The sequence below is a fragment of the Pseudomonas sp. GW822-FHT02G04 genome, assembly GCF_058802085.1.
Window position 1 is genome coordinate 1 of the sequence record NZ_JBXANU010000025.1, and the last position, 57671, is coordinate 57671.

Here is a 57671-nt window from a genome sequence, read left to right on the forward strand (position 1 = left end):
CCCCCCCCCCCCCCCCCCCCCCCCCCCCCCCCCTCCCCCCCCCCCCCCCCCCCCCCCCCCCCCCCCCCCCCCCCCCCTGGCTCCTACAAAAAAAAAGCGTGGTTATTTCAAAGCCCAGCCAATTCCCGCAGATTGGCCAGCGTCTGAGCATCGAGTGCAATGCCTTCAACATTGGCTTTGGCGCGCTGTTGGTGACGCCGATCACCCGGTAAACGCTTGAGCCCGACACCGTGCATCTGCCGGACCAGTTCCTGACTGCGTTCGGCAAAGTTTTGCCCCGCCGCTTTGCTCGGGTCGATCACGATCAGCAGTTGCCCGGTCCAGGGGGTTTTGGCCCCCGGATGGTTCGACCAGTCGAACTCGAAAGAAAAATTGCCACCAGTCAATGCCGCCGCCAACAACTCCACCATCATCGACAGCGCCGAGCCCTTGTGCCCGCCAAACGGCAGCAACGCGCCACCTTCGAGAATTGCTTTCGGGTCCTGAGTCGGCTGGCCGAGGCTGTCCACGCCCATGCCCGCTGGCAAGCGTTCGCCTTTACGCGCGGCGATCTGCACGTCGCCATGGGCGATGGCGCTGGTCGCCAAGTCGAAGACAATCGGCGCACCGTCGGCCCTGGGCGCGGCGAAGGCAATCGGGTTGGTCCCGAACAGTGGACGATCGGCACCGTGCGGCACCACGCAGGTCATGCTGTTGACCACGCTCAGTGCCACCAATCCTTCATCGGCAAACGGCTCGACGTCTGGCCACAAGGCGGCGAAGTGATGGGAATTGCGGATCGCCAACACCGCAATGCCGGCACTGCGGGCTTTTTCCACCAGCAAGGGCCGCGCCGCCGCGAGAGCCGGTTGGGCAAATCCATTACCGGCGTCAACCCGGACAAAACCCGAGGCCACGTCCTCGACCACCGGCACAGCCTGGCCATTGACCCAGCCGCTCTGCAACGTCGACACATAACCGGGAATACGGAAAACACCGTGACTGTGAGCCCCGTCACGTTCGGCCCCGGCACAGTTGAGGGCCAGGGTTCTGGCGACATCGGCTGAGGTGCCATGGCGCAGGAAAATCTGTTCGAGCAATTGAACGAGCGCGTCGAAATCGAGGTTTGGGGTGTTCGAGTTGACGGCCATTTCAGGCGATGCAGTCATCTGAAGCTCCGGTTTTATTATTGGGTATGGGCAACAGGTCAAGCGAGGTTACTGGGCAACCGAAAAAGTCGTCGATTAAGCGCTGTTTTACCAGCGTCCTGTCAAGACTGCGACAAAGAATCAGCTCAAGCAATATGTACCGCACCCGGGCTTTCCGTTGGTCCTACTGTTTTCCCTCGAGCCAACAACTTGCGATCGCCAGCGATCGCAGCCGATCGAGGAAAAACCATGACTGCTCCAGCACTGCCGTATTTTTTCGACGAGGCAGAACGTGCATCCAATGCCAAACAACCCGGTGATCGCGAGAAAGCGCTGAACTTCACCCTTGATGACCTGAAATGGTTAAAGGGCGTTTACCTCCCGACCCAGGTAGCGCGCAAGACACACAGCAAACCTATGCACGTCGACCGATTGCTTCTAAGCCAGACCAGTGCGGCCGACATTCCACTGGCCGGTGCCTTTGCAATAAGCCGACCCAATGACGGCGAGGTAACGCTCTACACACCCTGGAAAGGTCTGATCAAATTCGCCGACATGGACGACGTGAAAAGCAAACTCAAGGAGTGGCTGGTGCAGGACACCGGAAAGCGAGAATTACTGCGCTACCTCTCAATCGAACAACGCACCGCTGTGCTGGCAGCCGCCACGCCAGACATCACCATACAAGCCATCGAAGGAGCGGTATTTCAGGATCAGGAGGCCGCACTCGAGCGCAATGGAGCGCACAACATCCAGGCGATGATGGCCGAGCTGATAAAGACTCCGACCCTGCAATCGATGCTCGATGAAACCCTCAAGATTGCCTTGGCCAGGTCCTTCCCCGGATTGGACCAGCGCCACACGCGACTGGAGAGCTTTATCAACACCGTTTCCGCCTTCGACAATACCGAAAATAGCCACAAGATGTCCGCGCTACCGCTGGGCAACGCCCTCCTGCAGTATTACCTGACCAATCAATGGCCCGTCGGCGACTACCGGATTTTTTCCAACCCCCGGCACGGCGTGAGCAGCAACGCCGATAACCAGGCATGGGAAAGTGCGATCACGGAAATCGCGCAAAGTTTTACACCACACCTGCAAAGCCTGCTCGAGACGTTCTGGAACATGCCCATGAATGGCGGACGATCACGCGCGGAGTTTTTAACTGAATGCATGCGCGACACCTATCACGTGAATCTGTTGCTCAAATGCCAGCAAGGTGTTTTGTCCGTGCAGCAATACCTGCGCCTTATGAACATCAGCCTCATGCCCACCCCGGGCGCTTCTCTGCGTATCGAAAAAGTGCGTGTCACCGCCCCCTACAAGCACTATGCGGAACTGGCCTCGACCTTGATGATCGGCGGTGACGATACTCTCGGTTTTTTGTACACCCAATCCCGAGGCATCGAGGCCACGAGCGACCTGCCCGCCATCAAGAGCATCGTGTTGCGCATGCTGAAAAGCGAAGGGCATGAAGACACGCTGCTCAATTTCATGTCGCTGGATGAGCGCGGCACGTTTCTTGATCTGAAACCTCACGATCCAGTGATTATCGGTGAACCGATTGTCGGTCCGGTGTTTGAACAACTGATGGCAGACGTGCTTGCCAAACAATTGCAAAACCTGAGCTACGCCTTGAGCCGGTACCGTGAAAGCGAAGGCACGCTCAACCTCCACGCCCTGCTCGACAAGGCGCTGGATGTTCGAGGCCTGATCGACGATCGGCTGCTGGTCCCCGACGCCGCCGGGCGCTGGAGCACCCAAGCAGACCAGCGCTGGAGCGCGCAACCGGCCACCGTGCGCGCCGAGTCGGCCAAAGAACAGCTGAGCCTGCTCTCCACGGTCGAACAGGCGCTCGAACAACGCCTTGAAAACCACCCCGCCATTCCCGCCGCAACCCGCACGGTCGCTGAAGCGCAACGTCTCGTCGGTTCATCGCTGGAAGGCTTGCAATCAAGCTTCACCCATATCCTGTCAACGGCGCTGCGCAGCGAACTCAAACTGCGAACCGTCGCCCATACGTTAGGTGCAACGGAACAGGCGATCATCAAAACGGTGCTCGATACCCCGGTGCGCCTGCAACGCACTGCACTTAACGGCTTTCTGCCCGACGTATTCTCTCTGGCGCTTAAGGTGGGCAACTCCGCCGACTTGTTGAAACTGGCCAGTTGTTTTGTGCTGACTGAACGAGGCGGACTGGACCCGATACATTCGGGCAAGGCCATTGTATGGACCCCGGCGCTTGGCTTTGAAGCATTCCCGTCACTCAAACCCTTGCTGACCGCACTTGAAAGACGCCTGCAAGACGAAGATGAACGTAGCACGCTGCTGGAGAACCTCGGACGCGGCCAGCGATTGCCCAGGCAGATAGTGAACCTGGCACCGCTGCAACGGGTACACGGCAATTTCTTCGATCATGTACAAAGGCCCAATGTTCACCTCGACCTGACGTCCATTGAGGATGCACTGAAGACACCGCTTTCCGTTACGAACCTATCCAGACTGCTGAACCTGGTGGCACTGCGCGAACCGAAGACGGGGTTACAACGTGCAACGGACATCGCCCGGTCCCTGACAACCCAGCAATTGCTTCCGGCATGGCTGGCAAAGGCCTCTATCGCAGACCAGATGCTGCACGGCGAACTGCTTCAGCAATATCTGAATAACGCCACCGATGACAAGGACTACCTGAGCGGCATTCGCACGTTGGCGCGCACCGCACACCATGAATTGCAGAAGCAACTCAAGGCAGACGCCTTCGACATTGACCCGGACAATGTCGAGATACACATCAGCCCACGCCCGACATCCGGGACAGTGATACAAACCCTGACCGAGTTTGCGTTGACCCACATTAAGGATCTGGAACAAACCGTCTTCAAACTGGTGTCGCTTAATGCCACCGCCATTCCTGACGACATGGACCAGAGTTACATCAAAAACCTGATACGTAACCTGAAGCTGGGCGAGCATCAGCAAGCGATATTGAACACAGCTTTTGCCGATACGCACGTCAGCGCGGCGGATCGCAGAAAGCGGTTCGCCACGCAATTGCCCTGGCAATTGATGCACTACGCCCATTCGGAAAAACTGCAGGAGCGTCTGAGCGAGACCGGGTTTGATCTGATCCGGCAAGTCATGGACATGCCCGACGCCATCGCCCGTGCCGCAGTCGACGGCGCAAAGGCGATCATCCGCCCACTTGAGTTCATAGGTATCAAGAGCGGGCAGACAATCAAAGTGCCAGGCCTCTATTTGATCGGCTCAACGTCGGACAACGCAGGGCCACAGGTCCTTATAGCGCCCTATAGTCCTCGGCATGGCGTGAAAGAATATGAAAATGAACGACAACTGGTGACCGAAATGAAGACCCGGGGCGCGCTGCACGACTGGGTACTCAAGACTCTGCCGCAGCCTGATCGGATCCTGGTGGAAAACCGGATGACGCACACCAGTCATCACCTCAGCGAAGTTACTCTGGCGTCCAGTCCGATCAAGGGAAACCTGTTCAGGCACTTGTTCAACGACAATGCTGCGTTACTCACCCGTTTACTGGGGTGTCAGTCGGACAACCATGCTCAGGGCGAATGGGCAACCATCAAGCATGTATTGGGTGAGGACTTGCATCAGGCTTTTACGTTTTTCATGGGCAAACTCGCTTATCCGATCACGATATGGCGCAGTTACCGGGACATCAAGCAGTCCGCCGAAGACCTGCAAACGCACAAGTGGGGCCCCGCTATAAAGGCGTTCATCAGCGGCATCGGGCAACTCGCCACCTTGCGGCAATCGATGGAAAACCAGACGCCCTCATCCTTGTCCGTGATTGAGCCGACACCCGCAACACCCGACACCCGGTTCAAATGGAAAGACGTCGACATCACCGCTCCAGAACGCACTCACTTGCAGCGCTATGAGAGTCCCGATGTCGACCTGGGCTCGTTGACGCCGAACCCGACGCTTGGGCTTTACACCCATCCGACGACAAAAAAACACTATGCCCCGGTTGAAGGCAAAGTGTATCCACTCGAAAAACGGGGCGCGCGTTGGTGCATCGGCGGCGACGATGCCCATGGTCCCAATCTACGCCAGAACACCTCCAGACAATGGGTGCTGGATTTGAAAGCGCTGGCTCCGCGCTACAGCAGGCGTAACAGGTTGGAGACAGCTCTTTCAGTAAGGGAAAGCATGAATGTCGAAGCCGATGGAATGGCAGAAATCCGCATGCTGTTTCCCGTCAGGGCTCGAGTGATCGACGAAAGTCTTGACCAGGCGACCACGTATGCCTGGAACGCTTTCCGCAACCTGCAACTACTCAAAACCCCGGGTAACAAGGTCACGCCTGTACATCAGGTCATTATGGAGTTTCTCGATGTACCGACAGTGCTGCCCGAACATATGACGATGCTGGAAAAAGTCGTCGGCGATATTTTTGGTGCTTTGCTGGATCCCACACTCAGGGATGCCAAGTCCAGGCGGTTTGTGGTCGGGAGAACCCATGAAGAAAGGGAAAGTACTTTCGCCTTCACGATTCCTACGGACCTCCAGCGGAAAGTCTACCTGGCAGAGAAATTCTTTCTCCCGCATTTAGACCATTACCGCAATTATCTGTCTGATGCATCTTTCCCCATCCGGCCTCATGCCCGCGCTTCCACCTTGATCCACGAACTGTCGCACATTGTGTGCGACACAGAAGACCTTGGTTATCTCGACGCCTCCAGACCTTTTGCCGACTTGATAGAAACGTCGAGCGCCCGGGCCAGGCAGCTCAAAAAAGCATTGACTGATGTTCAGCGGACCGCCTTATCGAGCAAGTCCCCCTTGAATCAACTGTTCAAGCTCGAGAACGCTGATTCCGGGCTATGGGAAGATTTTGGCAGTACCACTTATGACAATACTGATCGGATGCTGGAGCATGTTTTGAAATTAACGGGTGAACAGACTCTGGACGATGCCCGCAAGCGCTTCATGAGGGACTCAACGACCAGACTGGCTGTGCAACTCGGCAATGCTGATAGCGTGTCCTGGTTAATCGGTCAGTTAGGGCGCCAATTGCACACCAGCACTCCTTGAACCATAAAAATAAGCGCCACTTTGATGGGGAAATGCCATGACGGTTGTTCTCGCAGGCTTCCCCTCAAGGTTAGAATGCAGGAAATCAGGATGAGTCAATGACCGACCACTCTCTCTCCCAAGCCCAATACGACGCCATCACCGATGCCGCTGCGCACTGGTGCATGCGTCTGCATGCCACCGACTGCACGGCCGAGGAACGCCTGGCGTTCGAGCAATGGCGTGATGCTCATCCGCTGCACGCCTTCGAGTACGAAGCCATGCTGGAGATCTGGGATGTTGCGGGGGATTTGCCTCGTCCCGAATCCGCCACACCGGCTGTTCGGCTCAAACCGGCAACGCCCTGGCGCACCTTCGGCATCGCCGCCACCGTCTGCGCCCTGGCGCTGCCACTGGCGGCGTATACCGGATGGAACCTGGGGTGGCTGCCCAATGCTTACCAGCATTTCGAGGCGACCGATAATGTTCGTCAGGTCACGCTGGGCGACGGCAGCCAGGTGGAGCTGAACCTGGGCAGTGAACTGACGTTCAGCAATTACAAGGATCAACGACGTGTCACGCTGAAAAAAGGCGAAGCCTTCTTCAGCGTCAGCCACGATGTGCAGCACCCGTTCATTGTCAGGGCGGGCGACGGCAGGATTCGCGTCACCGGCACCCAATTCAACGTCTGGATGTATGAAGACCAGGTCCGCGTGAACCTGATCGAGGGTTCCGTGCTGGTGACCAGCAACGATGCCCTGCCCGGCGACGGTCTACGTCTGGAACCTGCGATGCAGGCGCGTTACAGACACGGTGACTTCACCCCGCAAATCAGCCAGACCTATGCCAACGACCAGTCGCTGGCCTGGCGCAGCGGCAAACTGGTGCTTGATAACCTGGCGCTGACCGATGCCCTGCCCCTGATCAATCGTTATCTGAACAAACCGGTGATGCTCGCGGACCACAGCGCTGGTTCGATTCGCCTCGGCGGTATCTACAACATCAAAGAGCTCAACAGCCTGGTGGCTTCGTTGCCCAAGGTGCTGCCGGTCTACCTGACCCGCAACCAGGACGGCAATCCGGTCCTCAACTCGATGCCACAACAAGCCCCAAAAAGCTGAAGGCTGCCACCCTTGCGGGGTGCGGCCTTCACTTTTTCATTTAAACGCTGTTGCTGTTATTGCGCGGCGATCTTCCCCACCTTTTCATCCTGCTCGCGGATCGTCTGAGCCTGGTACTGCGGATCAGCCGTGATCTGCTGCTCAGTGAACGGCAACACACTCAACTGTTTCTTCGAAAAGGCCAGTGTCTGGTCCCGGGAATACTTCGACGTTGGGTCACTGGACAACGAAAATGCCAGCAAACCCTGAGCCTGCGGCCCTTTGTCATCGAACGTCACCACCTGCAAATAGCTGGTGCCACTGACAACTTCGCGCTTGCCGTCGGTTCTCGGCACACTTTGAATGGCGTTATACACACCCAGCGTGCCCGGCCCGCCGTGGATCGGCGTTTGCTGCCCGCCACTGCTGGCCACCTGGATATCTCCCCAGCGGCTGTCGGCCTTCAGGCCAAGGGTCTTGACCTTTTCTACCGAGGCCAGCATCGCCGCCCGAAGCGCTTTGGCGACTTCCGGTCGCTCGATTGCCAGGCCACTCGGGGTGTGTTGCGGATCCTTCGGATCGAACACCACACGCCACAGGTCAGAGACTTGCTGCAACTCCAGCATGACATTCTGAAAATGCACAAAGCCCAGCCCGCTGTCCAGATTCACTCGGTGATCCCAAGCCTTGAGACTGGCACACAACGACGTCAGCGTCGGCGCATCGGGGCCGAGGTCCGCGGCACAGAATTGCAGCAGGTCCGGCATCACCAGGGCCGCCTGATACACCTGATCGTCCATCACCATGTGTTGCAGATCCGCCGCCGCTATAGGGCCGGCCTTCTTCAAGCTGCCCAGACGCTCCAGTGCGAAGCGCGAACGCAGCCCCAATGGTTGGCTGTCCTGACTGATCAACGGTGAGAAACCGGTGAGCGGTTGCGCCGGGTTGGCCATCCACGCCGAATCGTTGGAATGCTGCACAAAATCCTTGCGCAGCAGTTGCGGCAATTTGTCTGCCGCATAAATACCTTTTTGCGCGGCGTGCGGGTCGATGTCCCAGGCGCAAGCACTGTTGGAGCCATCGAGCAGAATCATCTGGAGTCCGGCCCGCGGATCGCTGCACTTGGCCAACTTGTCGGTACTGACGTTCGGCACCACCGACAGGTTCATGTAAAGCGTCTGCCCCTGATCATCCACCGCCAGGGTGTTGACCCACGGGATCCCCTGAATCTTGTGCACCGAAGCCTGTAAATCCTTGAGGCTGGTGGCACGGTTCATCGCGTACCACTGCTGCAAGACCCGGTCGTTATCCAGATTGGCATCGCGCAGGCTGTAGGCAAACTGATTGTTCCAGTCCAGTTTTCCTGGCCATTGCACAATCGGCCCGAACTCCGAGCTATAGACCACATGGGAAATCTGCCGGGTCTGGCCATCGGGTTGCTTCACGCTGACCGCCAGCGTCTGCTTTTTCATTGGCAAGGACTTGCCATCGAGCAAGTAGCGGGTCGGGTCCTTCGGATCGAGTTGCAGGCGATACAGGGTGAAATGCTTGGACGAATCCACGGTGTGGGTCCATGCCAGATGCTGGTTGAACCCGATATTGATCATCGGCAGACCGGGCAACGCGGCGCCCATCACGTCCAGTTTGCCGGGAATGGTCAGGTGCATCTGATAGAAACGCATCCCGCCCGCCCAAGGAAAATGCGGGTTGGCCAGCAGCATCCCGCGACCGTTGAACGAACGCTCGCTGCCGACCGCAACGGCGTTGCTGCCACGATCCAGAGCGAACCGTTGCATGCGCGAAGCCGCCAACTGGAAGGACGCCGGGTCGCCTGCCGCATGAGCGACGGCTTTAGGTGGAGTCGCGCCGGCCAGCGCTTCGGCAAACTGGCCCACACCGCCTTCGACCAACAGACGACGGGTCAACTTGACCAAGTCCTGGGCGGTAATCGCGCGCACCCATTCGCCCTGGCATTGCTTCGGCAGACCCTGCGCCTGACGCTCTGTCAGCGAACGGTTGTAACCCGCCACATAACCTTCAATGAGCTCACGGACCTCAGGGGGTTGCGCCTGCCAGAAACCGGCGACAGCCTCGGGGGTGTTCAGCCAGTTGAAAAACAGATCGCTGGCCAGGTTGCCGCGCTCTTCGACCGTCACCTGCTCCGGGCCAAAATACCGCGAACGCTCGCCATTGACGGTGACGATCTCGTTGGCCAGCAAGCACAAGTTGTCTTGAGCGTAGGCATAGCCAATGCCATAGCCGAGCCCGCGCTCGTTTTCGGCACGGATATGCGGTACGCCGAAACTGGTACGACGGATGTCGGCCGTCACCTGCTCTGACTGGCTGCGCGCGTTTGCCGCAAGGCTCAGCCCCAGAAACACACCCGCAAGGCTCAACCTGGTTAACTGCCTGGAAATAATCACGCTCGCTCCTGATCGAAAAGACGTATGACACGCAATGCGCCTTTCAGAAAAACGAAGCAAATGACAAAAAAATTAGGCCTTTGAGGGCATCCCCCACGCCCATCTCACAGAGCGCTGACGTCGCGGCGACAAATTTTCTACATGCGGGTCTTCATTATTTCCCGGCTCGTTCGTCTTATTGATTGAGAGCACCCATCACATTTCATGATCAGGCTCTGAAAAGGAGTTTTTGCATGTACAACCCGCAACTGCCAACGGATGGTAGCCATGCATCAAAGGACAGCGCCATGAACTCCGGCGTTTTCAACCAACAGACCGAACGCCAGGGCAACGAACGGATCAGGTTTCTGCTCAAGTGCTTTGGCCTGCGAACCAGCCTGGTTCGCCTGAAAGTCATCGACGCCTTGTTGAGCGCCGCCGAAAGCGACCGCAGCCTGGGCGTGCGCGGCGTGCACAGTCACTTGCTGGAACTGGACATTCCCCTGTCCTTTCTCAGTGTCCGCGAAGTGTTGAAACGCTTGTGCAGTGAAGGCGTGATTACGCTCAATCCGGACAAAAGCTACAGCCTGCATCCACAGGCTGTCGCCGTCCTTCATGGTGAGCAATCAGGCCAGAAGGCGTCGCTCAAGGCTTGACCTTGCGACGCATCACGCCATTGATGACCACCACGATCACCGCTACGCCAATGGCGATGTACTGGAACAGCTTCTCGCTGATGAACCCTGCGTTTTGCAGCCAGGAAAGGCCGAACATGATCCCCAGTACCACCAGGGAAATCAGAATCGAGTATTTCAAACGTTGTGACTGGGTCATTACGGGTTCCTGAACCAAAAAAATGTATCCGGTTTGTATCCGATTGCATACCAAACCCCTACAGTTCTGCGCGAATGAGAGGCTGCAAACGGGGTCTCATGTTACAGCCGATGAAGAGTTTTGACTTCATTGCGACGATAACCATGAGGATTTTTGAAATGCTCCGTCGAATCACACGGCTGATTCCACTGCTCGCCCTCCTGACCCTGAGTGGCTGCATCATTTTTCCTAATAACGGCTGGCATGGCGGCCACCATTACGACCGTGGCGGACCGGCCTACTATCAGCATCGATAACGTTAAATTACTTTCTTGACCAGTGAAAAACTTACTATTCACTCTCAAGACGAAGAACTTATCCTACAAGTTACGTACAAATGCCCGCTCTATAGCGGGCATTTACTGTGTAGGATTATTCTTATCTCACTGTAATTTTATTTACAAAACCCCACTCATCTTTCCCCTGAACTCCCAGCCAGACACATAACGAAAAGTCTTGTAACTCTTAGCCTCCCACAAACACATATAATTATTCATGAGCCATGGTTATTCTTGCCCTGCTGCCTTATCTAACTTCCAGCACCAACAGGAACACCATGCGCAAGCCTTTGATAGATATAAGTCCGCCTCGATTATTGGGGTTTTGTCTTGCAATCACTCTTTTCGAACTGCTGACTTATATGGCCAGCGATATGATCATGCCGGCCATGTTGACCGTAACCCGTCAACTGGATGCCAGTCCGAGTCACGTTCCATATGCCTTCAATCTCTACTTGATTGGCGGCATTCTTCTGCAGTGGCTTATCGGTCCATTGTCCGATCACTTCGGTCGTCGCAGGCTGTTGCTCATCGGTTGTGCGGCGTTCGCTCTGGCCTGTGCCGCGGCGTTCTACGTGCAGAGCATTCTTGCCTTCAACGGCTTGCGCCTGATTCAGGGCATCGGATTGGGATTTGTCATTTCAGTCAGCTATCCCGCCCTGCAAGAAGTCTTCTGCGAAGCCGACGCGGTAAAAATCATGGCGTTGCTGGGGAACGTTGCGCTGCTCTCCCCGCTGCTCGGCCCACTGCTTGGCAGCCTGGCGCTGGAATGGCTTTCCTGGCGGGAGCTGTTTTTAGTGTTGGGTGTCGGCGGCGCGATGGTCTGGGTCGGGCTTTACCTGTTCATGCCGGAAACCGTGGGCACTGTGCGCCAGGACGGTCAACAATTGGCTGCAGTGCCCTTTGAATGGAGCGGCACTGTACGCCGATACGCCGCTTTACTCACCAACACGCAATTCCTGAGCGCTACCGTCGCCCTGGGTCTAATGAGCCTGCCGTTGATTGCCTGGATCGGCCTGGCGCCAATCTTGCTGATCCAGAGCCAGGGACTTTCTCCTCTGCAGTATGGCCTGTGGCAAATCCCGGTATTTGCGGCTGTCATTCTCGGCAATCTGATACTCAACCGATTGATTGCCAACACTGAACTGCCCCAACTAATTCGATATGCGCTCTGGCCATTTTGCGGCGGGCTCATTGCATTGATCACCATAACGTTCACCGGTGCTTCAACGGTGCTGTTGGTCAGTTGCCTATCGCTTTACGCCATCGGTCTTGGCATGAGCAATGCCGCGCTGTACCGGCTCGCCCTGTTCTCCAGCGACGACAGCAAAGGCCTGGTCTCGGCCATGATCGGCATGATCTCCATCGCCGTCATGGGTGGCGGCGGCTCGATTATCGCCGCACTGGGTGCCGGTGACAGCCTTGAAGCCTTCGCCCTGATGGCCGGTCTCACGGGACTCTTGTGCCTGGCGCCCTTGCGACTGTTTCTGCGCAGCTCTCATATCACGCTTGCCGTCTGACACCACCCCACAGGTCTTTTGATGATCCATCTACCCCACACCGATGCGCTTTGCGCGTTAACGCAACCCTATTGCCTGGAATCCATGCCAGAAGGTCTTTTCGATCAGGCGATGGGTGAAATCAGCCTGTTTCATTGTCATCACACGCCCGGATACGAACGCTGGCTGAATGCCAATGGGCTCGATGCCAACACCCTGGAGACACTGGATGACTGGTCCAGGCTGCCGCCGATTTTCGCCAATTACTTCAAACGTCATTTGTTGTTCGGCCCTTCAGGCGAAGATGCATTGGAGCTGACATCATCCGGCACCAGCGGCCAGAAGAGTCGCATGCGCTACGACCATCGCAGCATGACCGCGGCACAAGGCATGGTGAACCACATCTTCCGGCATTACGGCTGGGATACTCCGGACACCCCCTGCAATTACCTGCTCCTGAGCTATGAACCCGAGGCTGCCACCACGTTGGGCACGGCCTACACCGATCAGTTTCTTTGCAGCTATGCCCCCGTCAACCGAGTCGTTTACGGCTTGCGCCTGACCGGAAAAGGCCACGAATTCGACCTTTTCGGTGTGATTCGTGCCTTGCGGGAGTTTGCCGAGGAAGGATTGCCCGTTCGCATTATCGGTTTTCCGGCATTCCTTTCGCATGCGCTTCAATGCATGGAGGACACCTGCGTGGCCGATTTGCAGTTGCCTGCCCAGTCACTGGTGTTTCTGGGGGGGGGCTGGAAAACCCAGGCCGCGCAGGAGATTCCCCTGCATAAGTTGTATGCCCGAATCAACCGGCAATTGGGTATCGACCTGTCCCGCTGTCGGGACGGTTACGGCGCCGTAGAGCATGCCGTGCCCTATATCCAGTGTGCCCACCATCATTTTCATGTACCGATTTACTCGAAGGTTTTCGTGCGCAACCCATCCGATTTCACCGTCCAGCCCTACGGCCAGCGCGGCTTGCTGGGATTCGTCTCCCCGTACATTTCGTCCAGCCCTGCTCATGCTGTGGTCATGGGCGATCTGGCGACATTGCACCCCGGCACAAGTTGCGGATGCGGCCTGAAGACCGATTGGTTCGAGCTGCATGGACGTGCCGGCACCACCGCCAGTCGCAGCTGTGCCATGGCCGCTTCAGAACTGATCGGGAGGGCTTGATATGTACCTGATCAATGGCCAGTTGCGTGATGACATCACCCCGCAAAACGCTCTGCAACTCCTTCAAGAATCATTGCCTGGACTGCTTTCTGCACCGATCGATAGCGAGACCGTCATCGAGTCCGCCGCTCGCTTTGCGGCGCAGTTGCAAACTCGTCGCCTGGATCTGTCCCTCGACGACGACCAATATCAAGGGCTTATCGATTTCTGCCAACACAGCAACTTGAGCACCAAGCTTGAGCGGGAACTGGGCCGGCGACCGCGTTCGCTGCGACGTATCGACTACCGCCAGCCAAGCTTCGAAAGCTGGCATCCATTGGGGCTGGTGGTGCATGTCACCCCGGGTAACGCACCGATGCCGGCGTTCTTCGCGGTACTAGAAAGCCTGCTGGCCGGCAACATCAACTGGCTGCGCCCCAGCTCCAGCGATCAGGGTTTGACCGCACAATTGCTCGCCGCCCTTGTGCGTTGCGACACCAGTGGCAGACTGGCCGAATTCGTAGCGGTTCTGCCGGTGGACACCTCTGATATCGCTCAACTCTGCGCCAAGGCCGATGGGGTATCCGCCTGGGGCGGAGAAGCGGCGCTTAAATCGATCCGCCAGCAGATCCCGTCCGGCTGTCGCTGGATCGATTGGGGACACAAGATCAGCTTCGCCTACCTGTCACCTGATGCGGCGTCGCCTTCGGCGCTCGATGCCCTGGCGGATGAAGTCTGTCGACTGGATCAACAAGCGTGTTCCAGTCCTCAATGGGTGCTGGTGGACAGCAACGATCCGGCCGTCTTGCAGAACCTCGGAGATCGACTGGCCGAAGCCTTCATCCGTCGCGCCCCACACTGGCCGGCATTAACGCCGACAGATCAGGAAGCATCGGAAATCACCACCCGCACCGCCATGGCACGGCTCGATCAGTGCTTTGCCAATCAGACCGGCCAAGTGTGGACTGGCCTCGGATGGCGTGTCATCTGGGAGCACCATCAAACGCTCGCGCCGTCACCGCTGTTTCGTACGATTGTGCTCAAACCGGTTCCTCAGCATCAGCTCGCCGAGACGCTACAGCCCTGGCGCAACTTCCTGCAAAGCTGCGCGTTGATGTGTCCCTCGGCAGAAACGCCCAAACTCGTTCGAACGTTAGTCAATGCCGGCGTCAGCCGCATAGCGCCTTGCGAATCGATCCATGACGGATACACCGGTGAGCCCCACGATGGCGTCTACGCGCTGTCGCGTCTGAGTCGCCGCCTCTCGGTGAGCTTGCTCCCACATGTCTCGGCAGGTCGTGCAACGCTCGACCCGGTTCCACCCGCCCCCGATGTATCCCATGACCCGATCATGGACAAAGACACTTTTATGGCCCAGCCGATCGGCTCCGCAGCACAGTTGTACTTCCGCTCTGGTGGAAGCAGCGGGATCCCGGCCTTGGCCGGTTTTAGCTATCGAGACTTTCAACGGCAAATGCGCGCTGCGGCCGACGGCATGCTCTGCATCGGGCTCGATCCGACAAAGGACCGGGTAATGAATCTGTTCTACGGCGGCAACCTGTACGGAGGTTTTTTCAGCTTTTCGAACATTCTCGAACAGATGGGTGTTGCACATTTGCCCATGGGCGCTCCCCAGGACGATGACTTCAGTGAAACCGCCCGACTGATCGTGGAGCAGCGTGTCACCGTGCTGATCGGCATGCCCAGTACGCTACATCGCCTGTTTCTCAAAGAACAGGCCCAACTTCGCGCCTACGCCGGTGTCAGCAAAGTGTTCCTTGGCGGCGAGCATCCGGGAGAGGCCAGTCGGCGCCTGATTGAAAGCTGTGGGGTGTCGACGATTCGCTCCGCCATCTATGGCTCCGTCGATGCAGGCCCCCTGGGGCATGCCTGCCCGGCGACGGCGGACGGCGTGTTTCACTTGATGTGTGAAACCCAGCACCTGGAAATCGTTCATCTCGAACAGGATGTTCCAGTGCAGGCTGACGAGATCGGCCGTCTGTTGTTTACGTCTCGCGCCCGACAAGGTCAGCGCGTGCACCGATATGACATCGGCGACACCGGCCGCTGGATACCCGGGATTTGCCCTTGCGGACTGGAGTCGCCGCGATTCGAACTGCTGAGTCGACACGGCAAGCTGGTGCGGATTGGCACGGAATTCATTTCGCCTGCGGTGCTGGAACTCAGTGTGGGATCCCCCATTCAAGTGGTCCTGGACCACGCCGCCGACGGGATCGAGCGAATGCACATTCTCGCTGATGCAGACGCCACCTGGGTCCACGAAAAACTGCTGACCCACGAAGCCTTGGCGAATGCGGTGCGCGCTGAACTTTTAATTGTGGAGGTGACGACATGCGCTGAACAAACATTCACCCGAAACAAACACAGTGGCAAAACCCCCTTGATTATCGATCAACGAAAATAAAAAAGTCGACGCAAGACGCTCACTATAAAAGAGAATCCCGTGAAGCCAACTTACTCGCTTGAACAACTTGTACCTTATATAAGACAACACTCCAACTTCTACCGTAAACATCTGGAACACTTGCCCGCGAACGGGCTTAGTTTAAAAGATATGCCATTAACCAATGTGGCCGACTATTGGTCCGGTAGCAACGACTTGAGTCATTGGTCAGTCCTGACCGGAGATGTCGATGACGCACTGGTATTTAAAACCGGAGGCTCGACCAGCCAGGGCAAACTTGCGGTTTACTCCTCCGAGGAATGGCAAGCATTGGTCAGCACGTTCGGCGCCAGCCTCTCAGCTCAACTGAACAACGGCGACCGGGTTGCCAACCTGTTTTTTTCAGGGGATCTCTACGCCAGCTTTCTGTTTATCCACGACTCCCTGGCTCATGTCGGGCGACCCATCTGTGAGTTTCCGTTTACCGGCAGCGTCGAGCTCGACGTACTGGCAGATGCCATCGCACGACATCGGATCAATGTTCTGGCCGGAGTGCCGGCACAGTTACTGCGATTCGCGGCCTACCTGGCACAGCATCAGCTTGTGTTATGCGGGGTCGAGACGCTGCTGTACGGCGGCGAAAGCCTGTTTACCGCGCAGTTGGCAATGCTCGCAGAAGTATTCCCCAACGCCCGCATCGCCTCGATTGGCTATGCCAGCGTAGACGCCGGACTCATTGGCGCCAGCGATCGCGACTGTGCATTGGGCGAGCATCGGGTATTCGAACCACAAACCCTGCTGGAAATCATCGATGAGTACACCGGTGAAGTGATTGAAGAATGCGATCGCATCGGGTTGTTGGTACTGACCAACCTTACACGCCAGCTCATGCCGCTGCTGCGTTACCCGGTAGGAGACCGTGCCTGTTGGCGTGAACCGACCGCAACCCCGATGCGTAAATTCGCCCTCAAGGGGCGCAGCGCCCATAGTCAACGTATACGAGTAGGTGTGCTGTCGCTGTTTACCGAAGAGATACACGAGATCGTTCAGCGCGCAGCACGCACTGAGCAATGGCAATTGCTGATCGAGCAGGCCGGCCACAAGGATCTGTTGAGCGTGAAGTGGGTGCCCGAACCTCACTTGCAAACCGTCGAACCGGATCGCCGCGCATTGCTTGAAGCGCTGCTTGCCCACTACCCCGCCATCGACGACCTGAGCCGCGAAGGTCTGCTGGAGTTACGGGTGCTGACCTGCGCAACCACCGATCTGAAGCTTCACCCTCGTTCGGGCAAACAACTCAGGGTGGTGGATTTGCGAGTGTATGACGCTCCCTCGCTGGAGCCTGTGTGATGACCCAGTTGATATTTCGCGCCTACCGCCCCTCCGATGCAGGTGCCGTGAGCCAATTGTTTCGAGAGGTCTACGGCGATCATTACGTTCAGCCGGATGTCTACCTGCCAAACATGATCAGTCAGCACCACGCCACGGGGCGCTGGCAATCGATGCTGGCCGTGGACAACGCACGCGTTCTGGGGCATGCCGCATTGTGTCGCGACACGCTTTCGAATACCGCGGAACTGGCCTTGAGCGTGGTGCATCCCGCCGCACAGGGACAAAGTATCGCAACTCACCTGGGCCGCGAGTTATTGAGGCAGTCAGGTTCTCTGGGGCTCACGAGCGTCTCGATCAAGCAAGTGACCCACCATCCCTACACTCAACGCATGGCAGAAAAGATCGGTTTTCACAGCACTGGATTGCTTCCCGACTATGTCCCTTCGCCATTCGCTGAACCACTCCCGGAAACCATCGTGATGGGGTGTCGCATGGTCGAAGGACACGAGCGCCCGCTCCCCGACATCCCCTGGCCCGAACGCTACCGGGCGCTCATGAAGCACCTGTGCTCGGTGTTCGGAACCCGGCAGGATATAGCGTCGCGGTCGGAGATGCCTTTGCAAATAAAGCAACACCAGCATCGGTTCGATATTGTCATTCAGCGCTTGAACAGACACTTGCTCCAACAGCTCTGGCAACTGCCCAGGCAGTGGGCGATCTGCGCCAGACTCGAACTGTCCCGGCACTTCACGCGAGACTTGCGAAGCTTTTCGGCGCTGGGCTTCGCCTTCACCGGCCTGATGCCCACGCCGGGCGGCAATGGCTGGTTCGCCCTGTTTCATCGAGGTGTCCAGTCTCGCCCCCTCAACCTGAACTGCCCACACATGCAACAGTTGCATGACGATTTACAGCAGAACGCCAACGCCACGATAGGCCACCACTGCGCCGACGCCCCCATCGGTGCCCGCTCAGCCGCGTGAGTCTTCTCTGTAAAAACCATTATCCGACTGCGCACAGAGCTCCACCATCCAGTCGACGAACACTCGCACCCGCCGGGACAATTGGCGGTGAGGGGGATAGAGCGCCGTCAGCGGCATACCCGGTGGCGGCACGTCCCTCAGGACCTCGATCAAACGCCCCTCTTTCAACTGGCGGGCCACGTGATAATACGGGGTCTGGACCAAGCCATACCCCGCCTCACACGCCGCCAGATAACCATCGGAGCTGTTGACCGCAACGTGCTTGGGCAGGTCGATCAACCGCAACTGGTCATCGACGACAAACTCCAGTCCATAGCGTTTACCTGTGCTACTGGAAAAGTACTCCACCATCTGATGCCCCTTCAGATCCTCCAGACATAGCGGAGTCCCGCAACGCTGCAAGTATTCGGGACTCGCACACGTGACCTGATCCAGTGTGGCCAGCGGCCGCGCCACCAGTGAGTCGTCCAGGGCCGAGCCGCCCCGCAACACGCAATCGACACCTTCACGGATCAGATCCACGGGCCGGTCATTCAAACCGATTTCCAGCTCGATCAAGGGATAGCGTGCAGTGAATTGTGGCAATGCCGGGATCACGATCAAACGCCCCACTCCCGCCGGCATATCCACTCGCAACAGGCCTTTGGGGTTGTGGCGAGCAGCGGAAAACACGGCTTCGGTTTCCTCCAGATCCGCCAGCAACCGCACGCAACGCGGGTAATAGGCTGCGCCATCGAGCGTCAGGCTGATTTGCCGAGTGGTGCGTTGCAGCAGTTGCACGCCCAGATGCGCCTCAAGTTGCTTGATCAGAATGGTGACGGAGGCACGCGGCAATTGCAGGCTGTCCGCCGCCTTGGCGAAGCCGCCCAGCTCGACGATTCGCGTGAATACACGCATGGCGTTTAAACGATCCATGGTCAGGGCTCGATGATTATTTAGAAATTACGAACAGTGATAGCACTTTTAGCCGGTTTATCTTCGTTCTGTCGAGATCGACACTAAGCGCCTACATCCACAGGGAGTTCATTTCATGCAAACACGTCAACTGGGCAAGAACGGACCACAGGTGTCAGCCATCGGTCTGGGCTGCATGGGCATGACCGATTTCTACACCACCGGCGTGGACACCCGCGAAGCCACGGCAACGTTGCATCGCGCGCTGGAGCTGGGGATCAACCTGCTCGATACGGCAGACATGTACGGCCCACACACCAACGAAGAGCTGATCGGCAAGGCGATTGTCGGCAAACGTGACCAGGTGTTCCTGGCCAGCAAGTTCGGCATTGTTCGCGACCCGTCCAACCCCGGCGCGCGGGGCGTCAACGGTCGTCCAGAATACATTCGCGCGGCGATCGACGGCACCCTAAAGCGCCTGGGCGTGGAAACCGTGGATTTGTATTACCAGCACCGCATCGATCCACAGGTGGCCATCGAGGAAACCGTCGGCGCCATGGCCGAACTGGTGAAGGCCGGCAAAGTGCGTTACCTGGGGTTGAGTGAAGCCTCGGTGGCCACACTGGAGCGGGCGAACAAGGTTCATCCGATCAGCGCCCTGCAAAGTGAGTATTCGTTGTGGAGCCGCGATCAGGAAGATAACGGTTGCCTGGCCGCATGTCAGAGTCTGGGCGTGGCCTTCGTACCTTACAGCCCGTTGGGCCGGGGCTTTTTGACCGGGGCACTGAGTAGCCCGGATGACTTCGCCGCCGACGACTACCGTCGCTTCAGCCCGCGTTTCCAAGGGGAAAACTTCGCCAAAAACCTGTTGTTGGTGCAGCAGGTACAAACGCTGGCCGCCGACAAGGGCGTGACGGCCGGCCAACTGGCCCTGGCCTGGGTCTTGGCTCAAGGGGATTACCTGATCCCGATTCCGGGCACCAAACAGCGTAAATACCTGGAAGAAAATGTGGCCGCGCTGGAGGTGAAACTGAGCCGCGAAGAGTTGCAGGCCCTGGAAGCGATATTCCCGGCCAATGCCACCGCTGGCTTGCGCTATCCAGAAGAGGTCATGAAGTTGCTCGACCGGTAGCCGCTGCCTGGCCCGCTCGACAGTTCGAGCGGGCCAATGCAGCCAAACGTCAGGCCCTGGACTTGACGCCCTTGTCATTGGGGGCCACCGTAGTTCCGTTGCCCTTACCGTAAGTTTGCAGGTTCTGCAGTACGTAGATCGCCGTCTTGTATTCCGGAATCAAGCCAGCGGCGTACTTGTCACCCTTGATGCTGTTGCTCTGGATGGCGTCCAGTTGTGTGGCGAAATACTCCAGTGCATTGAACTTCGCATCCGGGTCTTTCTGTACGCCAAACCGGTCGAACTTGTCACCGGCATTCAGCAAGGTCATCGAAGTAATATCGGAAATCAGGCCTTTGCTTCTCAAGAACGCACTGAGATTACCCAGTTGTTTGGCGGAGACATTTTCCGGGTCGAAGCCCTTGATGTTCCGGTGCAGTTTCTGTTCATCCATTTTCGCCGTGTTCAGCGCATTTGGATTGCTTCCCACCATTGCCAGCATCTGCTTGACCCTGGCGCTATGGGTGACAGGCTTGCTGCTACCCGCGTCCCTGACCAGTAATCCTGCCTTGCTTGTCCAGCTGCCTGTGTAACCGATTGTCATGACCGGGCTCCCGACTGCGTGGCCGGATGCCCATCATCCAAAACACGCAGACGTCCTTGTGAGGCGACCATAAAAAGTTCCTTGTTTAACCGAGTTAAGTGCGGGCGAGTATCGACGCGCGCACTAACGCCACCAACAAATATTTCTGTTTTTTACAATTCTTGTACATTTACGATACATTTCAAAAAGCGCCTTGTTTCATTGGCCCGCATGATCTTCTCGATAGGGGTGCAGGCAACTAAAAACAACTTTATGTACGCGTTGGTTAGTTCGTTTGTATCGGATACGACACTTACCGCGTTACACCACCCGTCACCCCCGAACTGGTGCAAAGCGGTCACGCCAGCGAACTCAACACCCGGCAATTGCTGGAGGCCCAACAACCGGGTGAGCGCGATCATGGGGGGCAAGGTTCGTTGTTGGGCGTTATCCATCTGTATTACTTCGAAACAATCCCCTGTCTCTTTGTTGGATAAATTGGTCAAAATGCACCTTTTTGGCCGCAACCCGAGACGAGACTCCCATGCGAACCAACCTGCGTCTGGCCGCCCTGAGCGCCCTCTTCATCTCCTCCCTGGCCCAGGCCGCCGACCTGATCCCGATCGAAGTTCACCGCGACGCCAATTGCGGCTGCTGCAAAAAATGGGTCAGCCATCTGGAAGCCAACGGCTTCAAGGTCGAAGACCACGTTGAAGCCGACATGAGCCAGTTCAAGCAACAACACGGCGTGCCGCCTCGCCTGGCGTCGTGCCACACCGCTTTGATCAACGGCAAATTTGTCGAAGGCCATGTGCCGGCCGACCAAGTGCTGGCCTTGAGCAAGCGTGACGATCTGTTGGGAGTTGCCGCCCCCGGTATGCCGATGGGTTCGCCCGGGATGGAAATGGACGGCATGAGCGACGCCTACCAGGTGATCGGCCTGAAAAAGGACGGCACTGACGTGGTGGTGGCGGACTACCCCGCCCATTGATGTTCGGTGCCTACATCGGGTTGTTTCTCGCGGCGTTCGGCGCCGCGAGCCTGCTGCCCTTGCAGTCCGAAGCGGTGCTGGTGGGGTTGTTGCTCAGCGACCGGTATTGGCTCTGGTCGCTGTTGGCAGTGGCAACGCTGGGTAACGTGCTGGGGTCGCTGCTGAACTGGTGGCTGGGACGCGGCATCGAGCGGTTTCGCGAGCGGCGCTGGTTTCCGGTCAGTGCTCGTCATCTTCAACAAGCCCAAAAACACTATCAGCGCTACGGTCATTGGTCCTTGCTGCTGAGCTGGGTACCGATCATCGGCGACCCGCTGACGCTGGTGGCCGGCGTCATGCGTGAACCGCTGGGGCGCTTCCTGTTGATCGTGACCCTGGCCAAGGGCACCCGCTATGGCGTGCTGGCAATGGCCACACTAGGCTGGATGGGTTTCCCGACTGGCTGAACAAAACCAATCCCGTTCGTTGATGAGGTAAGGCTGATGGCGGTGCAGATTGCGGTGATCGATGACTGGCAGGACGTGGCGCGCGACGTGGTGGACTGGTCGGTGCTGGACAGCATCGGCCAGGTGAGTTTTATCCATGACTACCCGGCCGACAACGAAACCCTGGCCGAGCGCCTGGGCGCATTTGAGGTGATCTGTGTGATGCGCGAGCGCACCCGGTTTGACGAAGACCTGCTGCGCCGCTTGCCCGCCCTCAAACTGCTGGTCACCGGCGGCATGCGCAACGCCGCCCTGGACTTGAAAGCCGCTGCCGCGCTGGGCATCCAGGTCTGCGGCACCGACAGCTACAAACATGCAGCGCCAGAACTGACCTGGGCACTGATCATGGCCGCGACCCGCAACCTGGTGGCCGAAGCCAACGCCTTGCGCGGGGGCTTTTGGCAGCAAGGCCTGGGCGGCGACTTGCAGGGCAAGACGCTGGCAATCCTCGGCCTGGGCAGCATCGGTCAACGGGTCGCCCAATTCGGCCAGGTGTTCGGCATGCGCGTCATTGCGTGGAGCGAAAACCTCACCAGTGAACGAGCGGCCGAAGTCGGCGTGACCTATGTCAGCAAGCAGGAACTGTTCGAACAGGCCGATGTGCTGTCGGTCCATCTGGTACTCAGCGAGCGCAGCCGAGGACTGGTGGACGCTCAGGCACTGGACTGGATGAAACCCACCGCATGGCTGGTCAATACCGCGCGCGGGCCGATTGTCGATGAGGCGGCGCTGATCAAGGCACTGCAGAAACAACACCTGGCGGGTGCTGCGCTGGATGTGTTCGAGCACGAGCCATTGCCCCGCCATCATCCGTTCAGAACGCTGGACAATGTGTTGGCCACGCCCCATGTCGGGTACGTCAGCCGACAGAACTATCAGCTGTTCTTTTCGCAGATGATTGAGGATATTCAGGCGTGGGCGGCCGGGGCGCCGATTCGGTTGCTGGGCTGAGACTGCGTTATCGTTCTTCGCGGGCAAACGAGGCTTGCCCGCGAAGAGGCCCTCAAACCCGACACATTTCCCTAAACCATACGCACCGCAATGGTGCAATCCACATTCCGTCGTGCCCAACTTTCGTGACCTCCCGGTCTCAATTTGACCCACCCAAAAAAACAAACCTGCCCTTCGTCGGTGCGTTTCCCCATAAAGCCCGTGTGTTTTGTACCCTCCTCCAACCGATTGTCGAACAATTTGTACGGTTGACCGCCCCCCTCCAGGTTCTGACCTAGACTGTTTTCGGGGAATAAAACCGACTGGTCATTCGGTGAAATAAATAGAAACTTTTGCTGCTGGCTTCAGGTCAGCTGAAAGGTAGGGCACAGCGACTGGTGCATTCCTTGCAACAGCCACTTCACCCATTGAGCTTCAGCGCATGGGCAGCACTTGCTCACCGATGCGTAGCGCGTTTGCGCCCGGCCACAGGAATTGGCCAACACCGTTTGTGCCAGGCCTGGAATCAGATCAACAACACGGGGAGATGCATATGATCAGTACGGCGTTAGATGTTCAGGGAGAACGTGCTCTTCAGCAGGTCGGCGAAGCCAGCACCGTGGGGGCTCTTACAGCCAAATCGGTCAGTGTCCCGATCACGAAGGCGCTGGCACCGGTAGTCAGTCAGAATCCCAACAAGAAGAAAGTGTTGTTCGTTACCTCGGAGATTGCCGATCTGGTGAAGACCGGTGGCCTGGGCGACGTTTCCGCCGCGCTGCCGCGAGCCATGGCTCACCTGCACGATGTCCGGGTGTTGATCCCCGGTTACCCGCAAGTGCTGAACAGCGAAAACCCGATTCATATCATTGGTGAACTGGGCGGGCACGCCGCGTTGCCGCCCTGCAAGATCGGACGCATGGACATGCCCGACGGCCTGGTCATTTACGTGTTGATCTGCCCTGAACTGTACGAGCGCGAAGGTTCGCCTTACGGCGCCAACAACGGCCGCGACTGGCCAGACAACCATATTCGTTTCGCCCGCCTGGGCCTCGCGGCCGCCGATATCGCCGCCAACCTCGCACAAATTCACTGGTGCCCGGATCTGGTGCACGCCCACGACTGGCCCGCCGGCCTGGCCCCTGCCTATATGCACTGGCGTGGCCAACGCACCCCGACCCTGTTCACCATCCACAACCTGGCGTACCAGGGCGTCACCAGCCTCGGCTCATGCCCGGAACTCGGTATCCCCGCGCATGCCTTGCAACAGGAAGGCATGGAGTTTTACGGCAAGATGTCGTTCCTCAAGGCCGGCATGGCCTACTCGAGCCACATCACCACCGTCAGCGCCACCTATGCCCAGGAAATCACCACGCCGGCCTTCGGCTGCGGTCTCGACGGTTTTCTCGCCGCCAAGACCCAGCAAGGTCTGCTCAGCGGGATTCCCAATGGCATCGATGAAAGCTGGGACGCGGCGACCGACCCGCACCTGTTCTGCCCGTTCGGCATCGGCGATTGGGACGGCAAAGCAGTCAACGCGGCCCACGTTCGCCGACTGTTTGGCCTGGATGACTCCAAAGGCCCGCTGTTCGCCGTGGTCTCGCGACTGGTGTACCAGAAAGGCCTGGACCTGACCGAAGCGGTGGCCGAATACATTGTCGCCAATGGCGGGCAGATCGCGATCATCGGCCGTGGCGAACCGGAAGAAGAACAAGCCATGCGTGAGCTGGCGTTGCGCTTCCCCGGGCAAATCGGCGTGCACATCGGCTTCAATGAAACCGACGCCCGCCGGATGTTTGCCGGCAGTGATTTCCTGCTGATGCCTTCGCGTTACGAACCTTGCGGCCTGAGCCAAATGTACGCCCAGCGCTTCGGCTCATTGCCGGTGGCACGCAATACCGGCGGCCTGGCCGACACCATTGAAAACGGCGTGACCGGTTTTCTTTTCGACGAATCCACCGTGGAGAGCTATCGCGAAGCCCTGAGCCGCGCGTTCAAGGTGTTCGCCTTCCCCGGCCTGCTCAACGCCATGCGTTGCCGGGCCATGGCGGCGCCCTTCAACTGGTGCAAGGCGGTCGAACCCTACGCCGAACTCTACGAACAACTGGTGGCTAAAGCGCTGGGTAAATCGGGCAAACAGTAAGAGGTTTTCAACGATGCCGTTACGGACTCTTGAAACCTGGCCCCACGGCGCAATCATGCTGGACGCCGAACACACGCGTTTTGCCTTGTGGGCGCCAGATGCGTTTTACGTCAGTCTTGAACTGGAAAACGGACAATCCCTGCCACTGCTGCCTCAGGCCGATGGCTGGTTTGTGATCAAGACCCGCTGCCCCGCGGGTACCCGCTACCGCTACAACATCGATGGCGAGCTGGAGGTGCCGGACCCGGCCTCCCGCGCGCAGGCAGGGGATATCGGCAGCCACAGCGTGGTGGTCGATCCCCTCGCCTATCGCTGGCAACACAGTGCCTGGCAAGGTCGGCCATGGAACGAGGCGGTGATCTACGAACTGCATGTCGGTGCGCTCGGCGGTTTCAGCGAGGTCGAGCAGCATCTGGCGCGCTTGGTCGAGTTGGGAATTACCGCCATCGAACTGATGCCGCTGGCGCAGTTTCCCGGCGAGCGCAATTGGGGCTATGACGGGGTTCTGCCTTACGCACCGCAGGCCTCCTACGGTTCGCCCGAACAACTCAAGCACCTGATCGATACGGCCCACGGCCACGGCTTGGCGGTGATTCTCGACGTGGTCTACAACCACTTCGGCCCGGACGGCAATTACCTGCATTGCTACGCCAAAGGCTTTTTCCGCGAAGACCAACACACACCGTGGGGCGCAGCCATCGATTTTCGCCGGCGCGAGGTGCGCGACTTCTTTATCGACAACGCGTTGATGTGGTTGTTGGAGTACCGTTTCGACGGCCTGCGCCTGGATGCAGTGCACGCCATCGAAGACCCGGACTTCCTTCAAGAGCTGGCGCAACGGGTCCGCCAGCAAATCGATCCGGCGCGGCACGTGTGGCTGATGGCGGAAAACGAGCACAACCAGGCCAGCCTGCTGGAGCAAGGTTTCGACGCGCAGTGGAACGACGATGGCCATAACGCCCTGCACGTATTGCTCACCGGTGAAACCGACGCCTATTACGCCGACTATGCGCAAAACCCCACCGAACAGCTCGCCCGCTGCCTGAGTCAAGGCTTCGTGTTTCAGGGCCACATCACCCGTCACGGTACGCCGCGCGGTGAGCCGAGCGGTCACTTGCCGCCGACGGCCTTCGTGCTGTTCCTGCAGAACCACGACCAGATCGGCAACCGCGCCTTTGGCGAGCGCCTGCATCAACTGGCCCGTTCCGAGGCCCTCAACGCCGCCACCGTGTTGCTACTGTTGTCGCCGATGATCCCGCTGATGTTCATGGGCGACGAGTTCGCCGCCGAACAACCGTTCCTGTTCTTCACCAGCCACCACGGTGAACTGGCGGAGTTGGTGCGCGAAGGTCGACGCAACGAATTCGCGGCCTTCAGCGCCTTTGCCGACCCGCACAAACGCGAGCAGATTCCCGACCCGAACGCGATGCAGACTTTCGAGGCGTCGCGGCCGAAGTTGACCGCCACCCGGCAACCGCCGGTTTACGACCTGTATCGCCGACTGTTGCAAATCCGCCATCGACATATCATCCCGCACCTGCCCGGCGCCCAGGCGTTGGGCGCGCAGGTACTGGCCGAGGGCGCGGTGACGGCGCGCTGGCGGTTGGGCGATGGCAGTCAGCTGCGCATTGACCTGAACCTCAGCGGCGCGCCCGTGGTCCCCCCCCCTCAGGCCGACGCGACGCTGCTGTTCGAATACCCGCCACACTCGGCCGGTCTGTTGGATCAGGGCACCCTTGCCCCGTATTGCGCGCTCGTCAGCCTCACAGCCGCAGCCCCTTTGCTACCCCCGGATGGAGAGCGACCATGAGCGATGCGCAACTGGAAATACTGGCCAGCCGAGCAGGCCTGGCCGTCGACTGGATCGACGCCAACGGCCGCCCACAAAAAGTCGCGCCGGCGGTGCTGCGCTCGGTGCTCATCGGGCTTGGCCATCCCGCCAGCACCGCCCAGGAAATCGACGCCAGCCTGCTGCAACTGCAGGAGGTACAGCAAACCCGGCACCTGCCACCGCTGCTGACCTGCGACGTTGGCGTCGGTCTTGATCTGGCCCACTACTTCGCACCGCAAACCCCGTGTGAGATCCATCTCGAAGACGGCTCGCGGCTCAACCTCAAGCTCGATGACAACGCTGTTTTGCCCGGTTTGGTGCCGGTGGGTTATCAGCACGTCAGCATCGACGATCAATCGTTCACCCTGGCGGTGGCGCCCGAGCGCTGCTACAGCGTCGGCGACGCCGTTGACAGTCAAACCCCGCGTGCCTGGGGCCTGAGCGTGCAGTTGTATTCGCTGCGCCGCCCCGGTGATGGCGGTTTCGGCGACACCCAGGCCCTCGAAGATCTGGCCCGGGTGGCCGGCGAACGAGGCGCCGAAGCGTTGGCGATCAGCCCGCTGCATGCGATGTTCAGCGGCGACACCCAGCGCTACAGCCCTTACTCGCCGTCCAGCCGTTTGTTCCTCAATAGCCTGTACGCGGCGCCCGGGGCGATTCTCGGTGAGCGAGCCCTGCGCACCGCGATCGACGCCACCGACCTTGCCGCCGAACTCAAGCACCTCGAGGCATTGCCGCTGATCGACTGGCCCACCGCCGCCGAGGCCAAACATCGCTTGCTGGAAGCCTTGTACGAAGGATTCACCCACGGCGCACACCCCTTGCATGCCGACTTCAGCAGCTTCCGCCACGCCGGTGGCGAAGCGCTGGAAAATCATTGCCGCTTCGAAGCGATCCAGGAAGCCCGTGCAAGGCGCGGTGAAAGCCTCGATTGGCGCGAGTGGCCCGAGCAATGGCGTAACCCGCGCAGCGCCGCCCTGGCGCAATTTGCCGAAGAGAACTCGGCCCGCATCGGCTATTACGCGTTCTGCCAATGGCTGATTGCGCGCAGCCTTGAGCGCGCACAAACCGCCGCCCGTGGTGCCGGCATGGGCATCGGCCTGATCGCCGACCTGGCTGTGGGCGCTGACGGCGGCGGCAGCCAGGCCTGGAGTCGCCAGGACGAATTGCTCGCCTCGCTGACCGTGGGTGCGCCACCGGACATCCTCAACCGCACCGGCCAGGGCTGGGGGATTTCCGCGTTTTCCCCCGAAGGCCTGGTGCGCAACGGCTTTCGTGCGTTCATCGAAATGCTGCGGGCCAATTTCGCCCATGCTGGCGGCCTGCGCATCGATCACGTCATGGGCCTGCAACGGCTATGGGTGATCCCTAAAGACGCGCCGCCCAGCGACGGCGCCTACCTTTATTATCCGCTGGACGACCTGCTGCGCCTGCTGACCCTCGAATCCCATCGGCATCAGGCCATCGTCCTCGGCGAAGACCTCGGCACCGTGCCCGATGGCCTGCGCGAAAAACTCATCGCGCGCTCGATCCTCGGCATGCGCGTGCTGTTGTTCGAACAGGACAACACCCATTTCAAACCGATTCTCGACTGGCCGGACAACGCCTTGGCCACCACCAGCACCCATGACCTGCCGACGCTCAATGGCTGGTGGCATGGCCGCGATATCGATTGGAGCGCGCGCCTGGGCCTGACCGACGCCACGGGCGAAATCGAATGGCGCCGCCATCGCGAACACGAGCGCGAAGGCTTGCGTCGGGTGCTGAGCCAGGACCCGCAGAACTTTCGCGAAGAGCACCATGAAACCGATCAGGTACTCGACGCCGCCATCCGGTTCCTCGGGCATACCCGCGCGCCGTTGGTGTTGCTGCCGCTGGAAGATGCCCTGGGTATCGAACAGCAGGCCAATCTGCCTGGCACCACCGACACCCACCCCAACTGGTCCCGCCGGTTGCCCGGCGACAGCGAGGCCCTGCTCGATGATCCGGATGCCGCCCGCCGCTTGGAACTGCTCGCCTGTGCGCGACTTCAGGCGGCCGAGCGTGACCAATGAATCAACCGCTCAGCCAGCCGCTGCGGGCGACCCTGCGGCTGCAATTTCATAACGGCTTCACCCTGGATCAGGCGATCCCGCTGGTGCCGTACTTCGCCGGCCTGGGCATCAGCCATATCTACGCCTCACCGCTGCTCGCCGCCCGCGCCGGTTCCCTGCATGGCTACGACGTGGTGGACCCGACCACGGTCAACCCTGAACTGGGTGGCGAAGCGGCGTTGCGTCGTTTGGTCGCTGCGTTGCGCGAACAGAATATGGGGCTGATCCTCGACATCGTTTCCAACCACATGGCGGTCGGCGGTGGCGACAACCCCTGGTGGCTCGACTTGCTGGAATGGGGACGGCTGAGCCCTTACGGCGAGTTCTTCGACATTCAATGGCACTCGCCCGACCCGTTGATGGAAGGCCAGTTGCTGCTGCCCTTCCTGGGTAGCGACTACGGCATAGCCTTGCAGGACGGCACTCTGCCCTTGCGCTTCGATACCCGGCGTGGCGCCTTTCATGTCGAGCACTATGAGCACCACTTCCCGATTTGCCCCACGGACTACGGCGAACTGCTCAAGACCGATGACCGTTTGAATGCCGAGCAGGCTGAACTGCTCAAATCCCTGGCAGACCGCTTCAGCACCTTGAGTTACCAGAGCGATGCCCACAGCCTGGCGGTTCCACTGAAGAGGGAACTGAGTGAACTGGCCAGCGATCCGGCCATCCTTGATGCCATCCAGTACACCCTCGGCACTTACGACTCGCTTACCCCCGAAGGTTTCCAGCGTCTGCACACGCTGCTGGAGCGCCAGAGTTATCGCCTGGCCAGTTGGCGCACCGCGGCGGACGACATCAACTGGCGGCGCTTTTTCGATATCAATGAACTGGGCGGCCTGCGCGTCGAACGGCCGGCGGTGTTCGAGGCGACCCATGCAAAAATCTTCGAGCTGGTGGCCGAAGGTCTGGTCGACGGGCTGCGCATCGACCACATCGACGGCCTCGCCGACCCGCGCGGTTACTGCCGCAAACTGCGGCGCAGGGTCGATCGCCTGACATCGGGCCGACACCTGCCGATCTACGTCGAAAAGATCCTCGGCGAAGGCGAAACCCTGCACCGCGACTGGTGCGTCGATGGCAGTACCGGTTACGAATTCATGAACCAGTTGTCGCTGCTGCAACACGACCCCGAAGGCGCCCAAACCTTGGGTGAGCTCTGGAGCCGGCACAGCGAACGACCCGCCGATTTCCGCCAGGAAGCACAACTGGCGCGCCAGCAGATTCTCAACGGCTCCCTCGCAGGCGATTTCGAAAGTGTTGCCCACGCCCTGTTGCAAGTGGCCCGGGATGACCTGATGACCCGGGACCTGACCCTCGGCGCGATCCGGCGGGCCTTGCAGGAACTGATCGTGCACTTCCCGGTGTACCGCACTTACATCAGCCCGTTGGGTCGCGCGGCCCAGGACGAGGGGTTTTTCCAGCAGGCCATGGCCGGTGCCAGGCAAACCCTTGGCGAGGCCGACTGGCCGGTGCTCGATTGCCTGGCCGGCTGGCTCGGCGGCCAACCCTGGCGCAAGCGCCCAGTGGGCCGCCCACGCAAACTGCTCAAGCATGCCTGCGTGCGCTTCCAGCAACTGACCTCACCGGCGGCGGCCAAAGCGGTGGAAGACACCGCGCTTTATCGCTCGGCGGTGCTGCTGTCGCGCAACGATGTCGGCTACAACACCGAGCAGTTCAGCGCCCCGGTCGCCGACTTCCATGCCGCCTGCGCCAATCGCCTCGCCGAGTTTCCCGAGAACCTGCTGGCCACCGCGACCCACGACCACAAGCGCGGCGAAGACAGCCGCGCGCGCCTGGCAGTGTTGAGCGAGCGCGGCGCCTGGTACGCCGAACAGGTCGAGCACTGGCGAGACCTGGCCGGCGAACTGCGCACTGACCTCGGCGCGCCCTCGGCGGGCGACGAGCTGATTCTGTATCAAGCAATCCTCGGTAGTTGGCCGCTGGAATTGCGCAGCGACGATCAGCCTGCCCTTGAGGACTTCGCCAAACGCCTCTGGCAGTGGCAACGCAAAGCCCTGCGCGAAGCCAAGTTGCAAAGCAGCTGGAGCGCGCCAAACGAGGCGTATGAACAGGCGACCCACGGGTTTCTCGAACGCCTGCTGCTGAGCCCCGAAGGTCAACCATTGCGTGCGGCCATTGATGCCGCCGCTCAACGCATTGCCGTCCCGGGTGCACTGAATGGATTGGCGCAAACCTTGCTGCGAATGACCGTGCCGGGGGTGCCGGATCTCTATCAGGGCAACGAGTTCTGGGACTTCTCGCTGGTCGATCCGGATAACCGCCGGCCGGTGGATTACGTCAGCCGTCAGCAAGCCATGCACCTACCGCTTGGCCTGCCCGATGTGTTGGCGAACTGGCGTGACGGGCGCATCAAGCAAACCCTGATCGCCCGGACGTTAAACCGGCGTGCCGAACATGCCGGGCTGTTTCAAAAAGGCACTTATCAAGCCCTTGACGTGATCGGTAGCCAGGCTCACCGGGTGCTGGCGTTTACTCGAGAATGGCAGGGAAAACGGGCAATCGTGACCGTACCGATACGTTGTGCCGGACTGCTGGAAAACAGTGCCGCCCCCCAGGTTGACGCGTCGCTGTGGGGCGATACCCGAATCAAATTGCCGTTCGCAGCCACCGAAGAAAATCTGAAGGGACTTTTCACCAGCGTCGCAGTCACAAAACACAAGGAACTGATGGTCGGCGCCGCGCTGGGGGATTTCCCGGTCAATCTCTTTACCCAAACTTGAGTTCAGTTCAGGAGCATTGCGATGAGTACCGACGAAAAACGCATTCGCGAATTTGCCTATCAAATCTGGGAATCCGAAGGAAAACCCCAGGGCCAGGAAGCCCGCCATTGGGAGATGGCCTGCAAACTCGCCGAGGCCGAAGCGCTGGCGCCCGGCAAACCAGCCAAAGCGAGCAGCAGCAAAACCGCAAGCGCCAAGCCTGCGGCTGGCAAGCCCGACGGTAAGCTGGTCAATGCCAAGGGCATCGAATCCAAACCCCGTGCCAAGCCCAAAGCCAAACCCGCCGCCGCTTCGGCAGTGATCCCGCCGGGCGAAAAAACCACCGTGAAAAAGCCGCGCACCGCGCGTAAACCACCCGAGGTCTGACGCTTCACTGTCTTGTCCTGATTGACTTCGTGGCGAGCCCGCTCGCCACCGAGAGCGCATTCGCCCTCGAAAAAAACCGTTGCAGGAGCAGCTATGACCAGTCCAAAGAAAACCGCGCCCGAACCTCACGAGGCCTCGCGAATCCGTGAAGGCTTGCCCTTCCCGCTAGGCGCGACCTGGGATGGCCTGGGAGTCAATTTCGCGCTGTTTTCGGCTAACGCGACCAAGGTCGAACTGTGCATCTTCGACGATGCCGGCGAGGTAGAGCTCGAGCGTATAGAGCTGCCGGAATACACCGACGAGATCTACCACGGCTACTTGCCCGACGCCCATCCGGGGTTGATTTACGGTTACCGTGTGTACGGGCCGTATGACCCCGCCAACGGTCACCGCTTCAACCCGAACAAGCTGCTGATCGATCCCTATGCCAAACAGTTGGTCGGCCAATTGAAATGGTCCGAAGCGTTGTTCGGCTTCACCATTGGCCACCCCGACGCCGACCTCAGTTTCGATGAGCGGGACAGCGCGCCCTTCGTGCCCAAGTGCAAAGTGATCGACCCGGCCCACACCTGGGGCCATGACCATCGGGTCAGCGTGCCATGGGACAAGACGATCATTTATGAGACTCATGTACGCGGTTTCAGCATGCTTCACCCCGCCGTTCCCGAGAACCTGCGCGGCACCTTCGCCGGGTTGATGGTCGATGACGTGCTGGAACACATCCGCAAGCTCGGCGTATCGACCGTGGAGTTGCTGCCGATCCATGCCTTCGTCAACGACCAGCATCTGCTGCACAAAGGCATGACCAATTACTGGGGTTACAACAGCATCGCGTTCTTTGCCCCGGACCCGCGCTACCTGGCCAGCGGCAAGATCGCCGAATTCAAGGAGATGGTCGCGCACCTGCACGAGGCCAATCTGGAAGTGATCCTCGACGTGGTCTACAACCACACCGCCGAGGGCAACGAACAAGGCCCGACCCTGTCCATGCGCGGCATCGACAACGCCTCTTACTACCGTTTGAGGCCCGACGACAAACGCTACTACATCAACGATTCCGGCACCGGCAACACCCTGGACCTGAGCCACCCGTGCGTACTGCAAATGGTCACCGACTCGCTGCGTTACTGGGCCACGGAAATGCACGTGGACGGTTTCCGTTTCGACCTGGCAACCATCCTCGGCCGCTACCATGACGGCTTCGACGAACGGCACAGCTTCCTCGTCGCCTGTCGTCAGGACCCGGTGCTGCGTCAGGTGAAGTTGATTTCCGAGTCGTGGGACTGTGGCCCCGGCGGTTATCAGGTCGGGAACTTCCCGCCGGGCTGGGTCGAATGGAACGACAAATTCCGCGACACCGTGCGCGCGTTCTGGAAAGGCGACGACGGCCAGCTCGCCGACTTCGCCAGCCGCATGACCGCCTCCGGTGAGATGTTCAACCAGCGCGGCCGTCGACCGTATGCTTCGCTGAACTTCATCACCGCCCATGACGGCTTCACCCTCAACGATCTGGTGTCGTACAACGACAAACACAACGAGGCCAACGACGAGAACAATCAGGACGGCAGCAACAACAACCTGTCCTGGAACCACGGCGTCGAAGGCCCCACCGACGATCCCGAGATCAATGCCCTGCGCCTGCGGCAGATGCGCAACTTCTTCGCCACGTTACTGCTGTCCCAGGGTACGCCGATGCTGGTGGCCGGCGACGAGTTCGCCCGCACCCAGGAAGGCAACAACAATGCCTATTGCCAGGACAGCGAGATCGGTTGGGTCAATTGGGACCTGAGCGAAGACGGCAAGGCGCTGCTCAAGTTCGTCAAACGCCTGATCAAGTTGCGCCTGGCCTATCCGATCCTGCGGCGCGGGCGCTTCCTGGTGGGCAATTACAACGAAGACATCGGCGTCAAGGACGTGACCTGGCTGGCCCCGGACGGCAGTGAAATGTCCAACGAACAATGGGAAGAAGGCCATGGTCGTTGCATGGGCATACTGCTCGATGGCCGCGCCCAGGAAACCGGCATTCGCCGCAAGGGGGCCGACGCGACCCTGCTGCTGGTGGTCAACGCGCACCATGACATCGTCAACTTCCTGCTGCCGGAAGTGCCTGACGGTGGTTTCTGGACCTGCATGATCGATACCAATCAACCGTCGATTCGGGGCCAGGAACGCTTTGAGTTCGGTCGCCAATATTCGGTTACTGGCCGTTCGCTGCTGTTGTTTGAGTTGCAGCATGAGGACGAAGAGTGAATGGGATCAGGGACATCTTGTAGGAGCGGGCTGTGTGGCGAGGGGGCTTGCCCCCGTTGGGTCGCAAAGCGACCCTAAAACCAGTCACCGCGATTCTTTAATCAGCAACGTGGCGTCCGGTTTACGACTGCTTCGCAGCCGAACGGGGGCAAGCCCCCTCGCCACACAGCCCGCTCTACAGGTTTTGTTGGTTATTTGCGAAACGTGACACAGCCAGGATTAAAAAAACCGCATGAGACCAAAGGTTGAGGCGACGAATAGCGTTTCATGGGCAATACTCTGACCGCGGCAATCCAGGGTTCGGAGCGCTGCAGATTGTAATCTACCCGCCTTCACGGGTCTGCCAGGCTTGCTCCCTTGCAAGCGTTGTGCACGACTGAGGGCCAGACAGAACAAGGACGTAGCGCCTATGAAACCGGTTTCCATCAGCGAAAACAGCTTGCCTGCGCAGATCTGGAACAGCGCCCCACAACTGGACAACATCCCCGTCATCAACACCGAAACACTGGTCCCTGCTGGAGCTCGCGCGGTGATAATCGCCCCGCATCCCGGCGATGAAGTGGTGACTTGCGGTGGCCTGCTGCAACTGTTGTGCGCCCTTGGTCATCCTCTGCAACTGATCTCGATTACCGATGGCAGCGCCAGCCATCCGGGGTCGCGACAGTGGTCAGAAAAACGCCTGAGCGTGTTCCGCCCCCAGGAAAGTGTCGAAGCCTTGCGCCGGCTCGGGTTACCGATGCACAGCCTGAAGTGGATTCGCGCCGGCTTCACCGACAACGCTCTGGCCGAGCGGGAGTCTGAATTGACCCAATTCATCGTCCGCTACCTGCGCCCCGGCGATGTGGTATTCACCACCTGGCGCGAAGACGGCAACGTCGACCACGACGCCGTCGGCCGGGCCAGCGCCAGGGCAGCGGCCCTGGTCGGGGCGACGCTCAACGAAATACCGGTCTGGGCCTGGCACTGGCCGATGCGCGACCACGGGCTGATCCCTTGGCATCGCGCGCGCAAGCTACGCCTCGACACCTGGACCGTCGCGCGCAAAAGCCACGCCACCTATGCGTACGCCAGCCAACTCGACGGCGAACCATCGATCGGCATCGCCCCGCTGCTGCCGCGAGTGATTCTGGAACGCATGCGGTTGCCATATGAAATTGTGTTTGTCTGAATGACTCGAAGAATGTTTTTTTTGTGGCGAGGGAGCTTGCTCCCGCTGGGCTGCGAAGCGGCCCCAAAATCTTTGCGACTGCTGCGCAGCCGAACGGGAGCAAGCTCCCTCGCCACAAAAGCACCCTTGCCACAAATCACGCTGAACTGCTCGCCCACGCATCAGTCGCATACATACAGCAGCCCTGATTCAGAGGAGTGAACGTGACCCGCGATGCCGAACGCCAAACCGTCGAATCAGCGCCGTCGAACACGCCCCCGGCGATTCGCCGACTCAGAGTGCTGACGGTCAATACTCACAAGGGTTTCACCGCCCTCAACCGACGGTTCATCCTCCCGGAACTGCGCGAAGCGGTACGCAGCACCTCGGCGGATCTGGTGTTTCTGCAAGAAGTGGTCGGTGAGCACGACCGGCATTCTTCCCGTTACAACGACTGGCCACCGACCTCACAGTACGAGTTCCTGGCCGACAGCATGTGGAGCGATTTCGCTTACGGTCGCAACGCGGTCTACCCCGACGGCCATCACGGCAACGCCCTGTTGTCGAAATACCCGATCCGCGAATTTCGCAACCTCGATGTCTCGATCACTGGCCCCGAGCGGCGCGGCTTGCTGCACTGTGTGCTGGATGTGCCGGGCCATGCCGAAGTGCATGCCATTTGCGTGCACCTGAGCCTGTTGGAAAGCCATCGACAACTCCAGCTGCAGTTGCTCTGCCTGTTGCTCGAATCGCTGCCAGACGATGCCCCGGTAATCATTGCCGGCGACTTCAACGACTGGCAGTTGCAAGGCAATGCCGCCCTCGCCCGACGCGACTATCTGCATGAAGCGTTCGAGCGCCACCACGGCCGACCGGCGAAAACCTACCCGGCACGGTTTCCCCTGCTGCGCCTGGACCGTATCTACCTGCGCAATGCCAGCAGTCATGAGCCACGCATACTCGGCTACAAGCCCTGGACGCACCTGTCGGACCATTTGCCGCTGGCGGTGGAGGTACGCCTGTAACACCGTCAAGCGACAGGCGCCAAGAACTGCCGGCTACAGCAGAAAAAATGACAGCAATCACGTTCCGGACTTGCTCATAAATTTTGCACTGTTGATCCGTCACGCAACCGATAGCCCACTACCCAACACGTCTGGGCCGCACCTTTCAGCATGATTTTTCGCACAAACAACAACTTAGATCTGCGCCAATATTCAGTCACTTACAACACCTAAAATAGCCATACCACTTATCGGCCATTTTCTTGACGCAACGCCATCGGTCTTCTTAGCTAGTCCTTACTACCCCCGGAAATCCATCAGGGGCAAGCCTCCAGACACCCGTAAAACGGGCGGGTCGGACCTTGCCTCAATCCATTCGGTCGCCCCTCATTCGGGGTAGGAGAGACGCCACAGCGAGATACGCATGCGATTGCAAGGTAGACCTCCATGAGAACTTCATTCACCCCACAAGAGATAAAATTCACATTTTGCGTTGTCTCGGGTTCACTCCTGCTGTGCTCATCCATGGAGGTGCGAGCGTCGCCTGTCGAGGACGAAACAACGCCCTGGTACAGCCAGGAACTGCCTACACTCACCGTGCCCTGCGGCTTCGCTACGTATCCTGACCGTTTACGCGTCAATTCCGACTTAACCAGCTCACGCCTGACGATCGAAGACGCCGCGCCCTTGGCCTGGGACCACGCCTATGGCCCGACGTCGCGGCAGGCCCAAACCGATTATCTGGCCCAGGGCACGATCCCCGGCGCCAACGAATTCAAAGGCCCGGCGCTCCTGACCGTGCAAAGCAACAGCGGTAGTACCCAACGGGTCGGACTGATCGGCGGCACCGCTCAATTCCTGGGCAACGACAACGGCCTGCTGACCAGCCGCGCCCTCGCCGACCCCAACCATGACACGCTCAACCTTCAAGGCCAAAGCCTTGGTGCCTACTGGAGCCTGACCGGGCCGCAAGGCTGGCACGTCGACTTGACGGCCAGCGGTGGCCGGGTCAACGGTTTTAGCCGCAACGACCAGGGCGTGCGACAAACCACCGAAGGCAGCGCGATGACAGTGTCGGTGGAAGGTGGTTTCCCGATTGGCCTGAGCGAAAACTGGGTGGTTGAACCCCAGGCGCAGTTGATCAATCAACGCATCACGCTAGATACGCCGTATGCCGGGTCAGGCAACGCCTCGTCCAGCGACCTGACGTCCTGGAGCGGACGGGTCGGTGCACGTTTGAAAGGCAGCTACGATATTAACGGCTTGCCGGTCGAACCCTATGTGCGGACCAACGTGTGGCACACGGTGTACACCGGCAACACCGTGAGTCTGGATCAGGTCGACAAAATCAGCAGCAGCCGCAATTCATCGACAGTGGACGTAGGCCTGGGGTTGGTGGCCAGGGTGACGCCTTTGGTCAGCCTGTATATCAGCGCCGATTACAGCAGCAATGTGGATGACAATGATTTGAACGGGTTGATTGGTAGCCTTGGGGTGCGGATGCGGTGGTGAGGGAAAGTTTCAAGATTGATCGTTCCCACGCTCTGCGTGGGAATGCAGCCCGGGACGCTCCGCGTCCCAAGAGCGGACGCAGAGCGTCCATTGAGGCATTCCCACGCGGAGCATGGGAACGATCAGGTCAGGACGATCAGGATCCTAACCCTCCGGTCGCAGAATCAACACCGCCAACGGCGGCAAATTCAACGCCAGTGAAAGCGCCTGCCCATGGCTCGGTTCTTCCTCGGTGAACACCCCGCCACCGTTACCGTAATTAGACCCGGCATAGGTGTCGGCGTCGCTGTTGATCAACTCGACCCAACGCCCGGCAAACGGCACGCCGACGCGGTAGGACTGACGCGGCACCGGGGTGAAGTTGGCCACCACCAACACCGGCCTGCCCTCCTTGCTCCAGCGCAGCCAGGCATAGACGCTGTTGATCGCGTCGTCGCCGATCAACCACTGGAAGCCTTGCGGCGCATCGTCCTGATCGTGCAGCGCCGGCTCTTCACGATACAACCGATTCAAGTCGCCGACCAGTTTGCGCACACCCTGGTGTTCCGGATATTGCAGCAAGTACCAGTCCAGTTGCTGATCGTGATTCCACTCCCGCCACTGGCCGAATTCGCAGCCCATGAACAACAGTTTCTTGCCGGGATGGGTCCACATGAAGCTCAGGTAAGCCCGCAGGTTGGCAAACTTCTGCCAACGGTCGCCGGGCATCTTGTCGATCAGCGAATGCTTGCCGTGCACCACTTCGTCGTGGGAAATCGGCAGGATGAACCGCTCGGACCAGGCATACACCAGGCCAAAGCTCAGCTCATTATGATGATGGGCGCGGTACACCGGATCCTGCTGAATGTAGTGCAGCGAATCGTGCATCCAGCCCATGTTCCATTTATAGGCAAAACCCAACCCGCCCTGTTGCGTGCTCTGGCTGACACCAGGCCACGCGGTGGACTCTTCGGCAATCACCAGTGCACCCGGCGCTTCCAGGGCCACCACGTCATTGAGATGGCGCAGGAAATCGATGGCCTCCAGATTCTCCCGACCGCCATGACGGTTGGGCACCCACTCACCGGCCTTGCGCGAGTAATCGCGATACAGCATCGACGCCACCGCATCGACCCGCAGTCCATCGACATGGAAATGCTTGAGCCAGTGCAGCGCCGACGCCAGCATGTAGCCGTGCACCTCGGTGCGACCCAGGTTGTAGATCAGCGTGTCCCAATCCTGGTGAAAACCCTCCATCGGGTTGCCGTATTCGTACAACGCGGTGCCATCGAACTGCGCCAGGCCGTGGACATCGGTGGGAAAATGCGCCGGCACCCAATCGAGGATCACGCCGATTTCGGCCTGGTGACAGGCGTTGACGAAAGCAGCAAATTCATCCGGCGAGCCGTAACGGGCGCTCGGGGCAAATTGCGATAGCAGTTGATAACCCCATGAGCCACCGAACGGATGCTCCATGATCGGCATCAGTTCGATGTGGGTAAAACCCAGCTCTTTCACATACGGAATCAGCCGCTCGGCCAACTCGGGCCAGGTGTACTGACGGGCGACTTCGCCCAGGTCATCCAGCTCGCATTGCCAGGAACCGGCATGCAACTCGTAGATCGACAGCGGTGCACTGGTTCGCTGACGCTCGCCCCGCGACAACATCCAGTCCTGGTCCTGCCAGTCGATTTGCAGCGGTGAGGCGACTTTCGACGCGGTGTCTGGCGGCAGCGCTGTGGCCAGGGCCACCGGGTCGGCCTTGAGCGGCAGAATGCCATGAGCCCCGAGGATTTCGTATTTGTAGGCCTCCCCCGCTTGCAGGCGCGGAATGAACAACTCCCAGACGCCGGAAGGATGACGCAGGCGCATTGGATGCCGACGGCCGTCCCAGACGTTGAAATCGCCGACCACCGAGACCCTTCTGGCATTCGGTGCCCACACGGCGAAGCGCACGCCATCCGCGCCATCGACCGTCTTCAGCTGTGCGCCGAGGCAACCACTCAGGTCGCGGTGATTGCCCTCGGCGAACAGGTACAAGTCCATCTCGCCGAGTAACGGGCCAAAGCTGTAAGGGTCTTCGGCGAGTTGCTCGCCGCCGGCCCAACGGGTTCGCAACAAATAAGGTTGGGCCCGCTCGAAGTGCCCGACGAACAACCCCGGAGTCTGGGTCGCCTCAAGGCTGCCGAGCTCTTCCCCGGAGGCCTTGTCCACCACCTGCACGCTCAAGGCGTCCGGCAGATAGGCCCGTATAAATTGCCCGCCAGCGCCATCGCTGTGCGGGCCAAGAATTGCGAAAGGATCCTGATGTTCGGCGCGTACCAATGCGTCGATGTCCCGCGCCCTGGGCAGCAGCGCCTCTTTAACGTGCCCCTGTTCCTTGTTCGAGAAACTCATGACTACTCTCCACCAAGATCGGAAAAGGGTTTAAGCCCACTCAATAATCCATATAAACCGTGCAACGGCACGGGCAGCCAGGTGGGGCGATTTTCCGCCTCATAGGCCACTTCATATGCCGCCTTCTCCAGACCGAACAACGCCAGTGCAGCGTCCTCGCCTTCAGGATCTTGCCATGCATGTGCAAGACTAGCTGCCGCCAGCCGATAAGCGTCGACAAATGATTGTCGCGCCTCTTTCAAATAACGATCGGCGACCCGTTGACGCGCCGCCTGGGCGTCGGCGGTGTTGTCGACGTTGTGCACATTTATCGCCATCGCCGCGGCGTAATCAAAGGAGCGCAACACGCCGCTGACGTCTTTATAGGGGCTGTGTTTACCGCGGCGCTCACGCAGCGGCCGCGCGGGTTCACCCTCAAAATCGATCAGGTAGGCATCGCCCTTGATCACCAGCACTTGCCCCAGGTGCAAGTCGCCATGGACGCGAATACGCAAGCCGCCAGCAGCCTTTTTACCCAACTCCTGAACATGACCGATAATGGCTTTTTTGTTATCCAGCAATCGGCTGACCAACGTCTGGTCCGCCGCGCTCAGTTCGGTTTGATGTTGCTTGAGCAGCTTCAGTGCGTGCTCCAGTTGCGCCGCCACATCCTTGGCCGAGGCCAGGGCATCTTTCTGACTCGTGATGTGTGGGGCAAAGTCCGGGTTGGCGCTCGGGGTCGCCAGTACCTGATGCATCTCCCCCAGGCGCTGGCCGAGCATGCCGGCAAAATCCTTCAGCTCGCCGAGGGCGTTGTAGTGCTGCTCCTGCTCGGACACGGCATCGGCGAGCTCATCGCGAAGCGCCCGTTCGAGATTGTTCTGGGTCCATTCCCACGCATCGCCCTGATTGCTCAAATAGCCTTGGGCAATCATCAACAGCGTGTCCTCACCCGCCGCATCGCGACGGATCACCGCCCCCAACAGCGGCGAAATATTCTGGAAACCTGCGTGGGTCAGGTACGCGCTCATTTCCAGTTCCGGGTGTACCCCTGACGCGACCTTGCGGATCAACTTCAACACCAGACTGGCGCCGATCACCACCGAACTGTTGGATTGCTCGGCAGACAGGTAACGCACCTCCGACTCGGCGCTGAGCCCCAGCTTGGCCAATTCGTCGGTTGGCTCGAAACGGATCTCGCCGCCGTCCGATGGCAGCACCGTGCTGGCCTGCAGCCCCTGCAACACCGCATGAACAAAGCTGTCGAGGCTGAAGGCGTCGGTGATCAGGCCGACCTGACGACCGCGCCGGACCCTGGCCAGCGCCAATTGCTGCGGCAACGCCGCGCCGACCTGCTCCTCGGAAATAAAGCCGAACGGCAATTGATAGCGGCTGGTCTGGCCTGCGCTGGTGACGTCGATTTCACTCAACAGCACTGGGTGCTGCGGGTCGCCGAAGCGCACGCCGTAAGCGAGATTGACGCTGTCGATGGTGCCGTCCTTGCCGGCGAACCAGCGGCGATTCTGCAACCAGCTCGGCAAAATGCCCTGCTCCAGCGAGTGCCGGGACGGCGCTTCGAGCAGCTCTTCCATGCGCTTCATCAGCACCAGAGTGGTGAAGTCCGGCAGGCTTTGCGCCGGCTCCACGTGCCAGCTCGGCATCTGGTTTTCCGCCGCCAGGCCGAACCAATAGAAGCCGTAAGGCGCCAGCGTCAGCAGGAAATTCAACTGGCCGATGGGCGGGAACGCATTGCCGCCGAGCATCTCCACCGGGACCATGCCGACATACGCCGACAAATCCAGCTCCGCCGCTTGCGCGCTGCGGGACACGTTGGCCACGCACAAAATGATCTCGTGCTTGCCGTCCTCCCCGGTGAATTCCCGGGTATAGGCCAGAATCCGTCGATTGCTCGGCGACAGCATCTTCAGCGTTCCGCGACCGAAGGCCTTGGACTGCTTGCGTATCGCGAGCATGCGCCGGGTCCAGTTCAACAATGAATGAGGATCACCGGCCTGGGTTTCGACGTTGACCGACAGGTAGCCGTATTGCGGATCCATGATCGGCGGCAACACCAGGCTCGCCGGATCGGCACGGGAGAAGCCGCCATTACGGTCGATCGACCACTGCATCGGCGTGCGCACACCGTCGCGGTCGCCGAGGTAGATGTTGTCGCCCATGCCGATTTCATCGCCGTAATACAGGGTCGGCGTGCCGGGCATCGACAGCAACAGACTGTTAAGTAATTCCACGCGGCGGCGATCACGCTCCACCAACGGCGCCAGACGCCGGCGAATCCCCAGGTTGATCCGCGCCCGACGGTCGGCCGCGTAGTAATTCCACAGGTAATCGCGCTCCCTGTCGGTGACCATTTCCAGGGTCAGCTCATCGTGGTTGCGCAGGAAAATCGCCCACTGGCAGTTGGCAGGGATTTCCGGGGTCTGGCGCAGAATGTCGGTGATCGGGAAACGATCTTCCTGGGCCAGCGCCATGTACATGCGCGGCATCAACGGGAAGTGAAACGCCATGTGGCATTCGTCGCCGTTCTGGCCTTTGGCGTCGGTACTACCAAAATACAACTGCGTGTCTTCCGGCCACTGATTGGCTTCGGCCAGCAGCATGCGGTCGGGGTAATTGGCGTCGATCTCGGCGCGGATCTGCTTGAGGACGTCGTGGGTCTCGGGGAGGTTTTCGTTGTTGGTGCCGTCGCGCTCGATCAGGTACGGGATCGCGTCCAGCCGCAGGCCGTCGATGCCCATGTCGAGCCAGTAGCGCATCACCGACAGCACCGCTTTCATCACTTGCGGGTTGTCGAAATTCAGGTCCGGCTGGTGGGAATAGAAACGGTGCCAGAAGTACTGGCCGGCCACCGGGTCCCAGGTCCAGTTGGACTTTTCGGTGTCGAGAAAGATGATGCGGGTGCCGTCGTATTTCTGATCGTCATCAGACCAGACGTAGAAGTCGCGGGCCGCGGACCCGGGCTTGGCCTTGCGCGCGCGCTGGAACCACGGGTGCTGGTCCGAGGTGTGGTTGATGACCAGTTCGGTAATCACCCGCAAGCCACGTTTGTGGGCCTCGGAGATGAAACGCTTGGCATCGGCCAGGGTGCCGTAGTCGGCATGCACGCCACGGTATTCGGCGATGTCGTAGCCATCGTCACGTCGTGGCGAGGGGTAGAACGGCAACAGCCAGATGGTGTTGACGCCCAGATCGGCAATGTAATCGAGTTTGGCGATAAGGCCGGGAAAGTCGCCGATTCCGTCATTGTTGGAGTCGAAAAAAGACTTAACGTGAACCTGGTAGATCACCGCGTCCTTGTACCAGAGCGGGTCCTTGATGAAGGTGGCTGACCTGGGTTTCTTCGCCATTTGAAACTCCTGTTGAGACTAGAGAACGCCTTGGCCGCGATCGTTCCCACGCTCTGCGTGGGCATGCATCCAGTGACGCTCTGCGTCACAGCGGCGGGACGCAGAGCGTCCTGGGCGGCTTTCCCACGCAGAGCGTGGGAACGATCATGATCCTGCGGTGATCCGCCAAATCCCGAACGGCAGATGCCACGGTTCGAACCGCATGAACTGGTACTTGCCGTGCCAGGTCCAGCGGTGGCCGTTCATCAAGTCTTCGCCCTGGGTGCTGGCATCGTCGGGCAGGCCCATTTCCCACAGCGGCAATTCGAAATTCGCTTCCTGGACGTTATGTGGATCGAGGCTGACCGCCACCAGAATGAAATTGCTGCCATCCACACTGCGTTTGCCGAAGTACAGAATGTGGTCGTTCCAGGCGTTGTAGACCTTCAGGCCCAGGTGCGTGTGCAGCGCCGGGTTCTGCCGGCGGATGCGGTTGAGCTGGGCAATTTCGGCGATGATGTTGCCCGGCGCGGTGAAGTCCCGTGGGCGGATCTCATACTTCTCGGAATTGAGGTATTCCTCGCGGCCCGGCACCGGCGCCGCTTCACACAGTTCGAAGCCCGAATACATGCCCCACAAGCCAGAGCCCATGGTCGCCAGCGCGGCACGAATCAGAAAACCGGCGCGCCCGGATTCATGCAGGAACGCCGGGTTGATGTCCGGTGTATTGACGAAGAAGTTCGGCCGGTAGCATTCACGCCACGGCGACTCGTTGAGCTCGGTGAAATAGGTCGCCAGCTCGGTCTTGGTGTTGCGCCAGGTGAAATAGGTGTAGCTCTGGGAGTAACCGACCTTGCCCAGACGCGCCATCATCGCCGGCGTGGTAAAGGCTTCGGCGAGGAAAATCACTTCGGGGTACAGGGTGCGTACATCGGCGATCAGCCACTGCCAGAACGGCAACGGTTTGGTGTGGGGGTTATCGACGCGAAACAGCTTCACGCCCTCCTCGACCCAGCCCACCACGATGTCTCGCAACTCGATCCATAGACTGGGAATCGCCTCCACGGCATAGAAGTCGACGTTGACGATGTCCTGGTATTTCTTCGGCGGGTTCTCGGCGTATTTGATCGTGCCGTCCGGCCGCCAGTTGAACCAGCCCGGATGCTGTTTGAGCCACGGGTGATCCTGGGAACACTGAATCGCAAAGTCGAGGGCCACTTCCAGCCCGTGCTCGGCGGCGGCCGCGACCAGCCGACGAAAGTCTTCGCGGCTGCCCAGTTCCGAGTGAATCGCCTCATGCCCGCCTTCTTCGCTGCCGATGGCATAAGGGCTGCCCGGATCGTCGGGGCCGGCGGTCAGCGAGTTGTTCGGGCCTTTGCGGAAGCTGCGGCCGATCGGGTGGATCGGCGTGAAGTACAGCACGTCGAAGCCCATGTCCTGGATCATCGCCAGCCGCGTATGCACATCGTTGAAGGTGCCGTGCCGGGCCGGGTCATCGGTGATCGAGCGCGGGAACAATTCATACCAACTGGCGAACTGCGCCAGCTCCCGCTCCACGTCCACCGGGTATTCGGGGCTCAGGCTCACGAAGGGCCGATGGTCGGCCTGGGCCATCAAGTCCGCGCTGCGTTGGTGCAGAAACAGGGCGACCTGCTCGGTTTCGAGCAAACCGGACAGCTCATGGTGCAACGCCGCCAGTTGTTCGCTCAGTTGGCCTTCGCTGCGTTCGGCCGCCTGCTGGACGTGGGTGCGCCCTTCCTGCAGCTCCAGGCTGACCGAGACGCCGGCAACGTGCTTTTTTTCCAGCTCATAACAAAAACTGGCGTACTGATCGATCCACGCTTCAAGGCAGAACACATAGCGGCCCTGTTTCTCGACACGGAACTGGCCCTGCCAGCCGTTATTGCCCAGCTCGGCCATCACCTCGCTCTGCCAGGTATCGTCGCCCTCGGCACGCCAGCGAATGCGCACGGCCAGTTTGTCGTGACCGTCAGCAAATACTTTGCTGGTCACCACCACGTCCTGATCGACCACGGCTTTAACGGCGAATTGCCCGCCATCAAGGGTCGGCATGGTGTTTTCAATCACGATTCGCGGCAGCAGTAACGCCTGGGACAGCGGTATATGCGGGTTGTAGCTCAGTTCTGTGGGTTTTTCAGCGGTCATCGAGCATCTCTCCTTACGCCCCAAGGACGCTCTTGTGCCTGGTCATCGTTCACACGAAGCAGTCTGCCCCGAGATGAACTTACATAGCTTCCGAGCGACAGGCGCCAGCAAAGTTCAGAGGGATCTGCCAGGTCTTTCGGGAATCGAATCCTCCCGGCACGGGTCAACTAACTTAAGCACGACTCACGCCATCTATCGGTTGCACAGAACAATCACCGGCCAATGCGTCCTAACACTTAATGAATCCGCAAAAAGGCCTCCTCTATGACTTTGCGAATCGAAAACCAGACCTGCTTCTTCATCACAGAGGACAGCGAAGAAATTCGCCTTTGCCCTGATATCACCATAATCACTGATGAGGAAAAATCCATGTCAGCAGTGGACCTCGACGGCCAGCGCTTCTACATCACCGAAGCAGAAGCCGATGCATTGACCGTAGCAGGCGCCGTGGATGGTCGCCGGCATTTGAAGGCCACGAACAGTGATTCGGTGATTTGACTGACCCGTATCAACACACCCCGCCAGCGCCTGACATAGGCACTTGCAGCCCGCCCTTGCGGGTGCATCAAGTTGTCGCAGGCGGGTGTTGGCAATCCATCTGATCCGCTTTTTATTGCGTTAGCTGAGTCTGTTATGCAAACAGATCGCTGGTCATAGTGCTCAGGCCTGATGGAGGCTGATGAGCGAAAGACCATGAGCGATAGAATCCCCGTCCGAACCGTTGAACCTGCCTCATTCATAAAAAACAACGAGCCTTCGCGTCCAAAGATGAAGGCCAAGTCCAGCGACAACCTGATCCACACCCGCAGCTTCACCGGCCTGTTCCGCACCCTGCGCATGAGCGGCGCGGGGTTTCTGTTTCTGCTGTTCTTCGGCACGGTGTGGCTGAACTGGGGCGGCCGCCAGGCGGTGCTCTGGGACCTGTCCGAAAGCAAGTTCCACATCTTCGGCGCGACCTTCTGGCCCCAGGATTTCATCCTGCTGTCGGCGCTGCTGATCATTGCCGCCTTCGGTCTGTTTGCGATCACCGTGTTCGCAGGCCGGGTCTGGTGCGGTTACACCTGCCCGCAGAGCTCCTGGACCTGGATCTTTATGTGGTGCGAGAAGATCACCGAAGGCGAGCGCAACCAGCGTATCAAGCTGCAAGCCGCGCCCTGGGGCCTGAACAAACTGCTCCGCCGCTCGGCCAAACACACCTTGTGGCTGGCGATCAGCCTGCTCACCGGCCTGACCTTTGTCGGCTACTTCACACCGATCCGGCCCCTGGCCGAAGAGCTGCTGACCTTGCAAATCGGCGGTGTCAGCCTGTTCTGGGTGCTGTTTTTCACCGGCGCCACTTACATCAACGCCGGTTGGCTGCGCGAAGCGGTGTGCATGCACATGTGTCCGTATGCGCGGTTCCAGAGCGTGATGTTCGACAAGGACACCCTGACCATTTCCTACGACGTGGCTCGCGGCGAAAACCGTGGCCCGCGCAAACGTGAAGTGAAACCCGCCGAGGTCGGACTGGGCGATTGCATCGACTGTCAGGTGTGCGTGCAAGTCTGCCCGACCGGCATCGACATTCGCGATGGCTTGCAGATGGAATGCATCGGTTGCGCCGCATGCATCGACGCCTGCGATTCGATCATGGACAAAATGGGTTACGACCGAGGGCTGATCAGCTACACCTCGGAGCATCAATTGCAGGGTGGCAAGACCCACCTGCTGCGCCCGCGCCTGATCGGTTACACCGCGGTGCTGCTGGTGATGATCGGCGCCTTCGCCCTGGCCCTGGTGGAACGGCCGATGGTGTCGCTGGACGTGAGCAAGGACCGTGGCCTGTTCCGCGAGAACAGTGAAGGCCAGATAGAAAACATCTACAGCCTGAAGGTCATCAACAAGACCCAGCAACGTCAGGATTACCGTCTGACGCTGGTCGATGACGACGGCTTCCAGTTGCAAGGCAAGACCGAACTGAGCCTGGCCCCCGGTGAAATTGTCGATGTGCCGGTGTCGGTGGCGATGACCACGGAACGGCCAAGCAGCAGCTCGCAGACGATCAGTTTCAAGGTTGTCGACAGCGATGAGCCGGACATCTATAGCGTGGCCAAGAGCCGGTTTGTTGCACCGATGAACCGTTGAGTCTTTAAGATGCAATCCTTTGTCAGATGCGGTCCCCTGTGGCGAGGGAGCTTGCTCCCGCTCGGCTGCGCAGCAGTCGTAAATTTTTGGGGGCGCTGCGCACCCCAGCGGGAGCAAGCTCCCTCGCCACAACAGCGCACCCACTGAATAACTTAGAACCGGGCACTCGATGAAACGCTACGAAAAATTCGCCGATGACATCGCTGAACTGATCCGCTCCGGCGTTCTCGGCCCCGGCCATCGGGTGCCGTCGGTGCGCTACGCCAGCCAGACTTACGGCGTCAGCCCGTCCACGGTGTTCCAGGCCTATTACTTGCTCGAACGTCGTGGCCTGATCCGCGCGCGACCGCGTTCCGGCTACTTCGTCAATGCGCATGCACCAAGCCCGTTCTCGGAGCCGGTGATCAGCAGCCAGGTCAACGAGTCCACCGAAGTCGACGTCAGCGAACTGGTGTTCTCGGTGCTGGACTCGATCAAGGACCCGACCACTGTGCCCTTCGGCTCGGCCTTCCCCAGCCCCACGCTGTTCCCGCTGCAGCGTTTGTCCCGCTCGCTGGCCAGTGCCGCCCGGGAAATGGACCCGCGCATGGTGGTCACCGACATGTCGCCGGGCAACCCGCAACTGCGTCGGCAAATTGCCCTGCGCTACATGGTCGGCGGGTTGATGTTGCCGATGGAAGAACTGCTGATCACCAACGGCGCGCTGGAAGCGCTGAACCTGTGTCTGCAAGCCGTCACCGAGCCCGGCGATCTGGTGGCCATCGAAGCCCCGGCGTTTTACGCCAGCCTGCAAGTGCTGGAACGGCTGAAGCTCAAAGCCGTGGAAATCCCCGTCCACCCACGAGACGGCATCGACCTCGGCGTACTCGCCCAGACCCTCGAACGGCACCCGATCAAGGCCTGCTGGTGCATGACCAGTTTCCAGAACCCCATGGGCGCGACCATGCCCGAGGCGAAGAAACAGGAATTGGTGGAGTTGTTACGCAGCCATCAGGTGCCGCTGATCGAAGACGACGTCTACGCCGAGCTCTATTACGGGCAACAGGCACCGAAACCGGCCAAGGCGTTCGACACCGAGGGGCTGGTGATGCATTGCGGTTCGTTCGCCAAGAGCCTGGCCCCCGGCTACCGTATCGGCTGGGTCGCCGCCGGGCGGTATGCGCAGAAAATCGAACGCTTGAAACTCATGACCTCGCTGTGCGCCTCGATGCCCGCCCAGGCAGCTATCGCCGATTACCTGCAACACGGCGGCTACGACAGGCACCTGCGCAAACTGCGTTACGCCCTTGAAGAACAGCAAAGTGCCATGCTCGCCGCCATCGCCCGCTACTTCCCGGCCCAGACCCGCGTCAGCCAACCGGCCGGCGGTTACTTCCTGTGGCTGGAACTGCCACCGCAAATGGATTCGTTGAAGTTGTTCCAGATGGCGTTGGCGCAGGGGATCAGCATTGCACCGGGGCCGATTTTTTCACCGACCCAGCGGTTCAGGAATTGTATCCGGTTGAATTATGGCAGCCCGTGGACCGAGGATTCGGAGAAGGCGATGGAGACGTTGGGGCGGATTGTCAGGTCCTTTTAACAGCAAAAGATCGCGGCGCCCACAGGCGCGTAGGAGCTGCCGAAGGCTGCGATCTTTTGATCTTGCTCCTGATCTTTACCGCCCACCGCCAAGATCGACGAAAGTCCCGGTCGCATACGACGCCTTATCCGACAACAACCACACAATCGCCTCCGCCACTTCATCCGGCCGCCCACCGCGCGCCATCGGGATCGCCGATTCCAGCTTGCTGACCCGATCCGGATCGCCGCTCAATGCATGGAAATCGGTGTAGATGTAACCCGGCCGCACCGCATTGACGCGAATTCCCTCGCCCGCCACTTCCTTGGACAGGCCGATGGTGAAGCTGTCCAGCGCCCCCTTGGAGGCGGCGTAATCCACGTACTCGTTGGGTGATCCCAAACGCGAGGCGACCGAGGAGACGTTGACGATGCTGCCGCCCTGCCCACCATGTTTGGGTGACATGCGCAAAATCGCGTGTTTGGCGCAGAGGATCGGAGCCAGGACGTTGGTCTTGAGGATTTTCAGAATACGGAATTCCGACATTTCGTCGATCCGCGACTTTTGCCCGACGGTGCCGGCGTTGTTCACCAGCGCCGTGACCCGGCCCAGTTCGGTGTCCACCCGATGAAACAGTGCGATCACTTCGTCTTCGATGCTGACGTCGGCGCGCACGGCGATAGCTTGGGCGCCGCGAGCGCGGACTTGCTCCAGCACACTGAGCGCCGCCTGTTCGTCGGACTGATAGTTGATGCAGATCCGATAACCCTGCTCGGCGGCCAACAGGGCCGTGGCGGCACCGATTCCGCGGCTGCCGCCGGTGATGACGATGACTTTGTCCATGCAGGCTTTCCCCCGTTCCAAGCGTAAGCAGTCGGGCCAAGAATAACCGCCATTGCGCGGTTTTGCATGGGCCTGCTTCAACCCGGTGGTGGCAAACCTGTGGCGAGGGAGCTTGCTCCCGCTCGGCTGCGAAGCAGTCGTAAATTCAGGCAACCTGGTAGGTCTGAAGAAATGAGGGGGCCGCTTCGCTGCCCAGCGGGAGCAAGCTCCCTCGCCACAGGCAATCCCCCATCATCACAGGGGTCCATCAGCCGGTAGCCAATTGCTCCCCTCGGTGTATGTCGACCATGAAGCGATCGGCCGGCAGCGGGTGCCCAAGCAAGTAGCCCTGCAACGAATCGCAGCCCAGCTGGGTCAGGAAGTCTTGCTGGACATCGGTTTCCACCCCTTCGGCGACGATCCGCAAGCCCAGCGCCTGGCCGAGAGCGACGATGGCCGAGACAATGGCCGCGTCGTCGCTGTCGTGCTCCAGATCGCGGACGAAACCCCGGTCGATCTTCAGTTCATTGGCCGGCAGGCGCTTGAGGTACATCAAACTCGAATAGCCGGTGCCAAAGTCATCGATGGACAGGTCGACGCCCATTTCCGACAGTTCCTGCAACACCGTCATGCTCGCATCGGCGTCGCTCATCGCGGTAGTTTCGGTGATTTCCAGGGTCAGGCTGTTGGCCGGCAGATGATGGGCGGCCAGAGACTTGGCAACGCTCTGCACCAGCCCCGCATGGCAGAATTGCAAGGCTGAGAGGTTCACCGCGATACGCCAATCGGTGTAACCGAGCACGTACCACTCGCGCATCTGCCGGCAGGCTTCGTTGAGCACCCACTCGCCAATCGGAATGATCAGCCCGGTCTTCTCTGCGAGATCAATGAACGTGTCCGGCTGCAGCAGGCCCAGGGTCGGATGCTCCCAGCGCAGCAACGCCTCGGCGCCCACTGGTCGGCCATGACCGGCGTCGAATTTGGGCTGGTAATAAAGTTTGAACTGTTGCTGATCGACGGCACTGCGCAAGTCCTGGAGCAATTGCAGCTGTTTGCGCGCGTTGCTGTTCATCGAGGCGTCGAAGAAGCGATGACCGTTTTTCCCGGCGCCTTTGGCGTGGTACATCGCGGCATCGGCGTTCATCAGCAACTCTTCGGCCGTCTGACCGTTGCCCGGATAGAGCGCGATGCCGACACTGGCGGAAATCTGCAAGTCATGTTCGGCGACCCGGAACGAGCGCGCAATCAACTCGACCTGACGCTCCGCCAGGTTCAGCGCATCGTTCGGCTCGTTCAGGCGCACCAGCAACACGAACTCGTCGCCACCGATCCGCGCCAGGGTGTCCTGGCTACGCAGGTCTTCGCGCAGGCGCAATGCAACTTCACGCAACAGCTGGTCGCCCATGTGATGGCCGAACGCATCGTTGACCGGTTTGAAGCCGTCCAGATCAATGAACATCAGCGCAAAGCAGCCGCCCTGCTCCTGCACTTTCGACATGGCCTGATCGATACGGTCGGCCAGCAACATGCGGTTGGGCAAACCGGTCAGGGTGTCGTGCAAGGCCAGTTGAGTGAGTTCGCGGTTGGCCACGGTCAGCGAGTGGGCGAGGTCCGCAGTGCGAGCCTCCAGCCGGGCATCGAGGATCGACGTCAGCAAGGCGATGCTCAATATCGCCAAGGTGGTGATCAGCACCAGGCTGTCCAGCCCCTTGCCGTTCAAGCCACTGATCGCTGCGCCACAGAAACTGCCATCGGCAAAGCGTGCCGCAGCCATGCCGGTGTAGTGCATGCCGACAATGGCGATGCCCATGACGACTGCAGCACCCGCACGGAACAGGCGAACATGCGGCGTGTGCTGGCGCAGGCGGAAAGCGATCCATAACGCCGCTCCCGACGCGCCGACGGCAATCAGCAGCGACGCGCCAAACAGGGTCGGATCGTAATCGATGCCCGGCTGCATGCGCATGGCGGCCATGCCGGTGTAATGCATCGCACTGATGCCAGCGCCCATGACCAGCGCGCCGAACGCCAGTTGCCAGGCCGGCAGCCGTGGCTGACTGACCAGCCACAGGGCAAAGCCGCAAGACAGGACTGCGATCAACAGTGACAGCGCCGTGAGGGTGGTGTCGTAGCCCAGGTCGATCGGCAACGTGAACGCAAGCATGCCGATGAAATGCATCGACCACACGCCGATGCCCATCGCAAAAGCGCCACCGACCGTCCATAAATGCACCGCTCGGCCCTTGGCCGTGGCGATGCGTCCGGTGAGGTCGAGCGCGGTATAAGAAGCCAGTATCGCCACACACAGCGATATGAAAACCAGCGTAAGGGAATAGCTACCGATGAGCATGGGATTTCTCGCAACCGTCCCCGCTGTACTGTGTTTGTTCTCGGGGAGCAAAGCCGGCGATTGTACTGATTCCGCGGACGAACGCACTCACAAAGTAACCAAAAGGCCATCAAGATGATTGTGGCGAGGGAGCTTGTCGGATTGATCGTTCCCACGCTCTGCGTGGGAATGCAGCCAGGGACGCTCCGCGTCCCATGCAGAAGCGGACGCGGAGCGTCCGGTGAGGCATTCCCACGCGGAGCGTGGGAACGATCAATCAACTTGTGCTATTGCTTGTCGCTGACCTGAAGCTGCCCGTCCCACCCGCCGCCCAGCGCGGCAATCAACTGCACGCTGGCAATCAACCGACTCTGCAACAAGTTCAGCACGTTGCGTTCGTTGTTCAACGCCGTGGCCTGAACCACCACCACATCCAGATAAGCGATCAACCCGGCCTTGTACTGGTTCTGGGTCAAGCGAAGGGACTCGCGCGCCGCATCCAGTGCTTCCTGGCGCACCACGGCTTCGTCTTCCAGCACCTTGAGCTGCACCAGGTAATTTTCTACCTCGCGAAAACCATCGAGCACGGTCTGGCGGTATTTGGCGACAGTCTCGTCGTAGGCCGCTTCACTGCGATCCACTTCCGCCGAGCGCTGGCCGCCGTCGAACAGGGTCATGGCCAGTTGCGGCCCAACCGACCAGAAACGGTTCGGCAGGCTGATCCAGTTGGCGTAGGTGCTGCTGCTATAACCGCCGTTCATGTTCAGGGTCAGGTCCGGGTAATAGGCAGCTTTGGCCACGCCGATGTTGGCGTTGGCGGCCATCACCGAGCGTTCGGCGGAGGCGATGTCCGGACGGCGTTCCAGCAACTGTGAAGGCAGGCTCAGCGGCACTTGAGGCAACGCCGGAATGTCTTTGGTTTCGGCCAGGCTGAATTCGGCCGGTGGCAGGCCGATCAGCACGGCGATGGCGTTCTCGAACTGCGCGCGCTGCCAGATCAGATCGACCATTTCCGCCTGAGTGGTTTTGAGCTGAGTGGTGGCCTGGGCCACCGCATCCTTGCCGGAGACGCCGGCGCGGTACTGATTTTCGGTCATTTTCAGCGAGCGCTGATAGGCCTCGACTGTCGCTTCCAGCAGGCGTTTCTGTTCGTCGATCACCCGAAGTTGCAGGTAGTTCTGCACCAGTTCCGATTGCTGGCTCAGGCGCATCGCCGCCAGGTCGGCAAAGCTCGCCTGGGCGTTGGCCGTGTCGGCTTCCAGGCCTCGGCGCAATTTGCCCCAGATGTCGGCTTCCCAACTGACCCCGGCCTGTGCCGAGTAAGTGTCACGGATGCCGCTGGACGAACTGCTCAGGCTCGAACTGCTGCTGCCGGTGCCCTGGCTGGAGCGGTTCTTGCTGACGGTCAGGTCCACCGTCGGGAAAAAAGCCCCCCGGGCACTGCGCACCAAGGCCTGGGCCTGGCGGTACTGGGCTTCGGACTGGGCGACGGTCTGGTTGGCGCTGTTGAGCTTTTCGATCAGACCGTTGAGCTGCTGATCGCCATACAGCTCCCACCAGGCACCGCGCGCCAACGAATCGCTGGGGTTGGCCTGACGCCAGCCGGCCGCCTCTTTGTACTGCGCCGGTGCGGCGGCTTGCGGGCGCTGGTAATCCGGGCCGATGGCGCAGGCGCTGAGCATCGCCACGCACAGCGACAGGCTCAGCAAACGCGAGCCTCGGGCCGTGATCAGCGGTGCAGCCAGGTTGAGAAGCGAACGGTCAGTCATAGCGGAGTTTCCAGAGCAGCATCGGTACGCACCCCACGCCAGCGGTTGAAACGATGGCGCAGTTTGTCGAGATAGAGGTAAACCACCGGGGTGGTGTAAAGGGTCAGCACCTGGCTGAAGACCAGCCCGCCGATGATGGTCAGGCCCAACGGCTGACGCATTTCCGCCCCTTCAGCGCGGCTCAGCAGCAACGGCAAGGCACCGAGGATCGCCGCCAGGGTGGTCATCAGAATCGGTCGCAGCCGTTGCAGGCAGGCGCTGCGGATCGATTCCAGCGGCTCCAGGCCCTGATGCCGTTCCAGTTGCAGCGCCAGGTCAATCATCAGAATGGCGTTTTTCTTCACCACGCCAATCAGCAGGAACAGCCCGAGCAAGGAGATCAGGCTGAACTCACCGCCCAGCACATAGATCGACAGCAACGCGCCGACCCCCGCCGACGGCAAGGTCGACAGAATGGTCAGCGGATGAATGTAGCTTTCATACAGCACACCCAGTACCAGATATACCGCCACCAGCGCGCCGAGAATCATCCACGGCTGGCTCTTCTGGGCGGCGGCGAAAGCGTCGGCGGTGCCGGCCATTTTCGCGATCACGTCTTCCGGCAGGCCAACCTTGGCAATCGCCCGTTCGATGGCCGCCGAGCCCTGCTCCACCGTCACGCCTTCGGCCATGTCGAAGGCGATGCTTTCCGAAGCGAACTGGCCTTCGTGGCTGACCCGGTCGCCTTCCAGACTGTTTTCATAGTGGGCGATGGTCGACAACGGAATTCGCGCGCCGTCGGCAGTGATCACTTTGACCTGGTTCAGGGTGACCGGGTCCTGGGCGTATTTCGGATTGACCTCCATCACCACCTGATACTGGTTGAGGCTGTCGTAGATCGTCGAAATCTGCCGCTGGCTGTAGGCGTTGTTCAGCACTGCCGTGACCATGTTCATGTCCACGCCCAGCCGCTTGGCCTGATCGCGATCGACGATCAGCGTCACTTGCTGGGCGCCACGGCCTTCGCGGGCGTCAATCGCCGTCAGCTCAGGCAAGGCCTTGAAGGCGGCAACGACTTTCGGATACCACTCGCGTAACGCGCCGAGATCGCCACTTTGCAGGATGTAGGAGTACTGCGAGGTGGTTTGCTCGCGACCGCCGCCGAATTGCAGGTCCTGGTCGGCCATCAGCATCAGTTGCGCACCGGGCACTTTGGGCATTTCCTTGCGCAAACGCTCGATGACTTTCTGCGCGGACAGGTTGCGTTCCTTGATCGGCTTGAGCCGCACCAGCATGAACGCGTTATTGGTGCCGTTGTTGCCACCGATGAACCCTGCAACGCTTTGCACCGCGTCGTCCTTGAGCACGGCGCGGCGGAAGGTTTCCATCTTCGGCTGCATCACGCTGAACGACAGGCCATTATCGCCGCGCACAAAACCGATCAGCTGGCCGGTGTCTTGTTGGGGAAGAAAGGTTTTAGGAACAACAACATACAGTGCAATGTTAACGCCAATCGTCACGAACAGGCTGAGCAAGGTCAGTCGGCGATGACGCAGCACCCAGTCGAGGCTGGTGGCGTATTTGCCGACCATCCACTCGTTGGCCCGCTGGCTCCAGCGTTGCAGGCGGTTTTCCTGCCCCGGCGTATGCGGCTTGAGCCAGCGCGCGCAGAGCATCGGCGTCAGTGTCAGCGACACCAGCAACGACACCACGATGGCAGCCGCCAGGGTGATGGAAAATTCGCGGAACAGGCTTTCGATGATCCCGCCCATGAACAGGATCGACAGGAACACCGCCACCAGCGAGACGTTCATCGACAGCAGCGTGAAGCCAACTTCCTGCGCCCCGAGGTACGCGGCCTTCATCGGCGGTACGCCCTTGTCGATGTGCCGGGAAATGTTCTCCAGCACCACAATGGCATCGTCTACCACCAGCCCGGTGGCCAGAATCAGCGCCATCAGCGACAAGTTGTTCAGGGAGAACCCGTAGAGGTACATCACCGCAAACGTGCCCACCAGCGACACCGGCACCGCCAGGGTCGGGATCAGCGAGGCGCGCAAGTTACCGAGGAACAGGAACACCACCAGAATCACCAGCGCCACGGCGATCAACAGGGTCATTTCCGCTTCGCGCAACGTGGCCTTGATCACCGGCGAACGGTCCATCGCCAGGTTCAGCTTGACGCTGGCCGGCAGCACCGCCTGCAACGCCGGCAACTGCGCCTTGATCTCGTTGACCGTCTCGATGATGTTGGCGCCGGCCTGGCGGTTGATTACCAGCAAGACTGCCGCGTCATCGTTGAAGAATCCGCTGTTGTAGCGGTCTTCGACGCCGTCGCTGACCTTGGCCACATCCTTCAGTCGCAGGGCCGCGCCGTCTGCGTAGTGAATGATCAGCGACTCGTAATCCTTGGCTTTTTCCAGCTGATCGTTGGCCTGGACCTGCCACAGCCGCTGACCGTCTTCGACCGAACCCTTGGGCCGGCGCACGTTGGCGTTGGCGATGGTGGTGCGCACATCGTCGAGTGCCACGCCGTACTGGTTGAGCGCCTGGGGTTCGAGTTCGATGCGCACCGCCGGCAACGAACTGCCGCCGATCTGCACTTCACCCACGCCCTGCACCTGGGACAAACTCTGGGACAGAATGGTCGAAGCCAAATCGTAGAGCTGGCCTTTTTCCAGCACATCCGAGGTCAGCGACAGCACCATGATCGGCGCTTGCGATGGGTTGACCTTCTTGTAGGTCGGCATGCTGCGCATCCCGCTCGGCAGCAAGTTGCGCGAGGCGTTGATCGCCGCCTGCACTTCCCGCGCCGCGCCGTTGATGTCGCGGTCCAGGTCGAACTGCAGAATCACCCGGGTCGAGCCCTGACTGGAACGGCTGCTCATGGTGTTGACCCCGGCGATGGTACCGAAGGAACGCTCCAGCGGCGTGGCCACGGTTGA

General features: G+C 59.9%; 37 protein-coding genes (1 of these 37 running past the window's edge). 25 read left to right on the plus strand and 12 right to left on the minus strand.

Annotated elements, in window-relative coordinates; translation table 11 throughout:
• Window positions 1-107: 107 nt before the first annotated feature.
• Complete coding sequence (locus AC1RO5_RS24635) at window positions 108-1148, minus strand: Ldh family oxidoreductase (RefSeq protein ID WP_493178134.1); 1041 nt, start codon at window positions 1146-1148, stop codon at window positions 108-110.
• A gap of 228 nt (window positions 1149-1376) precedes the next feature.
• Between AC1RO5_RS24635 and AC1RO5_RS24640 the strand changes: the two genes are divergently transcribed.
• Together AC1RO5_RS24640 and AC1RO5_RS24645 are read left to right on the plus strand one after the other, a co-directional pair.
• Window positions 1377-6200, plus strand: a complete 4824-nt coding sequence (locus AC1RO5_RS24640) for a dermonecrotic toxin domain-containing protein (protein WP_493178136.1) — start codon at window positions 1377-1379, stop codon at window positions 6198-6200.
• A gap of 98 nt (window positions 6201-6298) precedes the next feature.
• Complete coding sequence (locus tag AC1RO5_RS24645) at window positions 6299-7300, plus strand: FecR family protein (RefSeq protein WP_493178137.1); 1002 nt, start codon at window positions 6299-6301, stop codon at window positions 7298-7300.
• Between the two features lie 56 nt (window positions 7301-7356).
• On the opposite strand, the gene pvdQ is transcribed toward AC1RO5_RS24645, so the two are convergent.
• Window positions 7357-9702 carry a bifunctional acylase PvdQ gene (gene pvdQ / locus AC1RO5_RS24650; protein ID WP_493178139.1) on the minus strand — a complete coding sequence of 782 codons (2346 nt, stop codon included), beginning with the start codon at window positions 9700-9702 and terminating at the stop codon, window positions 7357-7359.
• Between the two features lie 233 nt (window positions 9703-9935).
• Between pvdQ and AC1RO5_RS24655 the strand changes: the two genes are divergently transcribed.
• Entirely contained in the window at window positions 9936-10337 is a 402-nt protein-coding gene (locus AC1RO5_RS24655) for a fe2+ zn2+ uptake regulation protein (RefSeq protein WP_493178141.1), read from the plus strand.
• On the opposite strand, the gene AC1RO5_RS24660 is transcribed toward AC1RO5_RS24655, so the two are convergent.
• On the minus strand, window positions 10327-10515 hold the full coding sequence (locus AC1RO5_RS24660) for a hypothetical protein (RefSeq protein ID WP_007937845.1): 189 nt from the start codon (window positions 10513-10515) through the stop codon (window positions 10327-10329). The two genes, AC1RO5_RS24655 and AC1RO5_RS24660, sit on opposite strands and share 11 nt — an antisense overlap.
• Before the next feature lie 158 nt (window positions 10516-10673).
• Here AC1RO5_RS24660 and AC1RO5_RS24665 point away from each other — a divergent pair, with 158 nt between their 5' ends.
• The 6 genes from AC1RO5_RS24665 (at window position 10674) to AC1RO5_RS24690 (ending at window position 18199) form a co-directional block, all read left to right on the plus strand.
• Window positions 10674-10811, plus strand: coding sequence for a hypothetical protein (locus AC1RO5_RS24665; RefSeq protein WP_493178143.1), 138 nt, complete (start codon window positions 10674-10676; stop codon window positions 10809-10811).
• Window positions 10812-11110: 299 nt separating this feature from the next.
• Window positions 11111-12352 (plus strand): MFS transporter, encoded by a 1242-nt coding sequence (locus AC1RO5_RS24670; protein ID WP_493178144.1) that lies wholly within the window; start codon window positions 11111-11113, stop codon window positions 12350-12352.
• Between the two features lie 21 nt (window positions 12353-12373).
• The gene (locus tag AC1RO5_RS24675; protein ID WP_493178145.1) at window positions 12374-13504 is read left to right on the plus strand and encodes a LuxE/PaaK family acyltransferase; all 1131 of its coding nucleotides are present in this window, start codon (window positions 12374-12376) and stop codon (window positions 13502-13504) included.
• A 1-nt stretch (window position 13505) separates the two neighbouring features.
• Window positions 13506-15908 (plus strand): acyl-CoA reductase, encoded by a 2403-nt coding sequence (locus AC1RO5_RS24680; protein WP_493178147.1) that lies wholly within the window; start codon window positions 13506-13508, stop codon window positions 15906-15908.
• A gap of 39 nt (window positions 15909-15947) precedes the next feature.
• Window positions 15948-17237 carry a phenylacetate--CoA ligase family protein gene (locus AC1RO5_RS24685; protein WP_493178149.1) on the plus strand — a complete coding sequence of 430 codons (1290 nt, stop codon included), beginning with the start codon at window positions 15948-15950 and terminating at the stop codon, window positions 17235-17237.
• Entirely contained in the window at window positions 17237-18199 is a 963-nt protein-coding gene (locus tag AC1RO5_RS24690) for a GNAT family N-acetyltransferase (protein ID WP_493178150.1), read from the plus strand. Before AC1RO5_RS24685 ends, AC1RO5_RS24690 begins: the two co-directional genes overlap by 1 nt.
• Here the strand turns inward: AC1RO5_RS24690 and AC1RO5_RS24695 are convergent.
• Complete coding sequence (locus AC1RO5_RS24695) at window positions 18188-19114, minus strand: LysR family transcriptional regulator (protein WP_493178152.1); 927 nt, start codon at window positions 19112-19114, stop codon at window positions 18188-18190. The genes AC1RO5_RS24690 and AC1RO5_RS24695 overlap by 12 nt on opposite strands.
• A 115-nt stretch (window positions 19115-19229) precedes the next feature.
• Between AC1RO5_RS24695 and AC1RO5_RS24700 the strand changes: the two genes are divergently transcribed.
• Complete coding sequence (locus AC1RO5_RS24700) at window positions 19230-20225, plus strand: aldo/keto reductase (RefSeq protein WP_493178153.1); 996 nt, start codon at window positions 19230-19232, stop codon at window positions 20223-20225.
• A 49-nt stretch (window positions 20226-20274) separates the two neighbouring features.
• On the opposite strand, the gene AC1RO5_RS24705 is transcribed toward AC1RO5_RS24700, so the two are convergent.
• Entirely contained in the window at window positions 20275-20808 is a 534-nt protein-coding gene (locus AC1RO5_RS24705; RefSeq protein WP_493178154.1) for a hypothetical protein, read from the minus strand.
• Window positions 20809-21331: 523 nt separating this feature from the next.
• Between AC1RO5_RS24705 and AC1RO5_RS24710 the strand changes: the two genes are divergently transcribed.
• The 12 genes from AC1RO5_RS24710 (at window position 21332) to AC1RO5_RS24765 (ending at window position 38280) form a co-directional block, all read left to right on the plus strand.
• A complete protein-coding gene (locus AC1RO5_RS24710) occupies window positions 21332-21778 on the plus strand; it encodes a DUF411 domain-containing protein (protein WP_493178155.1) in 447 nt (148 codons plus the stop codon).
• Entirely contained in the window at window positions 21778-22224 is a 447-nt protein-coding gene (locus AC1RO5_RS24715) for a YqaA family protein (RefSeq protein ID WP_493178157.1), read from the plus strand. The genes AC1RO5_RS24710 and AC1RO5_RS24715 overlap by 1 nt, the downstream gene beginning before the upstream one ends.
• A gap of 36 nt (window positions 22225-22260) precedes the next feature.
• Window positions 22261-23214, plus strand: a complete 954-nt coding sequence (locus AC1RO5_RS24720; RefSeq protein ID WP_493178158.1) for a D-2-hydroxyacid dehydrogenase family protein — start codon at window positions 22261-22263, stop codon at window positions 23212-23214.
• A 532-nt stretch (window positions 23215-23746) separates the two neighbouring features.
• Entirely contained in the window at window positions 23747-25333 is a 1587-nt protein-coding gene (gene glgA / locus AC1RO5_RS24725; protein WP_493178159.1) for a glycogen synthase GlgA, read from the plus strand.
• A 13-nt stretch (window positions 25334-25346) separates the two neighbouring features.
• Window positions 25347-27143, plus strand: a complete 1797-nt coding sequence (gene treZ / locus AC1RO5_RS24730) for a malto-oligosyltrehalose trehalohydrolase (RefSeq protein WP_493178161.1) — start codon at window positions 25347-25349, stop codon at window positions 27141-27143.
• Window positions 27140-29218 (plus strand): 4-alpha-glucanotransferase, encoded by a 2079-nt coding sequence (gene malQ / locus AC1RO5_RS24735; protein ID WP_493178162.1) that lies wholly within the window; start codon window positions 27140-27142, stop codon window positions 29216-29218. Before treZ ends, malQ begins: the two co-directional genes overlap by 4 nt.
• On the plus strand, window positions 29215-32001 hold the full coding sequence (locus AC1RO5_RS24740) for a malto-oligosyltrehalose synthase (protein ID WP_493178163.1): 2787 nt from the start codon (window positions 29215-29217) through the stop codon (window positions 31999-32001). The genes malQ and AC1RO5_RS24740 overlap by 4 nt, the downstream gene beginning before the upstream one ends.
• 21 nt (window positions 32002-32022) lie before the next feature.
• Window positions 32023-32367, plus strand: coding sequence for a DUF2934 domain-containing protein (locus AC1RO5_RS24745; protein WP_493178164.1), 345 nt, complete (start codon window positions 32023-32025; stop codon window positions 32365-32367).
• Between the two features lie 93 nt (window positions 32368-32460).
• Entirely contained in the window at window positions 32461-34617 is a 2157-nt protein-coding gene (gene glgX, locus AC1RO5_RS24750; RefSeq protein WP_493178166.1) for a glycogen debranching protein GlgX, read from the plus strand.
• 409 nt (window positions 34618-35026) lie between these two features.
• Window positions 35027-35785 carry a PIG-L deacetylase family protein gene (locus tag AC1RO5_RS24755; protein WP_493178167.1) on the plus strand — a complete coding sequence of 253 codons (759 nt, stop codon included), beginning with the start codon at window positions 35027-35029 and terminating at the stop codon, window positions 35783-35785.
• A 203-nt stretch (window positions 35786-35988) separates the two neighbouring features.
• Complete coding sequence (locus AC1RO5_RS24760; protein ID WP_493178169.1) at window positions 35989-36789, plus strand: endonuclease/exonuclease/phosphatase family protein; 801 nt, start codon at window positions 35989-35991, stop codon at window positions 36787-36789.
• Between the two features lie 426 nt (window positions 36790-37215).
• The gene (locus AC1RO5_RS24765) at window positions 37216-38280 is read left to right on the plus strand and encodes an autotransporter domain-containing protein (protein ID WP_493178170.1); all 1065 of its coding nucleotides are present in this window, start codon (window positions 37216-37218) and stop codon (window positions 38278-38280) included.
• A gap of 144 nt (window positions 38281-38424) precedes the next feature.
• Here AC1RO5_RS24765 and glgB read toward each other — a convergent pair whose 3' ends face one another.
• From glgB to AC1RO5_RS24780, 3 genes are all read right to left on the minus strand, one after another.
• Complete coding sequence (gene glgB / locus AC1RO5_RS24770) at window positions 38425-40656, minus strand: 1,4-alpha-glucan branching protein GlgB (protein WP_493178171.1); 2232 nt, start codon at window positions 40654-40656, stop codon at window positions 38425-38427.
• 2 nt (window positions 40657-40658) lie between these two features.
• The gene (gene treS, locus AC1RO5_RS24775) at window positions 40659-44000 is read right to left on the minus strand and encodes a maltose alpha-D-glucosyltransferase (RefSeq protein WP_493178173.1); all 3342 of its coding nucleotides are present in this window, start codon (window positions 43998-44000) and stop codon (window positions 40659-40661) included.
• A 144-nt stretch (window positions 44001-44144) separates the two neighbouring features.
• On the minus strand, window positions 44145-46145 hold the full coding sequence (locus AC1RO5_RS24780; RefSeq protein WP_493178174.1) for an alpha-1,4-glucan--maltose-1-phosphate maltosyltransferase: 2001 nt from the start codon (window positions 46143-46145) through the stop codon (window positions 44145-44147).
• A 264-nt stretch (window positions 46146-46409) separates the two neighbouring features.
• Between AC1RO5_RS24780 and AC1RO5_RS24785 the strand changes: the two genes are divergently transcribed.
• The 3 genes from AC1RO5_RS24785 to mapR all read left to right on the plus strand — a co-directional run bounded on the left by AC1RO5_RS24785 (window position 46410) and on the right by mapR (window position 49848).
• Window positions 46410-46643, plus strand: a complete 234-nt coding sequence (locus AC1RO5_RS24785; protein ID WP_258668607.1) for a DUF3203 family protein — start codon at window positions 46410-46412, stop codon at window positions 46641-46643.
• A gap of 195 nt (window positions 46644-46838) precedes the next feature.
• Window positions 46839-48269 (plus strand): cytochrome c oxidase accessory protein CcoG, encoded by a 1431-nt coding sequence (gene ccoG, locus AC1RO5_RS24790; RefSeq protein WP_493178176.1) that lies wholly within the window; start codon window positions 46839-46841, stop codon window positions 48267-48269.
• Between the two features lie 169 nt (window positions 48270-48438).
• Entirely contained in the window at window positions 48439-49848 is a 1410-nt protein-coding gene (gene mapR, locus AC1RO5_RS24795) for a GntR family transcriptional regulator MpaR (protein ID WP_019579269.1), read from the plus strand.
• A 75-nt stretch (window positions 49849-49923) separates the two neighbouring features.
• Here mapR and AC1RO5_RS24800 read toward each other — a convergent pair whose 3' ends face one another.
• The 4 genes from AC1RO5_RS24800 to AC1RO5_RS24815 form a co-directional block, all read right to left on the minus strand.
• Complete coding sequence (locus AC1RO5_RS24800; protein WP_493178177.1) at window positions 49924-50670, minus strand: SDR family oxidoreductase; 747 nt, start codon at window positions 50668-50670, stop codon at window positions 49924-49926.
• Between the two features lie 247 nt (window positions 50671-50917).
• The gene (locus tag AC1RO5_RS24805; protein WP_493178179.1) at window positions 50918-52999 is read right to left on the minus strand and encodes a putative bifunctional diguanylate cyclase/phosphodiesterase; all 2082 of its coding nucleotides are present in this window, start codon (window positions 52997-52999) and stop codon (window positions 50918-50920) included.
• A 266-nt stretch (window positions 53000-53265) separates the two neighbouring features.
• Window positions 53266-54747, minus strand: coding sequence for an efflux transporter outer membrane subunit (locus tag AC1RO5_RS24810; RefSeq protein ID WP_493178181.1), 1482 nt, complete (start codon window positions 54745-54747; stop codon window positions 53266-53268).
• A protein-coding gene (locus tag AC1RO5_RS24815) for an efflux RND transporter permease subunit (protein WP_493178182.1) crosses the window boundary here: on the minus strand, window positions 54744-57671 show its 3' portion. It continues 180 nt past the right edge of the window; only the last 2928 of its 3108 coding nucleotides appear in the window; its start codon lies off the right edge, out of view; its stop codon occupies window positions 54744-54746. The genes AC1RO5_RS24810 and AC1RO5_RS24815 overlap by 4 nt, the downstream gene beginning before the upstream one ends.

What these genes read in the sequence shown, in the direction of transcription:
- glgX (WP_493178166.1), top strand. Translation starts at nt 32,461, where the DNA reads ATGACCAGTCCAAAGAAAACCGCGCCCGAACCTCACGAGGCCTCGCGA.
- AC1RO5_RS24805 (WP_493178179.1), bottom strand. Translation starts at nt 52,999, where the DNA reads ATGCTCATCGGTAGCTATTCCCTTACGCTGGTTTTCATATCGCTGTGT.
- glgA (WP_493178159.1), top strand. Translation starts at nt 23,747, where the DNA reads ATGATCAGTACGGCGTTAGATGTTCAGGGAGAACGTGCTCTTCAGCAG.
- AC1RO5_RS24660 (WP_007937845.1), bottom strand. Translation starts at nt 10,515, where the DNA reads ATGACCCAGTCACAACGTTTGAAATACTCGATTCTGATTTCCCTGGTG.
- treS (WP_493178173.1), bottom strand. Translation starts at nt 44,000, where the DNA reads ATGGCGAAGAAACCCAGGTCAGCCACCTTCATCAAGGACCCGCTCTGG.
- treZ (WP_493178161.1), top strand. Translation starts at nt 25,347, where the DNA reads ATGCCGTTACGGACTCTTGAAACCTGGCCCCACGGCGCAATCATGCTG.
- AC1RO5_RS24720 (WP_493178158.1), top strand. Translation starts at nt 22,261, where the DNA reads ATGGCGGTGCAGATTGCGGTGATCGATGACTGGCAGGACGTGGCGCGC.
- AC1RO5_RS24745 (WP_493178164.1), top strand. Translation starts at nt 32,023, where the DNA reads ATGAGTACCGACGAAAAACGCATTCGCGAATTTGCCTATCAAATCTGG.
- AC1RO5_RS24690 (WP_493178150.1), top strand. Translation starts at nt 17,237, where the DNA reads ATGACCCAGTTGATATTTCGCGCCTACCGCCCCTCCGATGCAGGTGCC.
- AC1RO5_RS24645 (WP_493178137.1), top strand. Translation starts at nt 6,299, where the DNA reads ATGACCGACCACTCTCTCTCCCAAGCCCAATACGACGCCATCACCGAT.
- AC1RO5_RS24635 (WP_493178134.1), bottom strand. Translation starts at nt 1,148, where the DNA reads ATGACTGCATCGCCTGAAATGGCCGTCAACTCGAACACCCCAAACCTC.
- AC1RO5_RS24755 (WP_493178167.1), top strand. Translation starts at nt 35,027, where the DNA reads ATGAAACCGGTTTCCATCAGCGAAAACAGCTTGCCTGCGCAGATCTGG.
- ccoG (WP_493178176.1), top strand. Translation starts at nt 46,839, where the DNA reads ATGAGCGATAGAATCCCCGTCCGAACCGTTGAACCTGCCTCATTCATA.
- AC1RO5_RS24680 (WP_493178147.1), top strand. Translation starts at nt 13,506, where the DNA reads ATGTACCTGATCAATGGCCAGTTGCGTGATGACATCACCCCGCAAAAC.
- AC1RO5_RS24640 (WP_493178136.1), top strand. Translation starts at nt 1,377, where the DNA reads ATGACTGCTCCAGCACTGCCGTATTTTTTCGACGAGGCAGAACGTGCA.
- AC1RO5_RS24700 (WP_493178153.1), top strand. Translation starts at nt 19,230, where the DNA reads ATGCAAACACGTCAACTGGGCAAGAACGGACCACAGGTGTCAGCCATC.
- AC1RO5_RS24810 (WP_493178181.1), bottom strand. Translation starts at nt 54,747, where the DNA reads ATGACTGACCGTTCGCTTCTCAACCTGGCTGCACCGCTGATCACGGCC.
- AC1RO5_RS24675 (WP_493178145.1), top strand. Translation starts at nt 12,374, where the DNA reads ATGATCCATCTACCCCACACCGATGCGCTTTGCGCGTTAACGCAACCC.
- AC1RO5_RS24715 (WP_493178157.1), top strand. Translation starts at nt 21,778, where the DNA reads ATGTTCGGTGCCTACATCGGGTTGTTTCTCGCGGCGTTCGGCGCCGCG.
- AC1RO5_RS24710 (WP_493178155.1), top strand. Translation starts at nt 21,332, where the DNA reads ATGCGAACCAACCTGCGTCTGGCCGCCCTGAGCGCCCTCTTCATCTCC.
- AC1RO5_RS24765 (WP_493178170.1), top strand. Translation starts at nt 37,216, where the DNA reads ATGAGAACTTCATTCACCCCACAAGAGATAAAATTCACATTTTGCGTT.
- AC1RO5_RS24670 (WP_493178144.1), top strand. Translation starts at nt 11,111, where the DNA reads ATGCGCAAGCCTTTGATAGATATAAGTCCGCCTCGATTATTGGGGTTT.
- malQ (WP_493178162.1), top strand. Translation starts at nt 27,140, where the DNA reads ATGAGCGATGCGCAACTGGAAATACTGGCCAGCCGAGCAGGCCTGGCC.
- AC1RO5_RS24740 (WP_493178163.1), top strand. Translation starts at nt 29,215, where the DNA reads ATGAATCAACCGCTCAGCCAGCCGCTGCGGGCGACCCTGCGGCTGCAA.
- AC1RO5_RS24705 (WP_493178154.1), bottom strand. Translation starts at nt 20,808, where the DNA reads ATGACAATCGGTTACACAGGCAGCTGGACAAGCAAGGCAGGATTACTG.
- AC1RO5_RS24780 (WP_493178174.1), bottom strand. Translation starts at nt 46,145, where the DNA reads ATGACCGCTGAAAAACCCACAGAACTGAGCTACAACCCGCATATACCG.
- AC1RO5_RS24665 (WP_493178143.1), top strand. Translation starts at nt 10,674, where the DNA reads ATGCTCCGTCGAATCACACGGCTGATTCCACTGCTCGCCCTCCTGACC.
- AC1RO5_RS24655 (WP_493178141.1), top strand. Translation starts at nt 9,936, where the DNA reads ATGTACAACCCGCAACTGCCAACGGATGGTAGCCATGCATCAAAGGAC.
- AC1RO5_RS24800 (WP_493178177.1), bottom strand. Translation starts at nt 50,670, where the DNA reads ATGGACAAAGTCATCGTCATCACCGGCGGCAGCCGCGGAATCGGTGCC.
- AC1RO5_RS24695 (WP_493178152.1), bottom strand. Translation starts at nt 19,114, where the DNA reads ATGGATCGTTTAAACGCCATGCGTGTATTCACGCGAATCGTCGAGCTG.
- AC1RO5_RS24785 (WP_258668607.1), top strand. Translation starts at nt 46,410, where the DNA reads ATGACTTTGCGAATCGAAAACCAGACCTGCTTCTTCATCACAGAGGAC.
- mapR (WP_019579269.1), top strand. Translation starts at nt 48,439, where the DNA reads ATGAAACGCTACGAAAAATTCGCCGATGACATCGCTGAACTGATCCGC.
- glgB (WP_493178171.1), bottom strand. Translation starts at nt 40,656, where the DNA reads ATGAGTTTCTCGAACAAGGAACAGGGGCACGTTAAAGAGGCGCTGCTG.